The following is a 57,671-nucleotide window of genomic DNA, read 5'->3' as shown; positions in this document are numbered from 1 at the left end:
GGTTTATCCTGCCAACCGGATGCCCGCCTAAGAATCGGACCTGCCCAAGCAAAAGGGAAGACTCTGGAAAAACCCGTGATCCAGTTGCCATCTTTCAGGATCTTGGGGTAGTGTAGGACGGTGTGCCCACTGCTTAAAAGAATTTTCTATTACGTCTTACTTGTAGTTGTCCTGTCCGTCCTTTCCGCCTGCGACAAAGTCTCCATTCCCCGCCTGACTCACGAAGATAATCACGAACCAAGAATTCCTGTCACGATCACCTACGCCTTTGCACCCAATCTTCTCACCTACACTCAGACCGTGGGTGGGTGTGGGTTGCCTTATACTATTCCAGTTGGCGAAATCATATCTAAAACGTTTCTCCAGGTCGGCCAAAACCGATTCAATGGTGTGAGAGCCGAACCCCCCGTCGGAGAGGCGCAAGGCGTTTCTCCCGATGGCTATCGAATCGTCCTGAGTCTCCAGCAATTTGGATTCGATCCAGTAACCCGTTCGGGACAAGAAGATCGGTACGATGTCTTTGTAGATCTGAAACTTCACGCCGTCTATGAAGATGCGAACGGCACCTCTCTTGCTCAAAGCCCCCTGAACTACCACCAGAAAGTCAGGCTATGGGTGCCTGAACTCACCAGCCAATCCGTCTCCTGCCACACCGGTCAAATTGACGGAACAGTAGAAGACGCCGCTGAAACTCTGGCTAAACAGATGATAGGAGTTCTCCCCCAATTGGTCCAACTCAATACCGGTCAGCAACCCATCTCCACGCAACCAGGTTCCCCTGCGCCGGCTCTTCAAGGTCCGGCTGTAGGTGTACCGCCCACGGCCCCACCCGTTGCAAGCCCATCGGTTCAATTTAGAACCAAATTAATTGATGCCAACCGGAATTTGGTGTTGGAGGGAGGAGAGGCCATCATCCTTTTAATTGAAACGACCAATGCCAGCGAAACATCCATTCCATCGGCCTATGTGGAGTTACGGGGGACCCCTACCTTGGTTGAGGCTTTTAAACGGGTAGCCCCTCTTCCCGTCCCCCTAGGATCATTGAAGCCGGGGGAAAAGCGCACCGCAGAAATACGGGGGCGATTGGGTCAAGTGACCGAACACGTCCAAGGTGAGTTAATCATCGGAATCATCCTCTCTGAAGGGCTGCCGCCTGGAACCCATACCATTCGCGCTGAAATTCAACCGGGACCTACCAGAAAACCATCCTCCAGGTAGCCAACAATCGTTCACCAAAACTTTTGAATTCCGGCCACGGTAACCTGTTTGAGAGATACAACCGATTAATACGTTGATGGTGGGATAAGACACACATCTAAGCCCGTCAAATCATCAAATGGACAGGAAGACCGGGATGGAATTTCATATAAATGTCGATATGACATTAGTTCCTCCCTGAGTGCTGTAATCCCAAATACATCAGAAGAGCCCCAAGCAGTTTATCTTTTGAAGTCCCCTGAGACTGCTCATCCCCCTGATCCTGTATCTTCCTGGCTAACGTGAACTCGGAATGAAAGGCGATTGGGCCGAATAGACTGGCAGTTTTCGACCCTGGCTGATCCGAATCCACCACTAAGGACATGCCCTCTAAAATTGAGGGTTCCTCACCAAAGATACTGCGATAATCGGCAAGCACATTCCGCTCTTCTGTGAACCACTTTCCTAGCTGGGAAGGCCCGCTGCGCACGACCACATAATGAACTGACGGATCCTTGGGCCGCACAAAGATTGTCCCGACCGGACGAGCATTGTCCCAAATATATCCGAGAATGGTTTTCCTGCTTGGCGCCTCCCTGGATGAAAATACTAAGTACAAGGCGGCCCCGAGATTGTCTCGTGAAGATTGGCCACTCGCTGCGGCGGAAGGCAACGTGAGCACGCTCCATTCCCAGGAAACGATAGGATTTGCTTCAAGATTTACCGTCAGCGACCGGAACAGACTAATACATCCCTGCTCGGTTTCAAGACGCAAGACTTTTCGATGATCTTCCTGCACCACCTGAACCTGTCCGATCCCTTCCCACACTTTCATAGACCACCTATGAGGCAAAGTCTCCAAACGGGACAATGATGTCGGTTCATATAAAGAGTGAATTTGAGTCGTGGCACCAGAAGTCGTCGGTACAAACCCAAAAATAGCACAGCCCAAAACACCCACTCCTCCCAGAAGGAGGGTCAAAGAAATTTTTTGAATTGGCATTGTGTGATGAGCCTTTCCGATAAAATTGTGGAAAGAGGGGGTTCTTTCATATTCCTGATCCATACAAGCCTAATGCCAGTGAAAAGGAACACTATATATCTTAAACCTTTCAAAGACTTATAAAATTTGAGGACGAGTCGTCACCGGGATGACGAGATCATGTGACACAGAATACTGTTCCACGAATCTGGCAAAGAAACAGAATTTGAGATGAAACAGAAGGCTCAAACATTGGAAGGTAAGACCGGCCGGCTTTTGACTGTGAGAGAACGCCTTCCCCCAAAAGGTGATCAAACCCTTGGTGCGTAACTGCGGCCAACACAATACCTTTCGGCCCCAGATTCTCATGGATGGATTGTTAAGAATTGGGATTTTTGCTCGCATTCGAATGCCTGGATTGAACGCCGGCGGATCGTTAGAACCAGGTACAATGATGCCTGCTGAAATAAAAATGGCCGAGAGTGGAGTTTTGGTACCATGTTTCGAAAAAGTAAAGGCCGGTACTGGATCTGAGTGATAATGAATGATTGTGGGTTTTCTTTCCCAGTGAAAAGACCTCGGCCGCCTGATAGAAGCCAAACCTTGTCAGCCGCCAAGCGAAGACAAAAAAACGCCCCGGCTGGGAAAATACCAACCGGGGCGCTCAGGATAACGGGGAGGGTAATATCCCCTTGTTAAAAAAAGGACTCTTAGAAGTTGATCCAGAGCTGGGTGTAGCCCCAGTTCTGATCAGCCGTACCAAACCCGTTCTTCTTCAAATAATCCCCGGTGAAGAAGTGGCCGTAACCCACTTGCCATCCCACCTTATTATTTTGGAAGAACAAGGTGTACACCACGTCAATTTCACCACCAAGGGACTTTTCTTTATTTCCTGCAGGAGTGCTAAAGAAGGTGGCCTGAGAAGCCGTGTACCAGTTGTCCCTCTTGTTCGCCAACCGCATGATATGCCCGGCAATTTCGAAATGGCTTTCCGGCGTCGGACGCAGTTGCAAGTTTCCACCATAAGTCAACATATTTTGCCAGGACATCAAGTCCATGTACCCGAAATGAATGTGGTTCGTCGGAAACAATTGGCTGAAGGTATGGCCACCATCCTTATTGCTGCTACCGGTGGCGTAGTTGATTTCCGCACCGATACGGGGCTGCATGGGAACCGGCAAGGTCACACCACCGTCCAAATGTCCGGCCAACGCATTGATGCGAGTTTCACTCGCTCCGCCGACAGGTCCAATTTCGCCAAATTGCCAATAGCCTTCTCCCGTAAGATCAAACATTCCCTGCTTGAACGCCACACGGCCACCGACGGTGCTTCGTTCCTGATTAGATTGCTGTCCACCGGTACCGAAGGCCGGTGAACCGGCTCCCGTGGTTGAACCACCGTCTTCATAGATATAGGCGGGTTCGATTGCGACAGACCCGAACTTCATCGGCAGACGTAAGAACAGAATGTCGCCGTCACCCTGACTGGCCTTCCCGTTTGAACATCCGCCTGCATTTTGCACACAATTGCCTTCCGCCACCCGCAACCAGCCCAATTCCACCGGCACGGTAGCATGGTTGTATCGCATCGTCACACCATCGAAGGCGAACCCGACGTTGTTCCAGTCAAAGTGACCGAAGATGCGGTGATTTCCCCATACCATGAGTTGTCGACCAGCTTTCAATGTCAAATTGGGCATTAAGAAATTTCTGACCAACATGAACCCTTGGCGAAGAAACAGGTCGGCCGAGGTAGAATTAGGGTTGCCTGCCCCACCAACATTTTGTGGGTTCGGCATTGCACCAAAGTTATTGGACACCTGAGGTTGGAGGAAAAACACCACATCGGGGGAAAGGTCGTAGTTAAACCCTAACCGGATCAACTGTTGGGTAAAGAAGGCATTTTTTCCACCACCATTGATAGTTTCAAAATTTCCATTCGTCCGGAACTCAGGCCGAACACGCATGTCGCCGGAAATCGTGAGCTTGCTGGGATCAAACACCCCTTTGGGTGGATCAAACTGGCCATAGGGCACCAAATCGGGAATGGCCCGTGGCACCGCCGGCACGTTGGTGTTTTTGTCGGTCGCCGGAGTGGTCTTGGCGGCCAACCCTGGTGCTGCAGACATGGCGACAATCAAAGCCGCTGCTGTCAACCTGGTAAAGGATCGATAAAAAGTCCTCATTGCACCCCTCCAATTCTGAAAAACGCTCATGGATTCGATGTCCAAGGCCTACCCCAACTTAAGCTAATCAACTCACTCCTTCCCTTCTTACTTGATTATGGAATTTGGCCATATTAAGCATCGGCCTGCTTTTTCCATCAAGCGTCTGCACAAACGAGTTTCTTCGAAATTTTTTTAGATAGGTTCCTATATAGGTTGTGTGAAATAGTTTTCATCAAGGGTGAGTTTCGTCAGCCTGCCAAAGGAAGGGAATCCAAGCCAAGCTGAAGGAATAGGTGGAGCAATTAAAAACCCGGCTTGGATGCCAAGCCGGGTTTTCCAGGATAACGGGGAGGGTAATATCCCCTTGTTAAAAAAAGGACTCTTAGAAGTTGATCCAGAGCTGGGTGTAGCCCCAGTTCTGATCAGCCGTACCAAACCCGTTCTTCTTCAAATAATCCCCGGTGAAGAAGTGGCCGTAACCCACTTGCCATCCCACCTTATTATTTTGGAAGAACAAGGTGTACACCACGTCAATTTCACCACCAAGGGACTTTTCTTTATTTCCTGCAGGAGTGCTAAAGAAGGTGGCCTGAGAAGCCGTGTACCAGTTGTCCCTCTTGTTCGCCAACCGCATGATATGCCCGGCAATTTCGAAATGGCTTTCCGGCGTCGGACGCAGTTGCAAGTTTCCACCATAAGTCAACATATTTTGCCAGGACATCAAGTCCATGTACCCGAAATGAATGTGGTTCGTCGGAAACAATTGGCTGAAGGTATGGCCACCATCCTTATTGCTGCTACCGGTGGCGTAGTTGATTTCCGCACCGATACGGGGCTGCATGGGAACCGGCAAGGTCACACCACCGTCCAAATGTCCGGCCAACGCATTGATGCGAGTTTCACTCGCTCCGCCGACAGGTCCAATTTCGCCAAATTGCCAATAGCCTTCTCCCGTAAGATCAAACATTCCCTGCTTGAACGCCACACGGCCACCGACGGTGCTTCGTTCCTGATTAGATTGCTGTCCACCGGTACCGAAGGCCGGTGAACCGGCTCCCGTGGTTGAACCACCGTCTTCATAGATATAGGCGGGTTCGATTGCGACAGACCCGAACTTCATCGGCAGACGTAAGAACAGAATGTCGCCGTCACCCTGACTGGCCTTCCCGTTTGAACATCCGCCTGCATTTTGCACACAATTGCCTTCCGCCACCCGCAACCAGCCCAATTCCACCGGCACGGTAGCATGGTTGTATCGCATCGTCACACCATCGAAGGCGAACCCGACGTTGTTCCAGTCAAAGTGACCGAAGATGCGGTGATTTCCCCATACCATGAGTTGTCGACCAGCTTTCAATGTCAAATTGGGCATTAAGAAATTTCTGACCAACATGAACCCTTGGCGAAGAAACAGGTCGGCCGAGGTAGAATTAGGGTTGCCTGCCCCACCAACATTTTGTGGGTTCGGCATTGCACCAAAGTTATTGGACACCTGAGGTTGGAGGAAAAACACCACATCGGGGGAAAGGTCGTAGTTAAACCCTAACCGGATCAACTGTTGGGTAAAGAAGGCATTGTCACCCTGTCCACTCGAGAACGGGGTTCCATTTGTATTCTTACCAAATGATCCATTCGTCCGGAACTCAGGCCGAACACGCATGTCGCCGGAAATCGTGAGCTTGCTGGGATCAAACACCCCTTTGGGTGGATCAAACTGGCCATAGGGCACCAAATCGGGAATGGCCCGTGGCACCGCCGGCACGTTGGTGTTTTTGTCGGTCGCCGGAGTGGTCTTGGCGGCCAACCCTGGTGCTGCAGACATGGCGACAATCAAAGCCGCTGCTGTCAACCTGGTAAAGGATCGATAAAAAGTCCTCATTGCACTCCTCCTGTTGGTGAATAGCCCTGTGGATTCAAGATCCAACGCCCTGTACCCCATTTACTACCATCCAGAGCTGATGGGTTCTCTCATCCGCTTCCGTCTTGACTGCGTAACTTTTGCCATCTCAAGCACTAACATGTTTTCTACAAACCAATTTGGTTGCCCTGTTCTACGACTCTTCCGATCTGTTATCGTTTGCCATTTAGATGCCAAGTCACATTAGTTGTCGTAAATCATTAAAAAGTAATGGCTTTTCCCTGACTTTCTCGATGATTATGGTTCATTGTCCTATCGCTTGAATGCTACGATAGTTGCAAAAACCACACGACAGAAGAGAACAGTAGACCCGCCCGCAGTGCGCACAATGAACAGTCTGATGACCGTCCGGAAGGATTTCGTGATGACAGATAAATTTTAAAAATCGAAATAAGCCTTGGGTGTCAACGAAACGATCCAGCAGTCAACGTCCTCACGGAGTCGCACCTCCCCTGGCTACCCCATTTTGGATCCACCGGACTCGGTGGCTTGTTCTGTCGCCCCTTTGATCTCTGCTTCGGCTTCTTTGATTGACGATTCCAAATCTTGTTCGACAGATTTGAATTCCTGAGTAATCATATTGATTTCCGGCTCAACCGATTGCCGAAGATCTTCCGTTGTTTCCTTAAACCCTTTGACCGCTCTCCCGACCTGCTTGCCGATTTCCGGTAATTCCTTAGGACCAAAGAGCAGAAACGCGATGACGAGGATGATCAAAATTTCCATCGCTCCTAAGCCGAACATCTTCGCACTCCTCTATAGTCTGCCCGCTGAATATACACCTTGAGCGTTGATCAGGCTTAGGTCCATGCTGCCTGTCTCTTCGGTGGGCGGTCTTCACCGTATCAATCTCACCCGCGAATTATCCCTGTTTGGATTGCGTGGATTCCGTTGGCTGCGGCACCCCTTGCGCCGGTGGCGGAGGAGGAACCTCTGCTGTCTGGTGTTGGCTCGCCAATTGTTCCGGTTGGGGCGGTGGGGCCTGACCGCCTTCGCCTTGCTCATTCGGCGTTACATCCAGCGCATCCGCTTCGGCAACGGACTTTTTAAAGCCCTTGATCGCTTTGCCTAAGCCCTCTCCAAGCTGCGGGATTTTTCCTGCACCGAAAATGATGAGCACAATGATGAGGATGAGCATAAGCTCCATCCATCCAAACGATCCAAACACAGCTACCTCGTCTTATTGTGAAAGAGTGTCTACGTTATTGGAAAAATCCGCCGCAGTATACACAACCCTTTTCAAAAAATCTACCTGATTGCAAATTTCTTGCATTCGGTAAGGACTTTTTTCAGAATGAGGTGTTGCCTTCACAGGATCCACTCCCCCTTCGAAAAACTTCCAACTCTCACAATCATTCTGACCGTGTTCCGCCTTAAATCATGGGCACACAACACAACGCATCCCGCAACCATCAGATTGACTAAGAATCCTTCAAGGCAAAAAACATGTGGATGTAATCCACCGGCTGTAGGGGAAGTTCCAACATACCTTTGATGCCTTCTGAATCGTATCCCAATTTTTGCAAATCGGGCATGGCCTTCCAAATTTCCGATTCCGTGAGAAAGGCGATGGTATCCGGCACACCATTCAGAGGTAAGGATTGCACCAGTTTTTCTAGTTCGGCGCGTTCGTGAGCGGGAGTACTATCGGAAAGCGGAAATTCGATAGGACGTTGGTATGGACTCCGGTACGTGCGGTTCAATGCCTCAAGGGTTCGTAGAATCAACGCGTCCAATTGCCAGGCCTGACCTTCCGGCGGCGAAGGATGCGATGCCAGCAGATCCATGACCGTGATCACATTGGTTGACAAACTCCGTCCCACAAAATCCCGTTGCGATTCAATCACGCCCGTGTGAATATTCAAATGCCTGGCCACGTCTTGCATCAACTGAAAGTTAACCATAAAGCTGAATTGGCCACCCTGCACCGTATAACAGGGCTTTTCCGGGTCATTCAGCACATGCGGATCAACCGTCCCTGCGTCAAAACCGCTAAATCCGATTGCGTTCCGGGACAACAATCGTTTGGCTTCCTTTAGGCTCTGACACGCGCCCACGTTGTAGGGTACGAGGACTTCTTCGTCGATCTGTTTGAGAAACTCGACGACCGTGCGGCGAAATGGAAAGTCCTTGGTCTCGATGAGCCGATATTCCCGCTCCCAGACAAGATCTTCGAGAAACGGGGGTAACGCGGTGAGAGATTCAATATCCTGCTGCCCAAAGGCTTCAATAAACTTTGGCCAATCCGGGAAATCCGCCAACCGCTTTTCGTTCAGATTGGGACGAAGCTGTTCCTCATGAATCTCACCGCCTTTTCGCAGAATGAGTTTGGTTGGCAACTCGCTCCAGAGTTCATTGCAGATAATCCGATCAATACTCCCATCCGGAAAGTCCGACAGACTCTCAATAGACACAAGGTCAAACGTGACCCGATCACGATGCTTAGCCAGATCCGTGTTGGCTTTGGCCTGCTCCAACAAGACCGGCTCACGCTCTATACAACGATAGGTGATTCTTGGAAATATCCGTTGTTCTTGATCCAACTCCTGAAGACGATCCAGGAAACAAGCTGCGAGATTCCCATTCCCGGCGCCCCATTCCATCACGGTTAATGGTGTGGTCGCTTGATCGGCATCCTGAGTTTTCGCTCGTTGTTCACACCGACGCCAATAGTCTTCGGCCAAGGCAAAGCCTAACCGGAAATCGGCCGCGGCCACCGTTTGGTAATATTCTCGAACACGACCTCCCCTCAATCCGTAAAATAGACGATTAATGTGGGCTTGCCACATATCGACCGGTTGAAAATCCCCTACGAGTTGCGGCAATGCATCGGGATCCATACTTGATGTAGCACCCATAGTTCTAACCTATATTCCTTAGAAAGAATGAATGAAAATGCCAATGGTAACAAAGTAGATGAAAATGCGTAGAACCGGGCGGAATCTTAACAAACACCTCATGGTGCTGCAAGGCAAGATCGAAAGTCCTTGACTCATTGACGCCATCGAAGGTAGAGAACGTGGAATCTTTCAAAAGAGCGGGAAAAGATTTTTGGAAATCACGATAGTCGAGTCACGCCAACTCTATACAAACCTAAATGAATCATCCTTTGCCCGTCATGCCGCGCAACCTTCTTTGGGCCATCTTGATGTCGATCATGGTCTTTACGATAACCGGCACCGCTTGGGGCGGTGATTCTCCCGTTCAGACGGACCCCCCTTCCGTATTTCAACCGAAAGATACCCAACACGGGTTTTCCCAATATGATACTCCGCCCGATCATTTTTCCGATGCTCCATCCCTTTATGATAATTACTCCCAATCTCCTCTTATTCCCTCATTGGATAAAAAACCGGGGGGAGTATTTCTGGGTTTAGAATTTGCTGAAAGTTTCGAGGTCAAACCGACCACCAGGGGCGGTCATACACACATACCCGTCAGGCCAACTGAGACCTTCCTTCCAGACGTCAAAGCAGTGTATCTGGTGTTTACCGTCCATGAACATTTGTCATCCTATCAAATCATCGGCCGCCTGTTCTCTGAATCAGAAACCGGAAGGCCTGCTCCCCAATGGCTCGACGAAGACATCGTCGATCTGGCCACGGAAGACGAGAGCGGATTTCTGAAATTTTTCCCGCCGGACGGGACCTGGCAACCAGGGCCATACCGTGTCGAAATCTTCGTGGGGTATATCGCCAGTGACGTCAATAAGTTGGGCACCATGCGATTTACCATTGCTCCACACCCTGCCGCACCCGCTTTACCCTAAGTACTCTCTTGTGACCACAGACCTTTTGCGCCGGGCTATTTCTTGACTCAAATCCATGTTTCTTGTAAGGTATTCAGCAGTTTACCCTAAGCATATTTTTGGGCCATTCCAGCCATCATTTCGTGCAAATTTCTGATACATTCCAGAGACCGCATACATACAATTCCCTGATCTCCAACCATGCGCCGGGAGGCAACGGGTGTTAAAAAAGAGTGGAAGCTACTTACTCTTATTTATTTTTATTGGCGGACTGTTAGGCAGTATTTTAGGGGAAATTCTTCAGGTCGTGGCTCCTCAGGGCACGGTGCAAAATATTTTCGTTCAGGCGTTAAACTTAGGCTTAGACCCACCCGTGACCGTCAATTTAGTCTTGATAAAATTCACACTCGGGTTCCTCCTAAAAATGAACCTCCTCACCGTTTTGGGCATGTTCCTCGGCGCGTACGTCTATAAACACATATAGAGAAATTCAAACACCCGACCGTACCTCTCGAAACACGCTCTTGCCAGCGTGGTCATTCCCGACAGTCGGTATTGTGAATCCACGGTGGGTTTGTTGCGGATAGATCACCGTTTACTACCATAGGGAAAAAAGGAAAGGGAGCGGGTCACTATCCCGGATTTCAATAAGAGAAGGCGGTGGTTTGGATTTAAATTCCGACCTGAATCTGCTTTTGGCGGAGAACACGAAGGGTATCCCGCAACTGGGCGGCTCGTTCAAATTCCAAGGCCTTGGCTGCCGCCTTCATATCTTTTTCCAATGCGGCGATATTCTGTTCTAAATCTTTTTCGCCCCCGTACGCCGCAACCGCTTCTGCCGCAAGCGAGACATCCACATAATCGGCTTCCGCCAGTTGGTACTCCAAATCGTGGATGCGTTTTACGATCGTTTCCGGTGTGATCCCATGCTCGTCGTTGTATGCCAATTGAATGGTTCGTCGGCGACCGGTTTCGTCCAACGCCCTCCGCATCGAATCGGTGACCACATCGCCATACAAAATCACAGTGCCTTCGCGATGACGTGCCGCGCGCCCGGCTGTCTGGACTAAGGCACGATATCCTCTTAGGAAACCTTCCTTATCCGCATCCAGCACCGCCACTAAACTGACTTCCGGCAAATCCAATCCTTCACGCAATAAATTAATGCCGACCAGCACATCAAACACACCCTTACGCAGATCCCTGATGATGTCCGCCCGCTCAAGCGTTTTAATATCCGAATGCAGATAGCGCACCTTTAACCCCTGGTCGTGATAATACTCGGTAAGATCTTCCGCCATGCGCTTGGTCAACGTCGTCACCAGCACCCGCTGCCCCTTCGCCACTCGCAGCCGGATTTCCCCAAGCAGCTGTTCGACCTGGCCCTTCGCCGGCTTCACGTCCATCACCGGATCAATTAAACCTGTGGGTCGAATGATTTGCTCAACCAGCGCCTTGCCGGCATGTTTCAGTTCATACGGTCCCGGAGTCGCGGAAACATACACCACCTGATTCATGCACCTTTCAAATTCGGGAAATTTAAGGGGCCGGTTATCCATCGCCGAGGGTAACCGAAACCCGTACTCGACCAAGGTGTTTTTGCGTGAACGGTCTCCCTCGTACATCCCGCCGAATTGCGGAACGGTGGCATGCGATTCGTCTACAATCAGCAAAAAGTCTTTGGGGAAATAATCCAACAGGGTCGGCGGAGGCTCGCCCGGCGCCCGTCCGCTCAGGTGACGGGAATAGTTCTCAATTCCATGGCAATACCCCATCGTTCGAATCATCTCCAGATCAAATCTCGTCCGTTGTTCAATCCGTTGCGCTTCCAGCAATTGATTTGTCCGGCGAAAGTAGGCAATGCGTTCTTCCAGCTCTGATTCAATGCCGGTAATGGCCTGCTCATAGCGATCGGGCGCAATCACATAGTGGCTCTTGGGATAGATCGCAATTTTTGGGAGCTTCCGCAACGACTGGCCGGTCAACGGATCGATTTCATACAGGGCTTCCACTTCGTCGCCGAACAATTCCACCCGGACCGTATTCGAATCGGACGAAGCGGGATATATCTCAATGACATCCCCCCGCGCCCGAAACATCCCACGTTGCAACTCGAGATCATTCCGCGAATATTGAATATCCACCAGCTTGGCCAGAATGCGCTCCCGGCGCATCTCCATGCCCGGCTCCAGATACAACAACATGTCGTGATAGACCTCAGGCGATCCCAGGCCATAAATACACGACACGGACGCCACAATAATAATGTCATTGCGTTGCAGGAGCGCTGTCGTAGCCGCATGGCGCATCTGATCGATGGTGTCGTTGATGGCGGAGTCTTTAGCGATATAGGTATCCGTAGTCGGAATATAGGCTTCCGGCTGATAGTAGTCGTAATAGCTCACAAAATATTCGACCGCATTATCGGGAAAAAATGATTTAAACTCCTGATACAACTGAGCCGCCAACGTCTTATTGTGGACCACGACCAATGTAGGTTTTTGCACGTTGACGATCACGTTGGCCATGGTGAACGTCTTCCCCGAACCCGTGACCCCCAACAACACTTGATGCTTAAGCCCTTGTTCTAAGCCATCAGTCAACGCGGCAATCGCATTCCCTTGATCACCTTTGGGTGTGTAATCGGACTTGAGAGAAAAGGTGTTGGTCGCTTGCATCATGCCAATGTATCACAAGGGGAATGTGGGAGGCAGGTCGATGGTGTCCGTTGATCCTCTTGACGCTCGTGGGCTGATCAGGCCAGGATCATCCGAGAACACCCGCGTGACCCAGCCCACATAAGAAGAGGACGTATGGCCACAAACACCATTGCGGAGTTTATGGGACATGATCATGACCGCCTGGATGAAATATTCACCCGGTTTCAGGCATTCAAGAAGCAGGATTCTCAAAAAGCCCGATTACTATTTCAAGAATTGTTCACCGGACTGCACCGACATATCAGGTGGGAAGAGGAAATTCTTTTTCCGGTCTTTGAGACTCAAGCGGAAATGGTCAGAGACCATGGACCGACCGGAGTCATGCGAATTGAACATCGGCAGATCAAGGACTTTCTGGAACAGATTCAGGCAAAAATCGCAGAAGGAGACTTTGCCACTGAGGAAGCGGAAGTAGGTTTGCTCCAGGTTTTAACTGCACACAGTGTGAAGGAAGAAAAAATCCTCTATCCGTGGATTGACAATTGCGTCCGCGACGAAGAGCGGGCCTCCCTGCTCGCCCGGATGGGAAACTGAACTCCGCCGACCGGCACACCTCCCCCTGCGGCCAGTCACGTTCACGTGCTTCTTTCTAAAACAACCCCACAATATTCCCTTTTGCGTCGATGCCGATTGATTGAGCCGCAGGGACACGCGGAAGGCCGGGCATCGTCATCATATCCCCGGTAATGACCACCACAAATCCTGCGCCCATTGCGAGGCGAACCTCTCGCACGGGAAGGGTAAATCCGGTCGGGGCTCCTTTTTTGGCTGGGTCAGTGGAAAAACTGTACTGCGTTTTCGCCATACAAACGGGGAAATGTCCGAACCCGTTGTTTTCGAGTTCAGCAAAACGGGCATGGACAGCCGGCGGAATCTCTACATCCTCAGCCCGGTAAATCTCCCTGGCGATAATTTGCACTTTTTCTGCCAGCGGCATCGTATCAGGATACAGCACGCGAAAATCGGCGGGCTCCTTTTCGATGACATCACGAACGGTTTCGGCCAAACCTACGGCACCCGCGCCGCCTTCAGCCCAATGATTCGCCAGAGCCATTTTAACCCCATGATCCGCGCAAGCCTGTTCCACGAGTTCCAGTTCCTGCTTGGTATCACTCGTGAATTGGTTAATGGCCACGACCGTCGGAACCCCGAATTTCTTCACATTTTCCAAATGACGTAATAAATTCGGCAACCCCTGACGCAGTGCCTCCAGATCTTCCTGTTCGAGTTCCTTTTCCTTGGCCCCACCATGAAGTTTCAACGCCCTAATGGTCCCGACCATCACAGCACATGCCGGCTTGAGGCCGGATCGTCGACATTTAATGTCAAAAAACTTCTCCGCCCCGAGATCCGCGCCAAACCCACCTTCTGTCACCACATAGTCCGCAAGTGTTAGCGCCGCCTTGGTCGCCACGACGGAACTACACCCATGGGCAATGTTCCCAAAGGGACCACCATGCACCAGGGCTGGGTTATGTTCCAGGGTCTGCACAAGATTGGGATTGAGGGCCTCCTTGAGTAACACGGTCATGGCTCCCTCCGCCTGGATATCTTTCGCAAAGACCATCTCTTTGTTAACGGTCCGTCCCACTTTGATATTGCCTAAGCGTTGTTGAAGATCCTGGAGGTCGGTCGCCAGACACAGAATGGCCATGACCTCCGATGCTGCGGTGATGTCAAACCGGGCTTCTCTTGTAAACCCGTTGGATTTTCCCCCAAGTCCCGTGACCACGGATCGCAGGGACCGATCATTCACATCCAGCACCCGGCCCCACGTGACCCGACGGGGATCAATCTGGGGTTTGTGCCCCCAATACAAATGATTGTCTACCAGGGCCGCCAACATATTGTGCGCAGACGTGATCGCATGAAAGTCCCCCGTGAAATGCAAATTGATGTCGGTCATAGGGACGACCTGGGCATACCCTCCCCCACATCCACCGCCTTTCATCCCGAAACAGGGCCCCAGGCTTGGCTCTCGAACGGCCGCCACAGCCCGTTTCCCGATCTTATTCAAGCCATCCACCAGACCGATGAGCGTCGTGGTCTTGCCTTCTCCAGCCGTTGTCGGACTCATGGCGGTCACCAAAATAAGCTTGCTCTCCGGCTTGTTAGGAAATGGCGGGAGGGACGCTAAGGGAATTTTGGCCTTATACCGCCCATACAATTCGATTTGACTCCCATCCAGTTGAAGTTTTTCCCTTGCCACTTCGGCAATGGGTTGCAAGGGGATACGATTGGCGATGTCGAGGTTAATGGAAGAATGGCTCATCAGGCTGACTCCTCAAAAACGTGCATGGGGTTTCGGTCTGGATGTTGTATTCATTATCGCATACTCGAAGCGGACGGTGGGCCCTTTCTTCCCCCCCTCGGCGCCTGCCAGCCCGAGGCCCTAACCTCGTTTGGGCATTTAAGCATGCCATCCCGGTATGGTGCCGGGGGGACCTCCGAACGATACCGAAAAAGCAGCAGGTCCTTTCCCGATGAGCATGATGGGCTTTGACCCGGAGGCAACAAGAAGGAAGGTCGTCTCAAGGTCTATTCCCGAATCACAGCCACTCGGGTCCCACTTGGTATTCTATCCCAGGTTTTGTTAAGTAAAGAACATGCATAAACTTTTCTCTACATTCGGCTTTATATTCTGGATCACCATGTGTGGCTGGACCAGCACCTTCGCCCAGGATTTTGAGGTTGGGCAATCGGTGATTCTTGAGGCCACGAAACCCATTGGAGTCCCTCTCCATCGTAAACCGGCCCCCAGCTATCTGAAACATATCCCGACAGGCACTTCGGCCACCATTGAACAGACCGCACAGAACGGCCAATGGCTTTTCCTTCGCCTGCCCAATGATGACAAGGCCTGGGTCCATAAAAAATATCTCAAAGCCGGTTCACCGCCCCCAAAATTAACTTCCAAACCCGACCCTCCTCTCACCGCCGAGGGAGGAGAGCACGAAGTATGGGCCAGCCGGGATCAGTGCGAGACCGCCGTCAAGCAAGGCAGCCGTATGGCTGAGGAATCTTCCGCCAAGATCCGGCTGGCCACATGGAATATCCGATGGTTTCCCATTGGTCAGCCCACAGACCAAAGGGAGAATCATGCCGATCCAACCGATCTCGACTGGCTGATCTGTGCCATCCGTTGGATGCAAATTGAGATTCTCGCGGTTCAGGAAAGTCTCGCGACCCCGGAGGCCACCAAGGCCTGGGACAGGATCATCGCTTCGCTAAATCAACAGACGGGGGATACATGGCGGTGGTATCGCCAACCGTGCGGCCGGCCCGAGGACCATCATGTCGGCCTGTTGTGGAACGACACCCGCGTGTCCTTGTCTCAGTTTGAAAGCCTGTGGCAGTTTAACGCGAGAGCAAAATCGGCTAATCACGCCTGCACCTTTGGATTACGCCCAGGGCAATATGCGTGGGTACAAGCCAGGGAACCCCATGGCGTTGATTTTCATCTGATCGGACTGCATTTAAAATCCGGTCCCACGGTGTTTGCCGTGGAGGATCGGCATCACGCCTTAAACCGGATTGATGAAGCGATCGATCCCCTCCTCGCTCGCGATCGGGATGTGATCATTCTCGGGGACTTCAATACGATGGGTGCGGGCGACCGGCAATCACGGGACTCCGAGCTGAAAAATTTGCGTAGAAAAGTTGCCAAAGAAAAACCCGGCTTTACTGACCTGACCTTACATCCGCAATGTTCCCACTATTTTCGCGGTCGCGGTGGCTGGCTGGATCATGTGCTCGTCCCTCAAGAGATGCAGGAAGTCACGGTCACCACCGTTCAGGTCACCGGCTATTGCGCCGTGGCAGGATGTGAACGCATACAAGGGAACTATCCCCTGGCCTACCGCTTTCTCTCCGATCATTGCCCCGTCGTGTTGGAAATCGAAAACACCGATAAAGATTAAGCGGATAAAGTGAAGGGGCAAGCCGGCATCCACGGAGCACATGCCCCATCCGTGCACGACCTCCCGCACAGAAAACCAAGATGCATTAATCCGGAATCTTGGTGACCCGCCTGGCTTCAGCTTCCACAAAGACCCGTTTTACAAGGGGATGCTTGGCCTTGATGTCCCTATCCAGGCCGGCCACCCCACGCTCGACCTCCTCCGACGTCACGCCATCCCGAAAATCCACACTCAGATTCACCAAAATAAAATTCGGCCCCATGTGCATGGTTAACACTTCATTTACATGCTCCACACCGGGAAGCTGTCTGGCCATGTCGCGAATGCTCTGAACCACTTCCTTATTGGCGCTTTCGCCAATCAACAATCCCTTGGTTTCATAGGCAAGCCACATGGCGATCCCCGCCAAAATCAATCCGATAATACAGGTGGCAATGCCGTCAATGTAAACAATACCGGTGACCTGTCCCAACCAGATGCCGATAAAGGCCACCGCCAAGCCCAACACCGCCGCCGAATCTTCAAAGAGGACCATAAAAATGGTCGGATCTTTGCCTCGTTGAACCGCTTCCAAATAGGACCACTTTCCCTTGGCACGGGAAAATTCCCGGAAAGCCATATACCAGGCGGCACCCTCAAAGACGAGGGAGAGACTCAAGACGATATAGTTGACCATGGGGTTGGTAATCGGTTGGGGATAGAGAATGTGCAAGACGCCCTCATAGAGAGAAATTCCCGCGCCCAAGGCAAAGACCAGAATGGCCACCGCAAAACTCCAAAAATAGATTTCCTTCCCATACCCGAATGGATAGCGCTCATCGGCCGGACGTTTGGCTCGATGGAGTCCATAGAGCAGAAGCCCTTGATTGCCGGTGTCCACCAGTGAATGGATACCTTCGGCCAACATCACCGAACTGCCGGTCATCGCCGAAGCCGCGAATTTGGTGATGGCAATTAAGCCATTGCCGATCAACGCTGCGTAAATAACTTTTTTAGAAGATGACGCCATCAGACCTGAAATGATACGAAAAGCATTTCCAGCGAGAGAATGCGCAATGTTACCTGATATCCAGGATAAAAGTCCGGTCTGTGTTGTCTCACTGGACTCCCTTCCTTCCCGCTTTCCTCATGACGGCTACGCACAACAACCAGATCCCAACAGGTATCCCAATCCACACCAGTTCACTGAGGAGCACCCGAAATCCTTCATGGGAGATAAAGACCGAGATTCCAATTGGCGAAACGGCTACCGGTCTAAAAGGAAAGAAATACCTGGTCGAGTCGAATGGCGCAAAAAAGGCAATGCCGAGCCCCCCATTGGTCAGCGCATCCAGGAACCCATGGGACAGGGTGACAAGAAAGAAATACACGGCAAACAGCCAATACCGTCGGGTTCCATACCGGATCGTGGGAGCAGCCAACCTGGGCACCACCCATCCCAGCAGCATGGCAAACACAATGGAATGTGTCAGACCACGATGTCCCAACATATGCTCATACGGAATCCCAATCACCAATCCCAGCACATCCGCATCCGGCAAGAGGCAACAGGCCATGGTGAACCACCAAAACCTTGAGGTGTGGAATTGGGCGGAAAGACTTTTGCCCAGGGCATAGGCCACGGCCACATGTGCAAACGCTGAAGCCATCACCTTCTCCTTCTATTCAGCCTCTTGCTATTATGGGAGCGTTGAAAAATGCCGCCAGCGATTTTTTCAACAGCCCCCTCCCATAGTCCGACGCTTGTCGTCTGGCTCAAAGGAGGAACGCTCTCATCAGCTGGCGGACCTTGTTTGAGCGGAGCGAGTTGGTCCGCCCTCCTAAAACTAGCGTTCCTCCGCTTCTTATGAGGCCAGACGGAGCGTCCATGGTTTTGCCTACTTTTGCCAAAACAAAAGTAGGTCGCCTGCCGGGGCGAAACCCGGCCACACAGAACATCATATTGACACCAGAATTGGAAAAACTAATACGAAGCCTTCTCCTCACGACGCGTTTTTACTGGTAAACTCCAAGTTGGATCCCCGATACAAGCCATCAAGCTGTAAGACCAGAACCCATAATCGTCCACTCCATATGTTCAGACAAACCAATCTCCGTTTTCAATCTGCCAGCTATTTCTCCCGATTTTTCCGCTTATGGACCTTCATCCTGTTTTGGCTGGCACTCCCTTTCTTCACAGGTTGTGCGCCAAATTCAATTGAGCATTCTGACCCGGCGGCAGCCAGTCCATCTTCTTCAGGTATCAGCGTTGTAGAGCCTGACGGGAAATTTCACCGTACTTCGCAGTATCTCACGATGCGGGACGGGGTCAAGATTGCGGTGGATGTCTATCTCCCCGCCGACCTTAAGCCAGGCCACACCATTCCCACCCTCTTACACCAAACCCGGTATTGGCGGGCGATCGAATATCGATGGCTGGTCTCCGTCTTCAAAGAGGACGGTCCACGCGGGCTAATCGGGTCCTATGCCAAACGATTCCTTCAACAGGGCTATGCGTGGGTCGATGTAGATGTGCGTGGTTCGGGGGCGTCATTTGGGACACGCCCGATTGCCTATTCCCCTGAGGAAATCAAAGACGGCGCAGAAATTGTGGACTGGATTATCGCCCAACCCTGGTCGAACGGAAACGTCGGGGCCATAGGAATTTCATACAGCGGCGGGACCGCTGAAATGTTACTCGTCAATCAGCATCCGGCCGTTAAAGCGATTGCCCCGATGTTTTCAGGCTTCGATCTCTATTCCGAAATTATCTTTCCAGGTGGCATCCATCTCAACTGGTTTACCGAAACCTGGAGTGCGATTACTCATCGTCTTGACCGCAACCGATTACCCCACGGTGGTGTTACCGCGAATTTCTTTATTCGTGGAGTACGGCCGGTGGATGGCGATACGAGCCTTGACCTCTTATCACTCGCCCTGCAGGACCACGAGACCAATTGGAGTCCGTACCGGGAAGCCGCGGGCATTGTTTTTCGGGATGACCCTCCACCATCAAGACAGGCTGCCAACATTGACGCGCTCAGCACGCAAACCTATGCCGGCGACATTGCCAAATCAGGCGCAGCCATCTACAACTACAGCGGATGGTTCGACGGGGGATATCAACTGGCCGCCATCAAACGGTATCTCCACCACCAACAGCCGTCACATCGGCTCATCCTCGGGCCATGGGACCACGGAGGGAAACGCCGGATCAGCCCCTACGCGCTTGGACCCGCGCAGTTTGACCATGCGGCAGAACTGCTCAAATTTTTCGATGTCCATCTGAAGGGCGTGACCACGGAAAACGCGAATGATCCACCAATCCGCTACTACACCATGGGCGAGGAACGATGGAAAACATTCTACTCGCTGGCCGCCTGACTCCTCTCCACTTTCGATGTATTTCCAACAAGAAGGTGGGCTCTCGATGAATGCTCCACCAGCAACGAACAATCCGGATCGATACCAGGTGGATCTCACCACGGGAACCGGCAAGCATTCCCGGTGGAACACTCTGGTGGGTATTTCTCTGAACAATCCCTACCCCAACCGGAAAGAACAAGACCAAGTTTTGTTGGTCTATACATCTGAGCCGCTATCAGAGGCGGTCGAAGTCACAGGGCATCCCATAGCCACCGTCTACCTTTCTGCTACCACTCAGGACACGAACCTCTTTGTCTACCTGGAAGATGTCACACCGGAAGGAGACGTATATTACGTCACCGAAGGCGAATTGCGCGCCATCCATCGGCAATGGCAACCAAACGACACCATCTTCACCTCCACCGGTCCTCTTCCCGTTCACACGTTTCGTCGGGCTGATGTCGCCCCACTCATTCCGGGGGAAGTAGCGCCACTGTTGGTTGAATTGCTTCCCACCTCCTATCAATTCAAAAAAGGGCATCGCATCCGGATCGCCCTGGCCGGAGCCGACAAGGATCATTTCCAAAACCTGGATGGCCCGGCACCCACATGGGAAATCTGGCACACACCCAATAGGCCATCTCATATTCAACTGCCTGTAGTTCGTTGAGGCTGCATTAGTCTTATCGAGTTGTCATCTTGAGTGAAACGAAAGATCCGTGCCCAGGCAAACTCACACTCGCGTTTTACATCGTCGAGAATCCCTCTTAGAGGTTGAACGTAAAACGTGTTGGCAGATGCACGCAATCCACGTGTGATCCCACTCTCGTGTCCTCGTGATGTTCCAAGTTGCCGGGTTTCGCCCCGGCAGACGAGGTTTTGCTTGGCGCGTCCCAAAGGGCGCAACCTTTGTTGTGGAGGCAAAAGGCCCCAAAACCATGGACGCCCCGTCTGGCTTCATTCAGAGCGGAGGGACGCCAGTTTTAGGAGGGCGATCCAACTCGCAGGGCTCAAACAAGGCCCGCCAGATAAGGAGAGCGTCCTTCCGTCGGGGCAGACGGAAGACGTCGGAGCAGAGCCAATGACCCAAAAACAGCCAGAAGCTTAGGGCGAGGTGGCACAACTTGCGGAAAAGGCTAGGCTCAACCGCGAAAGGTTGTACAAGACTCTTTCTGATCGAGGCAATCCTGAACCCAAAAGCCTCGATGCACTCCTTCACGCGTTAGGATTCCGCCTCGCCGTCACCGCAAAATACTAGTCCTAAGTCATATTGCGCGAAAAAAAATCGGCACTGCTCTCGACCAATTTTCTGGACCTAGAGTTGGGAGAACTGCCCTTAAGACCTTGCCAGTCAGGAGCCTTCCTGGGTTCTATCAACTCAAGAAAGGGCATCGCATAAGGAACGCTTTGGCCGGAACCGACAAAGATCATTTAGAAATATTGAATGGCCTAACGGTTTGTTAAGTCTTACACCCTCCCAAAGCCAAACTATTTTTATTTACGCAACCGACCTCGGCCTTACCGGTTATTCATGCTGCCATATCCGAGCCTTATCTACGGACCCGCAAAGTACAGGTCACCAGCCGATCACGTTCTTTATCGGTGCGCTGTTTGCAAGAATGATAGCTGCCTACTCCCTTGCCAACTACCGAGCATTTGCGGTCCGCGACCGGAACTAACGAACGACCCTTCCCTCCTTCTTTTTTTCCGGTATAGTGAATTTATGGCGTTGAGATTCACTCGACCGACTGCCAAACAACCTCAACGATCCAAGAGACACAAACGTCGAACGACGCTCAGTACGCTCTGGGGTTTTGTGGGCCAGGGTTGGCGTGTGCTCCGTGCGATCATGAGGGCGGTGCTGGCCTCCCACCCGATCGTTCGGGTCGTCGTAATTCCTACCCTCCTTTTTCTGCTATGGCTTGGCCTCAACTGGGCTTTTCATACGTTCCATAAACCCACCGAGATCTTCTTTCCCTTAGACCAATCACTCAATAAGAGCCCGGTCCAGACCTGGAAAGAATACGAATCACTTTTCCGCGAGCATGCGACCGCCGTCATCACTCCGGAGTTTCTCGCCGCGCTGGCACAAGTCGAAGGCGGAGGGAATCCTGTGGCACGGACCTACTGGCGATGGCAACTGACGTGGAATCCCTTGGAGCTGTTCAAACCAGCCTCGAGCGCGGTTGGCATGTACCAGATTACCGACGGGACCTTCAGCGAGGCGAAGCGCTATTGCATTCACGACCACGAGGTAGTCGAGGCCGGCCCGTGGCACGATTGGGAATCGTGCTGGTTCAACAGCCTTTATACCCGCATCCTCCCGAGCCATGCCATCGAGTTGACTGCCGCCTTGCTCGATCGCCAAGTCACCCAGACGCTAGGACCGAAGCGGATCGGAAAGGTCTCACTCCAGCGGAAGCAGGATCTGGCCGCCGTGATTCATCTCTGTGGAGCGGGAGCGGGCCGCGCCTATGCCGCACGCGGACTCAAGTTGACCCGTCATCAACGGTGCGGCGATCACGATGTCAGCGATTATCTGGCACGCATCAATGAGTTGAAGTTCGAGTTTGCCAAACCGGCGGCAGGGGACAAAACAATCCGACAGGGGCGTTAGAAACCGTTATAGGAGAAAGATCTACACTTCACCATTCAGACATTGGTGGAAGATATTGGATGGACACCCGGTCCTCAACCTTCAGTCCACAAAGGAGAATCGGCGCCCAGGTTGAAAATCCCACTGTTCTGCGAGATCCTTCGTTTCACTCAGGATGACAACTTTTTCAGACCTTGGTCTGAACGTGACACACACTTCGCACGGCTTTCGTTCCTGACCGACGCCTGCCGACTGGCCCGAGGAAGGGACGCTCTGCTCGGCGGGCGGGCCTTGTTTGAGCCCTGCGAGTTGGACCGCCCTCTTCAGACTGGCGTCCGTTCTCTCCTAAGGCCGGACGGGGCGTCGTTTTGCAAGGTGCGTCTCGAGGAGCGCGACCCTTGTTTGGCCGCTTTTCCCGAAAGAAAAGTGGCTCGGCTGCCGGGCCGAAACCCGGAATGTCTCGGTTAATCAACGAATACACGGTTAGTGAATGTGAGCACAACCCTGAATATTTGGGTTCGTGTAAAGCGAAAATGTATTGGATTTTGTAGGTTCGCCCTCTTCATCATTCTGAACTTCCCCACACATCCCGTCGTTCGTTGATTCTGTGATTTGTTTTATTGCGGGCAGGTATACTGTTTTCCGTTACGATCACATGAGGCGCGTCGGTTAAAGAGTCCGGATGTCGATCCATGTGACCTTTCCGGATCGGCGTTTCACTTCTGCATACATGTGCGCCGTACCGCCCTTTCCATCACCTCCGCCTCCATCCCACAAACAGATGAAGTGCACCTTCTCCACCCCGTACCCCAATGCGGTGTGAAGCAGCCATAGATTACACCGTTCATATGGATCGACACCTTCGGGTAGTGAGCCAAGGTGCTCAGGGGCCGAGCGGATTGCGGTCGTGAGCTTGGCTTTGGCGGCCACATACCGATCGCGCCAGGCTTCGCCCCTACAAATGACAGACTTTTGAATAAACTCCGGCTCGTGGAACGGTTGCATCCACTGAATAATCACCTTGCGTTGCTGACAGGCCTCCGTGAACAAAAGGTCGCCTCCACAGGCCCCTTGCGTGAGCGCAAGATCATCAGGGCCTGCGCCCAGTTGGTCTAAGACCTCGGCAATTTTCTGTGCCGCCACGGCTTCTTTATCCCTTGGAAAACGCGGAGGCTGTCTTCCCGGGGCATCGATCATATGACCGCTAAAGAGCAAAACCTGCCGGGGTTGCCACTGATCTTCAGGCTCCACAATCCGGTGTCTTGCGGGGTCAAGGTTTGTTTTACCCATGTTTGTCTGATTTACCTTGTCCTGTGTGATTGCCGCTGGATCGGATTCGCTGAGAAACCTGTCAGTGCGAGAAGCATTTCTGAGAAATGTTTTATTGTTGAACTTGCTGTTGCGTCTGACGGTTTCCTCTTAAAAAGGATTGCGGCTTAATCAGGAATATCCCATCGCGAATGGTCAACAGAACTGCTGAGACCCGCGGCTCGGCATGCACCACTCGATTGAGTTCCTGAATGGCCGCCGTATTGGTATCCGGAGCAGGATGTGTCAGCACATCTCCATTCCACAGAACATTATCAATGAGAATGACGCCATGATCCGATATCAACTCCAATGCCTGACGAAAATAATTCACATAGTTGGCCTTGTCGGCATCGATGAAGATCAGGTCAAACGTTCCAGTCACTGTCGCCATCGTTTCCAGGGCGGGGCCGAGGCGAAGGTGAATCTTCGTCCCATGAGCGCTCTGAGCCCAATACCGTTTGGCCATAGCCGTGGAATCAGGGTCGATGTCGCAGGTAATCACCATCCCATCATCCGGAAGACATTCCGCCATACAGAGGGCGCTGTAGCCCGTAAAGGTACCGATTTCCAACACCCGCCTGGCTCCCACACTCAACGCCATGACCTTTAAAAATGCGCCTTCCAATGGACCGACCACCATCTGGGGGCAGTCCATGTTTCGATACGTTTCCTCACGAAGTCGCCGACACACCTCCGATTCCGGCAAGGAGTGCGCTTCGGCATAAGCTTCAATGTCCGGCAGCACCAAGGATTTCATGTTGTACCCCCTTTGCAGTCAACTCATCGCCTCACGATTGATTTTCAATGACCCACATTGTCCTTCCCTTCATCCTCCTGCCGCAAGCCATCCCCTCCATTCTCTTAATTTTTCCTCTCTCTTGCTTGGTCCGTCTTTCTGTGTCCGGGCCAATGGTCACAGGCTTCCACGCCCGGCCGGGTCTTTTCACTCATCAGCGAATGCTTCTTGCCAATTTCTTAAGAGCTACCTTACAGTGGTCCGGTTATCCGCTGAAATTGTTACCACTTTTTGAGGTACCCGCCCATGTCCGCTGACGTTGCTCTTGATCCCCTGAAACAGACCTTGCGACAGATCCATCACCTGCATGATGCCGCAGCCGTGCTCTCCTGGGATCAGGAGACCTATATGCCTCCAGGAGGAGGAGCGGTTCGCGCGGAGCAACTGGCCACTCTTCAAACGCTGGCCCATGACCAGTTTGTTTCGCCTGAGATGGAATCCCTGCTTGGAACGTTTGTGGATCTCTCCACCGGCACGCTTCATTCTCAGCATGCGTCCGCCATGGACGAACCCTCGCAAGCTCTTCTTCGCGAGACCTGGCGGGACTTTTCCCGTGCGAAAAAATTGCCGTCGGCCTTCGTCAACCAGCTTGAGCGGGAATGTTCTTTGGCGCAACAAGTATGGGCGGAGGCCAGGAAGACGAATGACTTCCAACGGTTTCTGCCGAATCTGCAACGAGTCGTGAAACTCAAGCAACAAGAGGCGGACTATTTGGGTTACGCGGATTCTCCCTATAATGCGTTACTCGACACCTACGAACCGGGATCGACCGTGGCCCAATTACGTCCACTCTTTGCCACCTTGCGGACGGAGCTGATTCGTTTGCTGGACCACATACGACAGTCCCCTGTCCAACCCAATACCCAACTCCTGACACAATCGTATGAGCACACCCCACAGATGGACTTTGGCCGGCTTGTGCTCAAGCACATGGGCTATGATTTTCAACATGGACGCCTGGATTTGTCGGAGCATCCGTTTACGACGGCGTTTCATCCAACCGATGTGCGGGTGACTACCCGCGTCTTCGAAACGGATCTCCCCTCCTGCCTCTTTAGCTGTATCCACGAAGGAGGGCATGGCCTCTACGAACAAGGGTTACCCGCAAAACAATATGGCACTCCATTGGGTGAAGCCATTTCTCTGGGTATTCATGAAAGCCAATCCCGTTTATGGGAAAATTGCGTAGGACGGTCTCGCGCGTTTTGGCAATATTTTTACCCGAAACTTCAAGAGGTGTTTCCCACACAGTTGGGGCAAGTCAGTGCAGAAGATTTCTATCTGGCGATCAACCGGGTGGCCCCGTCGTTTATTCGGGTCGAAGCCGATGAACTGACGTACAACCTGCACATCATGGTGCGATTTGAAATTGAGCTGGATATCATTGAAGGCCGTTTGTACGTTGATGATCTGCCGGAAATCTGGAATGCCAAAATTCAGGAATACCTGGGGATCGCGCCTTCCTCCGATGCAGAGGGTGTGCTGCAGGACGTGCACTGGTCCTTTGGGACCTTTGGCTATTTCCCCACATATACGCTTGGGAATCTGTATGCGGCCATGCTATTTCAGCAGGCACACAAGGATCTTCCGGACCTCGACCAGGCCATCAGCCAAGGTAACTTGCTTCCATTGAAAGGCTGGCTGAATGATAAGGTGCATCGTTGGGGACGACAGTATACGGCAGCCGATTTAATCACCCGTGTGACTGGGCAGGCCCTGACTCCTGAACCCTTTATTCAAGACCTCAGACAGAAATTCGGCACCTTGTATCAATTTCCGACAACCGTTCCTCCGTCTTCACCTCAATAAATTTTCACATTTATTGGACTTTTGACGCTTCCAAGATACCACCTTCGACAGATTGCCCTTCAATCGTACTTCTCCCTAGCCTCACTCATTCATTCGTGGCCTTCTCCCCGTGAAAGGGAAGAACAGCAACGACGCGTTTCAACCATTTTCAAAGGAGCGTGTGCCGTGAGGCTTCATTTACAACAAGTTTCGGTCTTCATGTTTGCTCTGGTTCTTTCCGTTGGCCTGTTGTTCCCCATGTCCTGGGCAGAAGCTACCGTGAACAAGATTGACATTAACACTGCCAGTCTTGAACAACTCGAAGCCGTCAAAGGCGTGGGACAGGATATCGCCCACAACATCCTCGCCTACAAAAAAGATCATGGCGCCTTTAAATCATTCGATGATCTGGGGAAAGTGAAGGGCGTGGGGAAGGTCAGACTGGAAGCGCTACGGGATACCTTTACCGTCGGCTCAACAGCTTCTCCTGAAGAAGCCTCGTCCACCAAGTAATCTCAGAATTTTCAATTCACAAAACCGAGGCCGGACCCTTGTTCGGCCTCGGGACCTCTTATGCTCTCCTTACCTTTAATAAATTGCACAGCCAGGATACCCCGTCATCCGGATGTCGGCGGAGCCTTAATAGCCCATCGCCGTATTTAAGGATTTTACCTGGGCGGAGGAAAGCGTGATGGTTTCGGTCGCTTCAATTCGGGAGGGCACCAGCATAATGGTGTGGAATGAAATATCTCGGATGGCAAGTTTTTGCTCGGGATTATCAGCAGGACCTAATTCCACTGCCTCCACGGCACTCATGATGGCGCTGGTATCCATAGGCCCATATTTCTCAACCACCGTGTGAATAATTTCCATGACCTGTTGATTGGATTCGGGTTCCTTCATAATCTTCTCAACCAAGCCCACAACCCTCTCAGCCTGTTCCGTCACATCAAAATTCTCTATCCGTTCCTTTCTACGCAAAAAGAGCAAATCATTATCCACATCTTTGCTAAAGGCCCCATAGGGAAATCGGACAAATTCAAAATGCAACCCTTTCAATCCTTTCCCCAACATTTGCAATTCACAGAGGAATAATAATTGTTGAAGCTTCACGTCACTCATCAGACCCATGGATTCGGTCAAATGCAACGTATAAATCAGCAAAGCGCGGTCACCGGTCACTTCTGAGGGTTTTCTCATAGGTACTCCCTAAATTTCTCTACCAACACCCAAACAGAAAAAATAATTCTTGATTACCCAGGATGATTGGGGTTTAATATATTTCTTCTTCATCTTACGAAAGATTTCACCATGTCTAAACCGGTCAAAGAACTCGAAACACTCAAGAATCATCTCCAAAAAAACAGCCTCAAACTGACTCGTCAACGCGAGTTAATTCTGACGACCTTTCTCAAAATGGAGCATGTCACTGCCGAGCAGTTATATCATATCCTCGCCAAAAAAGACCCGCATATTGGCCTGGCCACTATCTATCGCACGCTCAAATTGTTCTGTGAAACCGACCTGGCACAGGAACGCCATTTCGGCTCACAAACGCAATTCGATAATGTGTCTCATAAGGGTCATCATGATCACCTCATTTGCACCTCCTGCGGAAAAATAGTCGAATTTCAAAATTGCCAAATCGAAAATTTACAAGAAGAGGTGGCGAGAAAAAACGGCTTTATCATTCAAACTCATAAGCTGGAACTGTACGGTCTTTGCAATACCTGCCAAAAGGACTGATGAGGCTGGCTCTCGCTTTTCCTTCGTCCACAGCTTTTTCCTTTTGATAACGAATACTTTTCAAATTGAGATTGGTTCGACCCCTTATCGAACCAAAAACTACCTCACCCGCGGGCTCATCTCCCTTCCCTGTCAACCGAAGCAGAGCCTCAGTTCAATGGGGGTTGTGTAACCTCTTGAATTTTTGAGATAAGATAGACACGCACGTGCTACATTTCCGGCATTCCCGTGTATAATACGAATGAGTCAGGGAACTCACAGATTATCATGATTTGTCCCCTCATTTTTTCTATCACCATAGCGTTTTTCTCTTCGCGAAAGGAGGCTGTTCACATGACCATTACCGGCAACACCACACACAAACGAATGATTCCACTCTGGTCCGGTGTCTTGTCCTTAATTCTAGGATTCCCTGCTATGGGATTAGCTACGGGATATGGAGGAGATGCGCACCACCCATCCGGGTCCAGCACATCCCCCCACGGAGCAGGAGCCTATGGCCATGGCCAGGTTCATCATGGCACGAGCATGTCGGGAGGCTATGGCACAGGAGGAAGTGCCCACAAATCAGGACATGGGCCTCATCAAAGTGCCTCTGAATTTATCGAACACATATTGAAATTCAAAGAAGGCATGGCCCTTACCGAGGATCAGGTCACCAAACTTCAGACGATTAAAACCGATTTCGAAAAAAACAAAATTAAAATGAAAGCTGACATGCAATTGACCAGCTTGGATTTGCACGAATTATTGCGGAATGACCAAGGGGACTTGGGCGCTGTTGAATCGAAGCTAAAGAGTCTCTATGAGATTCGTGCAGGCCTTTACCTGGCATCAGTAAAAGCCGGGCGGGACGCCAAGGCCGTATTAACGGACGAGCAACGCTCCCGCATGAAAGCGGTCCATGATCGCATCAATGCCCATCAGGATGGCGGAATGACGAAAGGTCATCCAGGCGGGTATTCCCACCATTCCAAGGACAAACAAGGCTAAGCAGCCCACGTCTATGCGCAAAACAAAAAGGAGGCTTCATGCCTCCTTTTTTTGATTGAATGTTGAAGACGTTGTTACGGCTCGAGGCTTAAGCGGTTCTTCAGACCCGATGAGACAAACACGGTGCCTTCCTGATTGACAATCACTCCTTCAACATCCGGCAAAGACTCAATGAGGGCCATTCCCTGGTCAGGACCCATGACAAATATGCCGGTGTCCAACCCATCGGCCATGACACCATCCTTGGCTATGACTGTGACACTTTGACAACCCTGAGCCGGATAAAGGGTCTTGGGATCAAGGATATGGTGAAAGCGAACCCCGTCTTTCATAAAATACCGTTGATAATCTCCCGCAGTGGAGACCGCTTCATCTTCCAACTCAATCCGCCCTAAAACGTGACCCTGCTCCTTTCGGGGATGCTGGATACCAAACACGAAGCGTTGCGTATCCGGCATCCGTCCGAAGGTCTTAATATCCCCCGACAAAGCAACCACGCCTGCCGTCGCGCCTGCCGTACGCATCACTCGGGCAGCGAGATCGGCCGCATACCCTTTCCCGATCCCTCCAACATCAATGGACATTCCAGGACGCCTCAACCACACACTTCGCGTTGTTTCATCCAATTGCACGTTTGATAACTCTATTTGCGGGCGAAGCGCTTCCAGATCTTCCTGGGACGGAACATGCCCTTCCCGACTGACATCCCATGCATTCACCGCCGGACCAAGGGCGATATTGAACCCTCCCTGCGTGAGTTTCGCCACCTCCAGCGATCGCGTGAGGACTTCAAAGGTTTCCTGACTCACCTGTATGGATTCCCGTCCCGCCGCAGCATTTACCTGTGATAATTCACTGGTTGGAATCCAGGTGCTCAGCAACTCTTCTAATCGCCGGATTTCATCAAGCCCCGCTTTAACCGCCCTCTGCGCAATCCTCTCATCTGCTCCAACCGCCGTGACAAACACCACGGTTCCCATCAGCATCTGACTGCGCTTCACCAAGTGAGGCGTGCCCTGGCAGCCCGCCAGGAAGAGAATCAAAAAGCAGAGTCCAAGGATATTCTGCAGTCGCCCCATGGTAAATCTCCTATCTTTAACAATAACGTTGATGACAGACCAGCCGGAATACCGCTTGAGAGAATTTATGTGGAATTATGGCGATTGAAGTATCGGAATCTGGGGTAGGGCGTGACTTCGAACAATCGTGCCCGTAACAGGGAAGGTTCCGCCAGGGAGGACAGGACCACAGTGGGAGAAAGAGAGGGATAGCGAACCGTCAATTCCACGATGGCTTTTACTGATTCGGAGACAATGGTTACCTCTAACTCTCTTGTGTAATTCGGAGGGTCAACCTGGAATCGCCAACCGCCGAGATACACCACTCCCTGGTCAGGAACCTCGAAGGTTAACGGAACTTCCGCACTGGATCGAAATACGCCTTCCTGAATAAATACCCGGGTCACTTGATACCGCCCTGGCTTCAAGGACAGAAAAAAATAGGAGGAAGACGCCTCAATATCGATACGATACCGCCTTTGACCATCCCTGGAACTCAATTCAAGGGAAGCTAATTCCGGAATATAAATTCTTCCGGATGGCTCTTCCTGCCATACGTGAATGTGTCCGAAAACCAGGGGCTCTGTGAGATCTTCTTGAGAAGGATGAGACGGGAGCTGATACGCGCATCCCATACTCATTCCAACAAGCAACCCTAGAACCGCTAGAAAACAAGCACGAACATTCAGCATGGCCATCCCGTCATCATACCGCCTATCTTCTCCACAAACTGACACAGACTAAAAAAAATTACGAAAAAAATGGGGCCGTCTTGACAGAAACCAAACTCATGGGGTATTTAAGGACCTTATTAATAACAGTTATCAATTTCAAAATTAACAATAATTACATTCAACATCAAGATGACTCAAGGAACTGAAATAGCTTCTCCATGCACCACCACCTCAGAAGCACGCTGTCATTGCGGGCAACTGATGGCCATCTTAAAAAAAGATGGAGTGGAATTGAAATGCAAACGCTGCAAACGTCTTGTTTTCATTCCCTTTACCGTATTGAGTGACTAATGAGGAGGCTGATCCTCTTCGCTCCTGAATATGCGGTGTGCTCCGATTCCCGGTTTTTCATGAGTTCCTTCCATTGAGGACCCAGAGTCCCCTACTCTTTTCCTGAGGACCTCCGCGTCCCAATCCTATATTAGGAGGTTTTCATTCATGAAAAAGTTCACAATCGGGGTCCTCATGGCCCTCTCTGTGTTTTCAATTTCTCCGGCCTTCTCCGCTTCAGGTGATGAAGCACTGACGCCGGCTCAACAGGAAGCGGTTCGGCAAGCAGTCCAAGACTATCTGCAAGGACAAGGGACCCCAGAGGCAGCCAGGCCACCGATGCCCCAACCAGGAACCGCCCCGGACCCACCAGATTCTGGGAAAAACCTTCAGGACCTTGGCGCCATTAAAGGGAAGCGTCAAAAAGCCGATTCCTCCATGCAAGGGTCAGGAGGTCTGATCTATGCCCGTCCATTCGTCTCTTCTCCCAAGGCCATCGTCGGCGGTTACATGGACATCGAATACTTCAACCGGGCCAATCAAGGAAACAGTTATTTTGATCAACACCGGTTGGTACCCTTCATATACGGGGACATCAGCGAGCGTGTGAAATTCGCGGCGGAAATTGAATTCGAGCATGGAACCAACGACATAAAGGTGGAATTTGCCACTATCGACTATCTTGTACAAGAACCCTTTAATGTGCGGGCGGGCATCATCCTGGTTCCTCTTGGAAAATTCAATCTCCTGCATGACGCCCCACTCCGTGATCTCACCGAACGGCCACTCGTGAACCAACGGATTATCCCGACAACGCTTCACCAACCTGGTGTTGGAGCCTACGGCACATTCTATCCCACGGCTCTCTCAAAGCTGGATTACGAATTCTACGTCACCAACGGATTCACCAATGCCTTTGGAGGGAATGGAAATCCTAATAACACGTCGAATATCAATCAAACAAACGGAATACGCAGTGCGAGATCAGATAGTACGAGCTTTGACAATAACAACGGCAAATCCATCATGGGACGTGTCGCGTTCAGCCCCGTTTTGGGGGTGGAAGTTGGTGGTTCCGGATTTTACGGGAATTATGGCACGAATAAGGATGACCAATTGGCCATTTGGGCTCTGGATTGGACCTTCCAACGAGGCCCATTTGAACTCATCGGGGAAAGTGCGTGGGCTTACGTCAAGGACAATGACCTCAATCAAGACGGAACCCGGAACGGCAATCCACGCAGAATGCAAGGGTATTACATACAAGGAAATTACCATTTCCTTCCGGAATTTTTAACCAGAATGGCCCCCACCTTCTTCAAACAGGAGGTCTCTACATTCACTGCTGTAGTCCGCTGGGAACAAATGAATCTGGGACAGGACTTAAATGATAACACCGAAGCCGGGAAATTGGGGGAATGGCAGCGCTGGACCTTCGGCCTAAACTTCCGTCCCACCGAAGATACGGTCTTTAAAGCCGACTTCCAATACACTCCGGTCGGTCGAAGTGGGAATGAACGTATACACGACACGGCGTTCGTGGCATCCATGGCCACGTATTTCTAAGAGTTTTCTTTAAGGGGGGACAGGAAAACAGAGAGAAAAGGCTAAGCCTTTTCTCTCTGTTTTTTATTTTTAACCAGTATCGAAATAAATGGTCCGCATCAGACCAGAGATCAATAACTTCCTGGTTGACCGCCTTGAACATCGGGTGATACAATTCGATATTATTTATCATAATGAGAATCATATTCAAATAAATCGAAAATCATTCTCGTTTTTCAATTCATCCATCTCGATCTTTCTCTCATATTGTTTTTTATGTTGACCCTTTCTTTTTCTTCCCTGATTCGTGGAATCTCGATTTTTACATGCCCCATGTTTTTTCTGAGCTGCGCTTTCCTTTCCGGTCAGGACATGATTGTCGATCGATACATGGCCTGTCCAATTGATTCCGTATGGAATTCCTCCCTTGAAACCCTCAGGGCCTATCCCGTGACTAAGAAAGACAAGTCCAACGGGGTGATCGAAACCGGATGGCGGGTGGAATATGTGGAAGGCGCTAAGTATGGCCTTTTCCAACGGGAAGGCATGGGGGACAAGGAGCGATCGCAACTGACCCTGACCCTGAGGCCCCTCGATTCCAATGCCGTGCGACTCCAAATTGCCGAACGGCGGCAACATTGGGGATTCCGTGGGGGCGCCAGGCTTTATGATTGGTATCCGGTCGAACCATCACAACAAGCCGTGAATCTCATTTTAAACAACTTAACCGAAAAACTTGAGGCTGAAGGATGTTTCATCGAATCTTAAACATCGCTATTTTCGGGAGTCTTTTACTGGCGTATGCCCCTCAACCCTCCAATGCCGAAAATGACCAGATCTGGGATAATGAATTGAAGCGGTATTTGACTCCACAGGAAATGGTTCAGGAAGACGTTTACCTGACACCGGAAGAGGCTGCTAAATTAACACTTCCTGATTCCGATTCCATCCGCTTAGAGGTCATCACCCTCAACGAAAACCAGAAACGAATTATCGAAGAGCGAATCGGATGGCAATTTCCGGAATCGACCTTTGATTGTTATATTGGAGAAACGAATGGAAGGATCGATGGATGGGCTTTTGTCCAACATACCATCGGTAAGCATAAGCCGATGACCTATATGGTTGGCGTTGACCCCGATGGAGAAATCACCAACGTTGAAGTATTGGTCTACCGGGAATCACGGGGGAGCGAAGTTGGAAAGAAACGCTTTAATTACCAATACCAAGGAAAAACGATTGACGACCCCATTCGGATTAACCGGGATGTCATCAACATTTCCGGCGCCACCATGTCCGTGCGATCCATGAGTGCCGGCGTTAAACGCGCCCTCGTCCTGGCCCATGAACTTTATCTGCAATCCCAGAGTCAAAGCCCCCCCATCAATACAGCCAGTCGAGCGAACAAAGGTTTTTTAGAGTCCCTGCTGGGGTTCTAACTTCCTGCAAGAATGGAATGCGAAATTTTAATGCCCGCTTTCGGCTTCGTGATACCGACCGACATATCCGCTTAGTCTATACCTGGTTTCTCCTGCTGATGCTCGCTGGATTCATTTTCACCTTCTTTTGGGCTCATAGCATGACGGAGTTAAGCCTTAAAGGCCTCGCCGAACATTATCGGGGATCGGATGCAACTTTTGGTGAACCCATGCCGTTTGGTCAACTGGCCGAGACCACACACTTCCATCTGTTTACCATGCCGGTCACATTTATGATTTTGGTCCATGTCCTCTATCTCACGATGGTAAGCCCCACACTAAAAGTGGTTACGACATGGATGGCGTTTGTCGGAGTCACCCTGGATCTGGTTTCACCTTGGCTGATTGCCTATGTATCCCCAATCTTCACCATCGCCATGTTGACCGGAGACATCCTGATGGTTGTGGGATTTCTCATCATGTTCGTTATACCCATGTATGAAATGTGGTGGCAAAAATCCGCCTTTATGATGCCGGAGTCGGATGACTAACTTTTGCCATTTTCCTCGATTGGAGGAAGATTCTTTACCCGAACCGATGCCTGGAGGCGGGTCATTTCAACCACTAGTTGGCTTCAAACGGCTACTGGATTTTATGATGGAATGCGATAATAATTTTCTCACTCCATCGAATCAGACAGCCATACATTCATGAAAGAGGAACAGATTCTTCCTCCACATCCTACATGGGCCTGGTCAAGGGTTCCTTTGTATCATGGCTTTGGGAAATGGATAGGCATCAGCCTCTTTTCGATATTCCTTTCTGCCTGCGCACCAGATTTGTATTGGGCCAAACCAGACGCAGGCGAGGGGGAATTTGAACATGATCTGCGCTCATGTCGGCAAATCCTGATCAACGAAGTACATTCCGAGAATTCATTGAACCCATTCAGCAAAGGAATAACTGATGATTCCTTGGCACAATGCATGAACAGCAAGGGTTGGTTTTTGGCTGAAAAACCATAAATTCTGACTTTTGCCATGACTTATTTCCCCGATATCCCCGTGTTTGCCTTAACTTGTTTTCTGAAGATCTTCCAATAAGCGGCAGATTCCCATGGATGTTCTTCACACCGCATAAATGAAATTCGCTGCTGAATGAGGGCATTGATGATGCCAGAGTTTGACGACTAAGTACGTCTCACCATATTCCTAAGGCCCGAGACTTTTTGAGTCCAGAGCCCATGAGCGGTCATTGTCTGCTCATGGGCTTTTTTTGTGTCCAAGGATGGTATTGGGCTGATTCTTCATAAATCCCGAGGATGAATACTTTTCTATTCATCCTCATGCGGGCGAGGGGGTGGGTCTCCTCCTGTCCCCCTCGCCTCACTCCGCCTCAACACATGACGTGTGAGGATACATTCACAATTTATCCCAAAAGAGAGATCAGGGAGGATTTCTCCGAAGAGGGATTCATTTTAATGCGAGGTGCACCCATGAACGTCCATCGATTTATTTTATTCTCTTGCGTGCAGATCTTTTGTATTGCATTACTCACATCAACTCTATCCTTTTCCGTCAATGTCCCTCTGGTGTCAGCTCAGGAGGCCGAAGAAGCTGATCCACCGGAAGTCACCAACGGAGAACGGTTGTTTCTGGAAACTCGATTTGCTCAATTATTTAAAATCTTTCTGGATGACGGAGGCGATGTGAATGATCCCATGCCCCAAGGCGATCCCGCTCTCGACAAAGTGGCGAATTGGCAACTCCAGCCAGATCAATATGCCGATGGCCCGTTTGCCGGTCAATCTATGAACTGCCGGAGTTGCCATTTTGTCGATGAACTCCTCGATGTTCCGAACTACGGAATGAATACCTATTCGGATTTTGCACGACGGAGTCCTATTCCAGCCCGGGAAGATGGAAAATCCACCGCAGTTCGAAACGTGCCACCGCTTGTCAATTCTGCTCTCCCTCGACAAATGTTTTTTCTACACGCCGATGCTGAATTTCCGACCATGGTGGATTTGGTCAAAGGGACCCTGACCGGCCGGAACTATGGATGGCTTTCCGACGAGCAGGAAGCCGCCATCTCCCATATTGCCAGGATTATTCGAGAAGACTCGGGAACCGGAGATCTGGCGCAGGAGTTTGGCGGGCTATCCTATCGTGTTCTTTTCACCGGAACCGACTCATCTATTCCTCAAGAATTTCTGATCCCTGAAGATTTTCGCATAGAGGTTTCTCAAGCCACCGACCTACAACTTGTCCAGGCGGTTTCACAACTTATCGCCGCTTATACGGACCAACTTCTCTTCTCACAGGATGGCGAGGGAGGATTCAATCTTTCTCCTTATGATGTCTTTCTGGAAATCAACAGTTTCCCTCGTCAACCCGATAAGTGGGAATCTCCCAGTTCATATGCTCGTCGATTGCTTCAACAGATTAAATTTCTCGAGTCATACGATCCGCAAGATTATTCCCGATGGCCCTCAACATCTTCTCACGATGGCCCGACCCTTCGATTTGTTGAGAAAAATCCTCACACGGCAGATGGCAAGTTTCAGTTCCACGACCAACCCTTCACCTTTGGACCTCAGGAACTACAAGGGTTGAAAATATTTTTTGCTCAACAGGGTGGACACAAGCATCGTCATAAAGGCCGTCACATTCGGCCCAGTGACCAAGCCCAGGGAGGAATTGGGAATTGCATTGCATGTCATACGCCACCAAATTTCACCGACTTCCGATTTCACAACACGGGAATTGCCCAAACGGAGTATGAACGAATTCACGGGCCAGGAACTTTTTCCATACTGGATATTCCTGGATTGCATCAACGAAATAAGAATATCGAAGCCTACCTTCCTGCCACAGCAAAGCATCCTCATGCTCAAGAACCATTCCGCGCTATTCCCTCGCCAGACAACCCCCAATGGACCGATCTGGGAATTTGGAACATTTTCTGGAATTCTGATTTCCCCGAATCCCAGCTCCCAATTTGGTCCATCCTTTGCGAGGACGCCCTCAATGAACACTTTGGGGTATTTCGTGGGTTCCGGGCCTGTCAACCAGATCGACTCCTGCCGAGAGCTATTGGGGCTTTCAAAACTCCCGGCCTCCGGGATTTGAGCCATTCGGCTCCCTATAGTCACACCGGTATCGCCGATACGCTTGAAGATGTGATTCAGGGGTATATTACAAATTCGGATTTAGCGCGAAAGGGCATGCTTCGCAATGGTGATTCCCACCTGAAAAACATTGCCTTAATTCAAGAGGACATCCCGGCTTTAACGGCATTCCTACGATCCTTAAACGAAGACTACGAGTAAACGACAAACATTTCGCCTCAAACAAAACCTTTCACACGGTACTCTTCCAGCTGGAAGAAACTGAACTTTCTTAAGCCCACGGTGAGTCATTCAACGTGGGCTTGTTTTTTGCCCCCTTCATCTTGCAGGAAGCTTCTATCGCTTCCACCACTCGGATAGCCTAGAGCAGAAAATCACCTAAAGCCATACACCGGTAGGAACGTTTCTTTGAAGAAGATTCGCCCTGATTCTTTCCTCTTCCCAATCCGATTCAGTCCTCTGTTCATCATTTACGTGACTTGGTTTTCAATAAATGGCCCGAATAACCTTCACCTAGAGGCCGATTACAAGACACTCAGGGAGGTTGTGCCCATTAGTGGGAAAAGGCTTGAAGCATTGGCGACGGGTTGGCGCGGTGTTGGCAATATGAATAATCAAGTGACCGCCCATTCCCGGGAGAAGAAGAGCCCGATGGATAGCCCTTCTCCATAAGAAGGATGTTTATTGGTTCCGACAGAGTACATACATATCAACACGGTAAAAACCCAACCACAAATATCGTTCTCACCGAACTCATGGTTTGTTGCGGGCTAACGAATGCGATGTGTTTTCCTGAACCCTCTATATGAACTGAAAGAACTATGGCCGATTCAATCACTAGGTTCGGCAGCAAGGCCCTGGAAACCACCGCGCGACGAAATCCGGCTAGGAACTTTCTTGTGGTGTCTCGCTCTTGATCAAGCTACCCATCCGGAGGTTACGATGGAATATGTTCCCGGCCCTTGGTTATTCCTCCGGGTTGGGTCGCCTTTTTTCCTTATGGACTTTTAAGGAGGATGGCCAAGGTGTTCCCGGTACAATTGCCTGATTTTCATTCGGTCCTAAGTGGTTCACATCGTGACCAGCTGTTTCGCACAGGAGACTTGGGTATCTTGAAAAGTCATGGGCCATACCGATTTCCACCAATTTAAAATGCCACCAGCCTCATAAAATCCCCTCGTCCTTCCATCCGGGCAAAACACCTGGCCAAATATCCTGCAGCAACAGATGAAGAACCCCACCGCAAAAAACCTTCTGACTTAAAGAGAATCGCTTCATTTAGTTTATAGATCCAATACATGGCTTTTCTGCCCTTTGGAGAAAAGCTGAAATAGTAATTTTAATTTTTTTATTGAAAATATAAATGATTTTCATTATCATTATATATTACGACAATCTGTTTCCATTCGGTGAAATCCAGCCCAGACAAAATGCCGATGAACGCAAACAATCATACATACGAAAAAAGTTTCAGGGCGAGCGAACTACCCAGTACACAAAAAGGTTGGGTCTCTTTTCCTCCTCCGGGGCACCCAACCCTAAATTTAGTCGGAGGACACAAACAATGGAGGCTATCCCCATGAACATAGGACATTCCACCCTGCCACACATGAGAGTTCCTGCACTGCTGAAGGGAAATATGATTGATTTGGATCTAGCGAGCTTAGAAGGACAATGGGGCATATTGTGTTGCCCTCCCAAACTTGAATTTTGCGATGCCGTGTTTCTCAATCAGTTTCGCAGAACCGTCCAAAAACAGGGCGCCCTTTTATTGGGTATGCAACACCCCGCCCACTTGTTTCGCGGATCGCACCTCCACACAATTAAAATCCTTTCCATCCCCTTGTTAATTGACTCAACACAACGTTTAGGTCGAGCCCTGGGCTTATGGAGTGGACCTCCCTTTAATCAATGCCAGACCTTCATCTTTGACCCAGAGGGAGTAATCAGAGACCGACGGAGCCATTTGTTCAATTGGCATGGCATGACCCGCCTTTTGGGCATGTTGAAAAAATGTCAGAATTTTTCGTTTCAGCCTGCTCAAGAACAAAACGATAATCCTGCTACCACCAATTTCATGTTTGCCAAACAGGATCTGAACCCAACCCTTTGCTGATACGCACTTGCAAATTAACCTCATACCACTCAGGAGACACTTATGGCATCAAGTCAACAACTCAAGCTGAGCGTCTGTGACTGTAGTCGTGTTCATCTCACCTATGGATCGATTACCCTTCATTTCCAGAAAGAAGAGTTCCTCGCCTATGCAACGCAATTAACCAGAATGGCGGCTCAGGTATCAAATACCACTGGGTTTCGAAGAGCACCCAGCCTCGCTGACGCAAAAGCTACTACTTGTCATTGAGTTAAACATTCGCCATCCATCAAGTACGTTCAAAGAGAACGTACTTGATGACTCTTAATCTGGTAATGGAATCCAAGGAACATCTCATGAAACGAGACTCATTTATCGTCGAAGGGGAAAAGCCCGTGTTCATCAGTTTGTCGGTATCCTTGGGAATCGTTTTTCTCAGCATCATTGGTCTGTGGGCATGGCCCCGAATCATACTGCTCATAAGCCAATGAGACCAGTTGGATGGACTGAAGAATGGGAAAGTTGGCTGCAGATCTGTTTAATGAATTTGATCGGTTTTGGTTGGCAAAGCTTAATCATGGCCAATGTTCAAGCGGGAGATCCGATTCATGCCATGTTTTGCGATTCCTTCCCAATGACCTCACGTCCATTACCTAATGATCGTACGAAAGATGGTATTCCTGATTATTTTTTTCTTCACCCTTTTAAATGGTCGTGAGGGCCAATAACAGAGATGGGAGAAATTGAACGTCAAGCCGGCGAGGATGAGCAAGGTAGGTATGACCAGAATTAAGACGTCCCCTCTAACCAAACGTTTCAAAAAAGAAGAGGAAGCTTTTTATGCAAGCAGAATATTGTGACCGGATGGAATAGAGAATGACAGCCGTTACAACCCGTTAAACCTGGCCGAAAAAATTTTAATCCTTGCTTCTTGCTCAAATGAAAATCAACAAAATTGACAAATCTTTTTGTTTTTATGTATCATTAAATGATAATGATATTTGATATCAAAATCATAAAAAATCCAATTTTGGCACTCCAACCCGAATGCTCACGAATGTCCGGACGCAACATTGCAATGCCTAATTGACTCGGACCCAGAATGTTTTTACTGATTGTAAAGGAGGGAACAGCATGAAGATCGGAACACGGGCACCAATGTGGAAAACCCCATGCTTGCTAAATGGCAGATGGGAGTATCTTCCCCTGACAGCCTTTCAGGGAACCCAATTTGTGCTCTGCTCCTTACCTGCCTGTACTGAAAACGATGCATGGTTGCTGGAACAACAGCTCAACCGGTTTCATGCAGAAAAGGTCATGCTCGCGGCCTTAGTACCGAACAACGCGTTTCTTGGGAATTCCTGGTGTCGTCCTCCTCAGACTTTTGGTCTCCCCTTTTTGACTGATCCAATCAATCGTTTGGGACGTATCCTACACCTCGCAGCCTCTCTACCGCCCCATCGATGCGAAACATTATTTTTTGACCATCGCTGCTGCCTACAATTTCGCTTGTTCCATGACCTGAACCTTCGAGGTATCACCACCGTGCTGGAGGTTGCAGAAAGTGAATTCTGTCGGAGATCCGCCCAAGCTGATCCTAAGTCGAGGCTTAACTCCGACCATCTTCTGCAGCACTGTTCATCATTTGAGGCTCCAACAGGCTGAAACTCCTCCCCCAACGAGTGAATTTTGTACCGACCCTTGAAGGAGAAACTTTTAAATGATTGCGCCAGACTCTGCGTTTGCCTCCTTTTCAAAATCCCAATCTCTTTCCATTCATCAATGGATGTATCTCCTTTTTTGTCTAAGCGTGGGAATGTATGGTGGCCTTGGTCATGCTCCGTCTCAGTGGACCGATGCCCTTCCAAACATTGTTCTCTGGGGAGCCACAGGCTTAGCAGTCGGCTGCCTGGCTCTATGGTTAGAACGACATTTGACCGCATGTCACCGCTCTACCTTGATTGGTGGTAGTATTGGCCTCATCGTTGCCTTGGCGGGGATCGGTTTTGTATTGATCATGGGAATGGGAACAGGGCTGCTCGTGATGTCTTCTCTTACCCCGTGGATCGGGCTCCCTGTCTTTCTTCTCTGTCCGTACATCGGAATGATGGTTGGTATCCACATCTCCAACATCCTGTCACTGACCCCAAAAGCTGAACTACAAAGAAATTCCTCTCCTCACGGTTCGCTAATCCCATCGAACACCGTTCAAAAATTGCTGGATTCTAGCGCCATAATCGATGGCCGAATACTACCTCTCTGCACCACAGGCTTTTTGGAAGGTCCTTTCTTGGTTCCCAAAAGTATTCTGCATGAGCTCCAAACATTAGCCGACTCCGCTCACCCCTCTAAACGAATTAAGGGGAAGCGTGGGCTGGATATCTTATCCCAACTGCAGAAACTGCCCAATCTGGACGTGGTGATAATCGAGGATTGGGAACCCGACATATTAGCGGTTGACCATCAACTCATCGCCATAGCCAAAAACCGTGAAGCCAAGATCGTGACCAACGATTGGAATCTGGCAAAAGTCGCATCAGTTCAAGGTGTGTTCTCACTCAACGTGAACGATTTAACCTACCAATTACGCCCTTTGGTATTGCCTGGGGAAACCATACGTGTCTTCATTCACAAAGAGGGCCAGGGGCAGGAGCAGGGTATTGCCCATCTAGATGATGGAACGATGGTCGTCGTCGACCACGGTGCGACTCTGGTTGGTCAAGCGGTTGAGGTGGTGGTAACCCGTTTTATGCAAACGAACACGGGGCGAATGATTTTCTCAACTCCTCAGTCCAAAAACTCTCCTATGTTTGTCAATCTTCAACCACCTCTCAAGGTGGCTTCGGGATACTCTCGCAGCCTCGGGGAAGATCTTGGATGAGGACGGACAGATGGCACAATTACGCAACCACGATTTTATCATACGACATCAATATTTATTTACCATGAGGTCTACATTAACCAAACTGTCGGTCTATCCCGGAGAGGGCTCTTCTCCTCTCCAAGCTAGTGGGGGGCCCACCCGCACTCCTGGGTCCCCTACTTTCTTTGATGCTGACTTTTGACACGAATTACTTTAAGAAAGGAATCAACAATGTCATTCCAACGTTGTCCCCAATGCCAGAACAGTACACTTGCACCCACCGGAGCCTTTTGGTGCTGTACGAATTGCGGATCTGCCATTACTTCCCAGGCCTTAGCCGCCCTAAGGGAAACGGTCAAAACCAGAGGCCATCGGCACGCCCACGTCATCCATGAGATCGTCTAATGCTCTATTGGAGAAAATAGGTTATTTTTCAGAGAGGGTGAGTTCATCGCAACCACTGTGCCACGGCAGACCCCTGGTACCCCGTACGGAATGAGCCAATACCTGGACCTGACCAGTCTCATCTTTGCCCATGTCGCCACGAATGCGCTCGTGGCATAACTACCGATCCGGATCAAAGCCAAGGCTCTACCTTCTGATCTCTTGGATGAGGCGTCATTTTTCCACAATGGCCTATTTGTTATGAAGGTTAATCTGCGGGAATTCCTCACACACTTCTTCTCACGTAGAGAAATTCTTTCTGCATTCATCCTCTATTGTCCAATTGCACACTTCAAATGTTTGCGGCTACATCTAGTTATCAACCAGGGGAATTGGAGGAACATACCAGGCAGTGTGGCCAATCATTAATTCACAACCCTGACGATCAGGGAATTTCCGAAAACACTCTCCCGTGCATTTAAACCTTCTGAAGAATTTGTGACAATGCGTAGTGGTCTATAGCTGGTTTGTGGCTAAAAAATCTAATCTATGCCAAATGCTCCTCTCCCCACCCCGGCAAATAGTGCATCTACGAACGAACGACCTAAACTATTCATCCAGAAAAAGATCAACCGCGGCGTGAAGAGTACGTTGAATTTGCTCACAGTCCTCACCGGAAAGAATTTTTTCTCCCTGAAAATTGGTCACATAAAAAACATCGGCCACCTGATCTAACCTGGTCCCGATTCTGGCCATATGAATTGAAAGACCCAAATTGAACCAGCGTTTTGGCAATCACAAAGAGCAACCCTTGCTTGTCATCGGCAAAGAGGTCAATCACCGTAAAGGCATCTGAGACCCCATGATCAATATGAACTTCCGTGGGATGCCGGCCTGTAGGAAACGGACGACCAAAGGCCATGCGCCGTCGTCGTTCAATCATTTGGTGAACTGATTGCCTTCCCTCCACGACCTCTTGAATTTCATTTGCCACCTCCTCTAGGCGTTCGACAGATGGCGGCCCTTCATAATCTGAATCATGTACCGAGAACACATCCCATACCGTGCCATCCTTCAGTGTCATAATTTGCGCTTCCAATACCTGCAAACCCATGGCCGCTAACACTCCGGCCACCTGCATAAAAACACCTGGTTTGGTCTGTTCACGGGTGATCAGCACATACTCCGTAACACCCGATGCCTTATTGAAACGGGCTTCCACATGAGTCGGCTTGACAGGGAGAGAACGAATGGCTAGGAGGTACGCCGCCATTTGGTCAACCGGTGTCGACTGAACGTACCGGCTGGGGAGTTGTTGAAGTTTGGCATTCACCCATTCCGACCAGTCGGGTTCCGGAGAATGTCCCTCGCTTCGATCGGCCTTTAAAATCTTGATAAGTTGGTCCCGATCTTCTGGCGAAATATTCTTATTCCCATCACCGGCATACGATGGACCCGCATCCCCGGCAAGCTCTGCGTAAGTCAGGGAATACAATTCCCCTAATAAGGACTCTTTCCATTTCGTCATCACCTCTGGTCCCACCGCTGATATATCTGCAATAGTCAGAATAAACAGCTTTTGAAGCATCCCGACAGTCTTTACCAACCGGGCAAATGTGACAATGGTTTTAGGATCGTTAAGATCTCGACGAAAAGCCGTATGAGACATCTGCAAGTGATGGCGAACCAGGAAAGCGAGAGTCTGCCGTTCCTTCTCAGATAAATCCAACCGATCAGCTGTTAAATGGGCAATCTCCTGACCGACTTCACTATGATCCCCAGGACGCCCTTTGCCTAAATCATGCAGCAAGAGCGCCAGATGCAAAATGTCTTTATCAACGATGTTTCGGTAAACCTCTCCTATGACCCCTTGATGATGTTGAAGCCGCTCCGCTTCCCTCACTGCGAGCAGACTGTGCTCATCGACCGTGTATTTATGATATTGATTGAACTGCATGAGGCCACGTACTCGGGAGAAAGCGGGAACAAGTTTTTCCAGTAGACTAGCCTGATGCATGGCCTCAAGAATTTGAGCTATCCGACCAGGGTTTGACAGAATATGCCGAAAAAGCCGACTCACAGGCTTGGTATGAAACAACTCATTGGGTAGGGTTCCCATGTGCTGAGACAATTCATTGAGAATGCGGGAATCGATGGGGACTGCTTGACGATGAGAGATTTCAAATAACCTCAGAAGCAACATGGGGCTCTCCATCACCTCAAGGAGTTTATCCGTTTGAATTGTCAGGCGATTCTCCAGAATACGGAAGTGCCCTTCAATTAATGGCGGAGGCCACCATTGTCGAACCCGATCCAACCAGGATCCCTCCCTGGCTTGATCAAGAAATCGCCGACCACGGTCAAACAACCCGGTCGTATGACGGAAATACACTTGCATAAATTGCTCAACGGCTAACAAATGGGGATGATCCACAAAACCCCAAAGTGCAGAGAGCCGAACCTGATCGTCGAACGTGAGGATATCTTGAGCCCGTCCCGCTTCAAAATGTAAAAAACACCGAACTCGCCAAAGAAATTCCTGTGCTTCTTGCAGAACCTGATAATCCTGAATAGCAATTATTCCCCGATTCGAGAGTTCTTGAATCGTCCCCGCTCCATACCGGGCCTGCCCAACCCACTGCAGCAAATGCAGATCCCGAAGCCCACCCTTACTTTTTTTAATATTCGGTTCCAGCATAAAGACAGTCTCACCAAATTTGGCATACTCTCTTTCACGCTCGTGAATTTTATCCAGAACAAACCGTTGCGCCCGTTTCTTAATGATCCGACGTTCAAATTTTCGTTGAAATTCCTGAAACACTAAAGCACTGCCGATAAGAAATCGTGATTCCATCAGTGAGGTACATACCGCCAGATCGACTTCCGCAATCGTCAGACATTCTGCTATGGACCGCACACTATGCCCAACTTGAAACCCAAGATCCCAAAGCCGGTGAAAGACTCCGGTAGACAGTGCCTCAGCAACTTCACTTTGATTGCCCAGAGTGAGAATCATCACATCAATGTCGGAATAGGGAGCTAACTCCCGCCGCCCATACCCCCCCATGGCCACTAAACAGCATTGCTGCCATCCAGCTCGCACGCCTGCATTGCCTTGCTGAATGACCTCCCGAAATCGCGCGATCAGTAAAGCATCCATGAAATCCGAAAAATTCTGGGTGATCTCACTGCCGGTCGCCCCTTCAATTAAGCGTTGTCGCAGAACCTCGCGCTGGGACTGGAGAACATGAAGCCCCAGAGAGGAGTCCTTGTGTTCCGTCAAACCGGTTGGGGGCAAAGACATCCCTTCACTCATCGAGGGCAAATCCCGCAAGCACTCACCATGTCACACATTCAGGTTAAGCTCCAGAAAAATATCGGTTCGTAATCGGCATGCGCCGATCCTTTCCTAACGCTCTCGAGGTAATTTTAATGCCCACTGGCGCTTGTCGACGCTTGTATTCGCTCCGATCTACCATCCCCATGACCGTTCGCACAATATGAGAATCATAGCCCATCTTCACAATTCTGCCCACTGACTCATTGTCCTCAACATAGGCTTGTAGGATTGCATCTAAGACCGGATAGGGAGGGAGGGTATCCTGATCCGTCTGATCGGGCCTCAACTCAGCCGAAGGAGCACGCACCTGAATTCTTTCAGGAATAATCACCCGGTCAAAATCAGGGCCTTTATACTCACTTCGCCAGCGGGAAAGCTCATACACCTTCGTTTTGGGAATGTCTTTGATCACGGCAAACCCACCAGCCATATCGCCGTAGAGCGTGGCATATCCCACACTCATTTCGCTTTTATTTCCCGTGGTCAATACTAAATACCCAAATTTATTGGAAAGAGCCATCAGCAGTGTTCCTCGGATGCGAGCTTGCAAATTTTCTTCCGTCGTGTCAGCCTGAAAACCCTGCATGGACTTGCCCAGCACCCCAAGCAAAACCCTGAACACTCTCGTTATTGAAAGATGCCGCATCTCGATTTCCAATTTTCTCCCTAGCTGACGAGCATCCACACGACTTTCCCTAGAAGTATAGGGGGATGGCATCATTACACCCATCACATTGGACGCACCCAAGGCATCTCGGGCAATCAATGCCGTCAAAGCCGAATCAATCCCTCCGCTGATACCGACAAGAACCCTTGAGAAGGCATTCTTCCTCACATAATCTTGTACTCCTAGCACGAGTGCCCGGTATATCTCCTCTAACTCACCCAGCACCGGTGTGAGCCTTCTGACACCTGGAGCGCCGGACTTCGGCCACCTCGGCGTCCACCCCATGCGGATCATCGGAACCCGAATATCTTCACCATCAACTTCGGATGCTTTTCCAGTCCTTTTCAATTTCCCCTTTGGTGTTGAAGGGATCTGAAGGTCGGTCAGCAAGAGATCTTCTTTAAAGGCTTTTGCCCGCGCAAGGACCACCCCGGTGGAATCCATGACGAGACTATTCCCATCAAAGACCAATTCATCCTGTCCTCCGACCATATTGGTATAACTGACCATGACATTGTTAGCTTTCGCCCGAATGGCTAACATGCGTTCACGATTTTGGGTTTTTCCGACGTGATAAGGAGAGGCATTAATGTTGAGAACCAGGTGAGCGCCACCATATACTGCCTGCCGACTGGCCGGACCATCAGCAAACCATATGTCTTCACAAATATTGATTCCAATTCGTACCGGGCCCAGACAGTAGACCGGACTGGTTTGTCCCGGTTGAAAATACCGTTCTTCGTCAAACACCCCATAGTTGGGGAGCTTGCATTTGGCATACGATCTTTTCGCCTGACCATTGACCAGGACCCACGCCGCATTCAGGGGCTTCCTTCGATTTTGTACGTGATCCCGGAGGGGATGTTGAGCAGGACGATCAGATTCAATCACGCTTCCCACTACCGCCATAATTCCCGTCGTGACTTTGGTGATACGGTCCCGCATCCGACTAATATCGAATAGAAACTTCGGCATGAGGAGCAGATCTTCTGGAGGATACCCACACACGGCCAACTCCGGAAAGACAACCACATCCGCTTTGGCTTTCTTCGCCTCGCGGATCCATTCGCAAATGGTGCGGGTATTCCCCTCAAGATCCCCAACCACCGCATTCATCTGCACCATCGCTAATCGAATCATCATGTTAAAAAAAACGTCCTCTGTCCCATCGGAACCGAGGACGCCATTGTCCCTTAAGCTAACATATACGGGAAGACGCCGTTGCCGCCCCTCAAAATATTATACAAGCAATGAAGAATCCGTTCAAAGAATGTCTCCTCAAATGCCTATTTCAATGATAAATCTTCCTAGGGAGGCTTATTGAGTCGCCCGTTGAAGTTCCTCCGCGAGAATAATCGCATCGGCAATTTCCCTCATGGATTTTCGAAGATTCATGCTTTGTCGTTGCATAAGGCGAAATGCTTCAGGCTCTGACAATCCCCTAGACGCCATTAAAAACCCTTTAGCACGCTCTACCAATTTTCGCACTTCTAAAGCCTCTTGCATCTCAAACGACTTTTCCATAAGCCGAGTGTGCTCAATGGCGACGGCAGATTGATTCGCAATGGCTTGAAGCGTGGTAACCTCTTCATCTGAAAACGCATGATAACTGGAAGTGTAGACATTGATAACCCCAATCGGATTTTCCTTCATGAGCATGGGAATGGACAATAATGAATGCAATCCTTCCTGTTTCGCCAAATCCCGATAAAAATATCCATCTTCTGCCTTCACATCCGGGACATACACCGGATGGTGATCCTGCACCGCTCGACCGCTCATGCTCTGCCCAACTTTCAACGGTGGCTTCCGCCGGTACGCATCACTCAGGCTTTGAGTGGCTGCAATACGCAATTCTCCCGAATCCTGGTCGACAAGCATGATCGAGCAAATTTTTGAATTCATCAGCTGAGCCGTCATGGTGACAATTAATTGCAGCACATCCTCGATCAGTCGATTAGAAGCCACCGTTTCCGATACTTGTGAAAGCGTTTCAAGTCGACGCGCTTTTTGGCGCATATCATCGTACAATCTGGCATTGGCAATGGCGCCGCCGACTTGATTAGCGATGGTCAGTAAGAGCGCGAGCGTCTCTTCCGCATACCGCTTTGACCGCTTATGCTGAACATTGATGACACCGACCATTTTCCCCTTACTTGTAATGGGAACGGACACAAACGCCTGATAGCGGTCTTCCGGGAGACGATGAAAAAACTTAAATCTGGCGTCATCACTTGCATTGCGAGGAATCACCACGGGAATTTTTTCCCGTGCCACCCACCCGGTAATCCCTTCTCCCAAACCGATGGATATACGCCCGATAAGACGGGGATGAGGATTTTTCGATGCACGCAAAATAAGCTCGTCTGTTGTTTCAGAGATCAAATACAATAGACAGGCATCCCCCTTCGTCACTTCCACAACCACTTCCACGATTTGCTTTAATACCGTTTCCAGCTCCAAAGTACTACTGATGGATTCGCTGATTCGGTGAAGAATCTGCACTTCACGGGTCCGCTCCCGAACAAGGTGCTTGAGGTCTTCCATAGTCGAAGGACGGATCGGAGCCATGCTATTTTTTCTTGGATAGATGTGGACGGTTCACTGCCTGTGGAACAGGTTCCAATCGTTTCCCACGAGAGGACTGACTGGCAGTAAACCATTGGCGAATACGTTGTCGAACCAGGGGAACGATCTTGACCTTCCCGATTGTGGTGGGTACCACACAATTGATTTGTCCCTTTACGACCTTTTTGTCGTGTTGCATGGCCCCCCAGAGATCTATAAACGTCATGGAAGGCATGGCAACCGGCAACCCAACATCCTGAATCAAGTCGCGTTGCCGCTCAACCAGCTCCTTCGTACACAAACCTAAAAAATGTGCCATGGCGGCTTCCTGCACCATGCCAATCCCCACCGCTTCTCCATGAATCCATGTTCTATAACGACCCCAGGTTTCCAGTGCATGCCCTACGGTGTGGCCATAATTCAAAATGCGTCTGCGTCCTGATTCCCGTTCATCTCCACCCACGACTTCAGCTTTAATTTCACAACACCGCCGAATGACGGTCGGGATGACATCCTCTGCTTGTTCGCGTAAGGCATCGACGTGTTGTTCTAAATATTCAAAAAAATTCGGATCCGCAATCATGCCGTACTTAATCACCTCCGCTAACCCTGCTACCCATTCACGTTTTGGAAGAGATTGCAAAGTCTGCGGATCAATAACCACGACACGTGGCTGATAAAACGCCCCGATCAAATTTTTCCCCATTGGATGGTTGACCCCTGTTTTCCCACCCACGCTTGAATCTACTTGAGCCACCAATGTCGTCGGCACTTGGACAAATGAAACGCCACGCAGATAAACTGAGGCCGCAAACCCCGCCACATCTCCCACGACCCCTCCACCTAACGCTAACACCACTTCCTGGCGTTCAAGTCGTTGGGTAACCAGTTCATCCAGTATCTTTGATAGCCAATGCATGGATTTGGCCTTTTCTCCATCGGGTATCACCACAAGAAATGGAGAAAATCCACAACGTTTTAAGGCACGGAAAACTTGCCGCCCATAGAGTTTATTGACGACTGGATTGGTCACAACGGCAACTCGCCCTGACAATCCAACATCCTGAAGCACACGGCCTATTTGAGACAGAATATGAGATTGAATAAGGACTTGATAACTCCGATCTCCCAATGAAACCGGAACATGTTTCGAGAATTCAGAGGTCTTCATCTATCGGAAATCACCACAAAGCAGTTTTATTCCAAGATAAGGATAGAAACCTGCCACGAGAGGAGTGCAAGGCAAAAGGATTAAAACGTGCGGACATACTCTTGGTAAGCCTCAAAGTTTCTTTTCATTTCATCCAACGTATCTCCACCAAATTTTTCAATCAGGGCATTGGCCATTTCATAGGCAATCACCGCTTCGCCCACGACGCCGGCAGCCGGAACAGTGCAAATATCTGAGCGCTCTACCGTGGCCTCAAACGGTTCTTTTGTTTCGATGTCCACGCTGTCTTTGGGAGTATAGAGAGTCGCGATGGGTTTCATGGCCACTCGTAGAACGATCGGTTGGCCATTCGTAATGCCGCCTTCCAACCCACCGGCATTGTTCGATTTTCTGGTAAATTGTCCTCTGGCTTTGTCGAAATAAATATCGTCATGCACTTCAGATCCAAAACGGCGGGCAGACTCAAATCCCATTCCAATTTCTACGCCCTTCATCGCTTGAATACTCATCGCAGCAAATGCCAAGCGAGCACTTAGGCGGCGATCCCATTGAGCATAGGTTCCCAACCCGATCGGAACGTTCGTGACCACAACCTCAAAAATGCCGCCTAAGGAATCTCCTTTATGCTTGGCTGCCCGAATCTGTTCAACCATTTTTTTTGCCGTCTCAGGGTCATGGCATCGCACCTCAGATTGTTCTGCATGCTCATACGCCAACAACGGATCATTCGGACGGGGAGCTGCAACCCCTCCAATGTCCATGGTATAACTGACCACTCGCATGCCAAACTCGGCCAGCAATGATTTCGCCACGCCACCAATGGCAACCCTAATCGCTGTTTCTCTGGCACTGGCCTTTTCCAGCACATTGCGGATATCGCTATGACCATATTTGATGGCTCCGACCAAATCTGCATGGCCCGGCCGTGGACGAGTCACCACTCGTTCAGTGGAAGGGGGACCAGGTTCGGACGCCATGATGTCTTTCCAGTTTTCCCAATCTTTATTCCAGATCAACAGTCCTAGCGGATTTCCCAAAGTTTTCCCTTTTCGAACTCCACAAATAAATTCAATCCGGTCCTTTTCAATTCGCATCCGACCGCCACGCCCATATCCCCCCTGTCGGCGAATCAAATCCACATTAATTCCTTCGGCCGTGACCGGTAATCCAGACGGAACCCCTTCTACCACAGCCATTAGACCTCTTCCATGAGATTCCCCTGCATTTAAATATCGCAACATGGCATTCCTTTTTGGCGCATTAAATACTCATGCCGGTAAACAAGTCCCACTTAACACGGGTAATCATCAATCACCAGCTCCCATTGCGGAACCAAACCTCCGCCGGACTCTCAGAGTACAGATTATGAAGGTTTTTTCAGGCTTTCTCAACCAGAATATTCATAATGATTATTTGATGGTGGGAAAGGAAAGAATGAAGGTTCTTCGCGAGGAAGCCCCCTTCAATGAAGCGGCTGAGGAGAGGTACTCAAGTAGCACCTCCTCCCTACTTATGGTCTTAATCGTCCATCCTGATCGAGCGAGTTCAGATCCCGTTTGGACCAGCACTCGCTTCGATGGAGATATTTGAATGATCGCCTGGTGCCCATCACGGCCATGTATCACACCGAGAAGTCTCCAATCTGGATTATTCGGCAAGGGAACAATTTTCGAGTCCTTTTCTGATGGCGCCGTAACTTTAGGTTTTGACAGACGAGGCTGAGGTATCCGCTTGAAAGGGTCTCGACGAGTCCCCTTATTTCGTCGGGAATTGTCCTCAATGAGGCTGGAGCTAACTTGCCGATTTAGGTAAGAAGTCGATGAGGAGGCGCCTTCCGCGGCCACCACACACATTACCCCCCCCCAATTTAGCACAATCCCAACACAGATCGAGTAGCACACGAACCCTCTCAAGTAGGCAGACATTGTGGAGACCCTGCATCGAATGTCTATGACTCCAGAATCTCGCAATCCCGTCTGACATTGATCGGTTGGATTAAGCTTTAAGCAGCTGCTGAACATGTTCAATACCTAAGGGAGTTAACCCGTGCATCACCAGATTCGTGCTGACGAGAGGTGAATTTTCGTTGTCTGGCCTTCCTGCCAGGGTAATAGAAGAAATACGTTCAACCCATGCAAGCTGTCGCAAGTCATCCAAAAATTGAACGGTCCCCTGGAAATTCCCTTCTACTCTGAGGGCAATGGGTATCGAAAATTCAGAATGCTGAAGCTCGGTCAAAGGACGTTCAGGTTTCCACACCCGAACGGTCACATTTCTTCGTTTCGCAATTTCGATGACATCCCTTCGAAAAATCTTTGATTCTATGTTTTCTGGAAAGTGATGAACTCGAGTGGCTAAATTATCACGCAAGCTGTTGACTTCCTTCTCTATGATATTTAGTGATTCTGTTTTTTTGTTGAGTCCTCGACTCTCCTGAGCTAGGCGAGAAACTTCCTCTTGCAACTGCTTAATCGAGTCATTCATCGGATCCCACACCACGAGGTGCATACCCAAAAGACAGACCAGCATCACCCCAAACAGGAGACCGAATCGACACCAAAGGGATAATGACTTCCACTGTGCCATCATGTAGTCACCTGTTGATCCCAGACAAAACGGATCAAAAAGGGAAAGACGTCTGATTCTCCTCCTGGGTGATCAAGAATTTCCACTACAGGTAAACGCACGATAATTCCATCGTTCTCCAACCCCTCCATAAATTTACCGATATCTTCTAATGCCAATGATTGTCCCCGCAATTCCACCACCCGTGATTCAAGTTGTACCCGCTCCAACCAGATATCAAGCTTTTCAACATTTCGACTGACTCCATCCAGCAATTTCACCGGCCAAGCCTTTTCTCTCTCCTGATCACTGAACTGCTCAATGAAGGTCCTAAGGAGGACTTTTTGTTCATGAAAAAGCTGCAGTTTATCGAGGCTTTCCTTTATCTGAGCAAGATCCTGCATTTTGATTGTTTTTTCTTGAATCAATGCATCAACTTGTTCTTGCAAAGATTGCGTCCACCACCAACTCGCCACTCCAAATCCCACAAATACCGCCACACCCACTAGCCAACATAACAGTCTTGATTTCTCTTGGGGATTTGCTTGCCGCTGAAGTGAACGAGCCAAATTAATTTCAATCATGAGGGATTGCCCCACGCAATGCCGCTCCAACCGCAACACCAAATAACGGCAAAGCTTTCTGAAAGCGAGAATCCTGTTGCATCTCCTGAGGAACCGTGATTTTTTTAAACGGGTTAACCAGGGTTACAGAGACGTGCAAGGAATCAGCGAGTCTGGATTGAAGTCCCTCCAGCATCGAATATCCTCCTGACAGGAACACGCCCTGCACCATTCCCATGTCAGTTCCTTCTGAAGCATACTTGATACTTTCGATGACCTGCTTAATTATTTCGTTGAAAAATTGTTCAAGGAGTAAAGTTTCCGAGGCCCCTAACTTAAACCCATCACCCGCCGATGCTACAGCCGCTTGCACCCCGTCAAGCAGGTCTCCATACCACTCGACCTCGTAGGATACTTGATGCATATGCACAAGGCGCCCTTCTTCCATCATCACCGAAAGAATGCCGGTTGGTCCGAGATGAATAATCATCCACGTTTCCTCACGTCCATAGTTGTAGGCAACCATATTCACAAGTGAAAAGGCATCCACATCGACAAAACGGACGTGCATCCCTTGCCCTTCAAATTGTTGCATTCGCGCCTCTATGAATTCCTTTTTTGCTACAACGAGAACTGTCTGATTTTGTTCGTTGCCCAGGACCTCAGAATCTTTGTGTCGATACACGTCCCACACTGCACCTTGAACATCAAGAGGGATATACCGGTCAAGCTCCAAAGCTAGGTGTTCTCGAAGATCCTTTTCCGACATATAGGGAAGCGTCAGTCTCTTCAACAAGACGTGGGGACTCGAAATTGTTATACCCACCGCACGAGGAAAAGGAGATAACTGTCTTCGAAGAAATTGGACTAGACGTCGGTCATCCTCCAGATCAGTTTGAGGATTTGGATTAAGTGTGTAGGGAAGAGATTCAAGCACAATACCTTTTAGGATAGGGGAGGTATGGCCCGGCTGTAGAGTCACCGCCTTCAACACTCGAGACCCCACATCCACGCCTGTTACATTCTGGCTTTTCCACGAAAATCCTCTGACCCTTTCTACAATGCCTCCCCAGATTTTGTTCATCCTTTTCAGTCCAACAATAATCGGCAAAGGGCTCTTGACCTCAATTGGGTTTTATCGGGATTTTCCCTTTATATGCCATCCCCCAATATGATGTCATATTTTTACCTAGATTTGTGAATCGTTTTAACTGGAGGCACTCACCATATGTCTGCAGGACACCACGAGTTCCATTCCCCTTATATTGGAAATGGCTCAATGATTCAATACTGCATGATGATGGGTCAGAATCTTATTTCAGATAAAGATTCCAAAAAGCAGAGGTTAAATACAGAAAACTTTGAACTTGTAGGATCTGATTCTGGCGAAAAGTCTACTTAAGGAAGAAGGGGAACTACCCTGGTGTAGCCTCTTTTGAAATTTCTCGATGGTGAATCGTGACGTCATAGCCCAATGTTTTCAAAGTATCTTTCATGCTTAGGACGATCGCCACCGACCGATGCCGCCCGCCCGTACACCCAAAAGCAACGGTGACATAACTTCGTTGTTCCCTTTCGAACAATGGCAACAAAAAAGTAAATAATTCCTTCAAGTGCTCGAGAAAGACCTTAGCCTCCCTCGTGTCCAAGACAAAGCGTTGAATATCGGCGTGTTCACCCGTTAATGGCTGAAGGTCGGGCACGAAATGAGGATTGCGAAGGAATCGAACATCAAATACCATGTCCACATCGAAGGGCACCCCGAATTTATAGCCAAAACTCATGAGACTAATTTTCAGGGCTTGTCCTTCACCCCGTTCTCGATAATGTTTAATGATCCAGGCTTTAAGGTCGTGGACGGAAAATTCTGACGTATCCAGAACGCGATGGGCCCTAGCCCGAAGGCTTTGTAGCCGTTCACGCTCTAATTGAATTCCCTCAATAATCGGCCGATGTGGGAGTAAAGGATGCGGACGCCGTGATTCAGAAAAACGCCTGACTAATATATCATCCTGTGCCTCTAAAAAGAGCAATTCAACGTGACAGCCATCACTTTGCAAGGCTTCGAGATTGCTTAATAAATCTTCAAAGAAAGCCCGCTCACGAATATCAATCCCCAAGGCCACCTTCTTCACGTCTTTGTCTGGCTGGATACACAATTCAGTGAATTTTTGAAATAAGGCCGGCGGAAGATTATCCACACAGAAAAAGCCTAAATCTTCCAAACACTTCAAGGCTTGGGTCTTGCCAGATCCCGATGTCCCCGTCACCATCATCAATTGAAGAGGCAACGGATCACTTTTCAAAGAAGATTCAGGAATTTCCTTCGGCATCATGACGCTTTCACAATCATCGGGCATGGGCCTACTCTTTGACCCTTCAGGTTAGCAGGAACTCAATGAGAACAATTATCTGAAAATTTCACAATTGGGTCTAGGGCCTGAAGTCCGCTGTATAAAATTATGTGGGAATTCGCTTTCGTTGGCTAGCAGAAGCAATATGTAATTCAGCTCGATATTTAGCTACAGTTCGACGAGCAATCAAGATATTTTTGTGACGAAGCCTGGAGACGATCTCTTGATCTTTCAACGGATTGGCTGCATCTTCTTGTGCCACCATCTCCCGAATCATCTCACGAACAGTGACGGAGGACATATCCTCTCCACGGTTGTCAGCCCGTTGAATCCCTGCATTAAAAAAGAATTTCAGTTCAAGAATGCCCTGAGGGCAATGCAAATATTTATTGGTCGTCACCCGGCTTATTGTGGACTCATGCATACCCACATCTTCGGCCACCTGCTTCAAGACCAATGGCCGAAGATACTGAACGCCTTTTTCCAAAAACGCTTCTTGAAACTTGACCAGGCTTTTGACGACTTTCACAATCGTTTTGTTACGCTGATCAATGCTCCGAATAATCCATTGTGCGCCTTTCAATTTCTCCTCAAGATAGTTTTTCGTGTTCCCAGCATCTTCTCCTGAATGGGAAAGGAGTCTCCGATAATATGGACTAATTCTCAATCGAGGGAGACCATCATCATTCAACAACACGACCCACTCCCCTTCATACTTGACGACGTAGACATCCGGAATAATAATCGAGTTACTATCCGAAAAATAGGGGCGCCCTGGCTTCGGCTCTAAACTCTCTATCACCCGGACAGCTTCATAGACTTCATCCAGAGTTACGTTCAATGTCTTGGCCACAGACAGATACCGTTTTTTCTGAAGATCGACTAAATGATCTTTCAGAATAGCAGCCACCACATTCATCGGTACCGCCGTATGCAGATGAGAGGTGAATTCAGTCTCATCATGTTGCAGATGATCCAGTTGGATCAATAAACATTCTGCTAAATCCCGTGCCGCCACTCCTGGAGGATCAAATTGCTGAATCTGGCGGAGCACTTCTTCAACATGTTCAACAGAGCATTTGGCGTCTTCAGCTAATTCGGGAAGGGGCACGCGCATATACCCGTCTTCATCCAAATTGCCAATAATCATTCTGCCAATATCCCGGTCATCACCTGCGAGAGAAGAGAGCCGGAGTTGCCAATCTAGATGCTCTTCAAGAGAAGTTGGTTTGGTGAGCGTTTGCTCATATGAAGGAAATTCTTCATCTCCCGAGTAAGCTTCATCCCGCTGAGCAGGCCGCCAGTCATTCCCTAAAATATTGTCCCATTCTTCCGAGGACAATGGCTCACCTTCCTTGACGGTGGGTTGGATTTCTGCGCCCTCACCTGAAGCCTCACTTTCGGCATCAGACACTTTCGCCGGCTCTGAGTGCTCCTCCCCTACCGAAGCTTCTTCCTCCAGGGATTCCAATGCCAAATCTTCTAAGAGAGGATTTTCTACTAAGTGTTGAGCCAACACCTGCTGAAGCTCTAACCGAGAGAGTTGCAACAGCTTAATCGCCTGTTGCAGTTGGGGGGTCATCACCAACTTTTGAGATAACCGAAGGTCTAACCGAAGATCCATTGCAGAAACCCACTTCCTCGTTATTGGAACATTTTGAAGCGCTCGCCCAGGTAGACAGCCCTGGCTTTTGGACTATTGACAATGACATCAGGTG

General features: G+C 49.8%; 51 protein-coding genes (1 of these 51 only partly in view). 25 read left to right on the top strand and 26 right to left on the bottom strand.

The window, feature by feature from the left end:
- The first annotated feature begins 120 nt into the window (after positions 1-120).
- Positions 121-1,218, top strand: a complete 1,098-nt coding sequence (locus PP769_RS07405; protein ID WP_312646349.1) for a hypothetical protein — start codon at positions 121-123, stop codon at positions 1,216-1,218.
- Positions 1,219-1,384: 166 nt separating this feature from the next.
- Here the strand turns inward: PP769_RS07405 and PP769_RS07400 are convergent, their stop codons facing one another.
- The 6 genes from PP769_RS07400 to PP769_RS07375 form a co-directional block, all read right to left on the bottom strand.
- Positions 1,385-2,032, bottom strand: a complete 648-nt coding sequence (locus tag PP769_RS07400) for a DUF3047 domain-containing protein (protein WP_312646348.1) — start codon at positions 2,030-2,032, stop codon at positions 1,385-1,387.
- Positions 2,033-2,889: 857 nt separating this feature from the next.
- On the bottom strand, positions 2,890-4,365 hold the full coding sequence (locus PP769_RS07395; RefSeq protein WP_312646347.1) for an alginate export family protein: 1,476 nt from the start codon (positions 4,363-4,365) through the stop codon (positions 2,890-2,892).
- Positions 4,366-4,729: 364 nt separating this feature from the next.
- Positions 4,730-6,226: an alginate export family protein gene (locus PP769_RS07390; protein ID WP_312646346.1), complete on the bottom strand. Its 1,497-nt coding sequence runs from the start codon at positions 6,224-6,226 to the stop codon at positions 4,730-4,732.
- A 495-nt stretch (positions 6,227-6,721) separates the two neighbouring features.
- Positions 6,722-7,009: a Sec-independent protein translocase subunit TatA/TatB gene (locus tag PP769_RS19725; protein WP_376753403.1), complete on the bottom strand. Its 288-nt coding sequence runs from the start codon at positions 7,007-7,009 to the stop codon at positions 6,722-6,724.
- A 118-nt stretch (positions 7,010-7,127) separates the two neighbouring features.
- Complete coding sequence (gene tatA, locus PP769_RS07380) at positions 7,128-7,433, bottom strand: twin-arginine translocase TatA/TatE family subunit (RefSeq protein ID WP_312646345.1); 306 nt, start codon at positions 7,431-7,433, stop codon at positions 7,128-7,130.
- Positions 7,434-7,686: 253 nt separating this feature from the next.
- A complete protein-coding gene (locus PP769_RS07375) occupies positions 7,687-9,123 on the bottom strand; it encodes an SAM-dependent methyltransferase (protein ID WP_312646343.1) in 1,437 nt (478 codons plus the stop codon).
- Positions 9,124-9,362: 239 nt separating this feature from the next.
- On the opposite strand from PP769_RS07375, the gene PP769_RS07370 reads away from it, so the two are divergent.
- Together PP769_RS07370 and PP769_RS07365 are read left to right on the top strand one after the other, a co-directional pair.
- The gene (locus tag PP769_RS07370; RefSeq protein WP_312646341.1) at positions 9,363-10,034 is read left to right on the top strand and encodes a hypothetical protein; all 672 of its coding nucleotides are present in this window, start codon (positions 9,363-9,365) and stop codon (positions 10,032-10,034) included.
- A gap of 199 nt (positions 10,035-10,233) precedes the next feature.
- Positions 10,234-10,497: a DUF4321 domain-containing protein gene (locus PP769_RS07365; RefSeq protein WP_312646340.1), complete on the top strand. Its 264-nt coding sequence runs from the start codon at positions 10,234-10,236 to the stop codon at positions 10,495-10,497.
- Positions 10,498-10,684: 187 nt separating this feature from the next.
- On the opposite strand, the gene uvrB is transcribed toward PP769_RS07365, so the two are convergent.
- Positions 10,685-12,694, bottom strand: coding sequence for an excinuclease ABC subunit UvrB (gene uvrB / locus PP769_RS07360; protein ID WP_312646338.1), 2,010 nt, complete (start codon positions 12,692-12,694; stop codon positions 10,685-10,687).
- A 132-nt stretch (positions 12,695-12,826) separates the two neighbouring features.
- On the opposite strand from uvrB, the gene PP769_RS07355 reads away from it, so the two are divergent.
- Positions 12,827-13,267 (top strand): hemerythrin domain-containing protein, encoded by a 441-nt coding sequence (locus tag PP769_RS07355; RefSeq protein ID WP_312646337.1) that lies wholly within the window; start codon positions 12,827-12,829, stop codon positions 13,265-13,267.
- Positions 13,268-13,322: 55 nt separating this feature from the next.
- Here PP769_RS07355 and PP769_RS07350 read toward each other — a convergent pair whose 3' ends face one another.
- Positions 13,323-15,005 carry a formate--tetrahydrofolate ligase gene (locus PP769_RS07350; RefSeq protein WP_312646336.1) on the bottom strand — a complete coding sequence of 561 codons (1,683 nt, stop codon included), beginning with the start codon at positions 15,003-15,005 and terminating at the stop codon, positions 13,323-13,325.
- 334 nt (positions 15,006-15,339) lie between these two features.
- Between PP769_RS07350 and PP769_RS07345 the strand changes: the two genes are divergently transcribed.
- Positions 15,340-16,653 carry an endonuclease/exonuclease/phosphatase family protein gene (locus PP769_RS07345; RefSeq protein ID WP_312646335.1) on the top strand — a complete coding sequence of 438 codons (1,314 nt, stop codon included), beginning with the start codon at positions 15,340-15,342 and terminating at the stop codon, positions 16,651-16,653.
- 85 nt (positions 16,654-16,738) lie between these two features.
- Here PP769_RS07345 and PP769_RS07340 read toward each other — a convergent pair whose 3' ends face one another.
- Both PP769_RS07340 and PP769_RS07335 read right to left on the bottom strand, forming a co-directional pair.
- Positions 16,739-17,662 (bottom strand): cation diffusion facilitator family transporter, encoded by a 924-nt coding sequence (locus tag PP769_RS07340; protein WP_312646334.1) that lies wholly within the window; start codon positions 17,660-17,662, stop codon positions 16,739-16,741.
- An 88-nt stretch (positions 17,663-17,750) separates the two neighbouring features.
- Complete coding sequence (locus PP769_RS07335) at positions 17,751-18,302, bottom strand: metal-dependent hydrolase (RefSeq protein WP_312646333.1); 552 nt, start codon at positions 18,300-18,302, stop codon at positions 17,751-17,753.
- A 424-nt stretch (positions 18,303-18,726) separates the two neighbouring features.
- Here PP769_RS07335 and PP769_RS07330 point away from each other — a divergent pair, with 424 nt between their 5' ends.
- The 4 genes from PP769_RS07330 (at position 18,727) to PP769_RS07320 (ending at position 22,615) form a co-directional block, all read left to right on the top strand.
- Positions 18,727-20,016, top strand: a complete 1,290-nt coding sequence (locus PP769_RS07330; protein WP_312646332.1) for a CocE/NonD family hydrolase — start codon at positions 18,727-18,729, stop codon at positions 20,014-20,016.
- On the top strand, positions 19,946-20,668 hold the full coding sequence (locus tag PP769_RS07325; protein ID WP_312646331.1) for a CocE/NonD family hydrolase: 723 nt from the start codon (positions 19,946-19,948) through the stop codon (positions 20,666-20,668). The genes PP769_RS07330 and PP769_RS07325 overlap by 71 nt, the downstream gene beginning before the upstream one ends.
- A 444-nt stretch (positions 20,669-21,112) precedes the next feature.
- On the top strand, positions 21,113-21,256 hold the full coding sequence (locus tag PP769_RS19855; RefSeq protein ID WP_505542333.1) for a helix-turn-helix domain-containing transcriptional regulator: 144 nt from the start codon (positions 21,113-21,115) through the stop codon (positions 21,254-21,256).
- Between the two features lie 465 nt (positions 21,257-21,721).
- Positions 21,722-22,615, top strand: coding sequence for a transglycosylase SLT domain-containing protein (locus PP769_RS07320; RefSeq protein WP_312646329.1), 894 nt, complete (start codon positions 21,722-21,724; stop codon positions 22,613-22,615).
- Positions 22,616-23,263: 648 nt separating this feature from the next.
- Here PP769_RS07320 and PP769_RS07315 read toward each other — a convergent pair.
- Entirely contained in the window at positions 23,264-23,884 is a 621-nt protein-coding gene (locus PP769_RS07315; RefSeq protein WP_312646328.1) for a hypothetical protein, read from the bottom strand.
- 91 nt (positions 23,885-23,975) lie between these two features.
- Complete coding sequence (locus PP769_RS07310) at positions 23,976-24,662, bottom strand: O-methyltransferase (RefSeq protein WP_312646326.1); 687 nt, start codon at positions 24,660-24,662, stop codon at positions 23,976-23,978.
- A 285-nt stretch (positions 24,663-24,947) separates the two neighbouring features.
- On the opposite strand from PP769_RS07310, the gene PP769_RS07305 reads away from it, so the two are divergent.
- Positions 24,948-26,510: a carboxypeptidase M32 gene (locus PP769_RS07305; protein WP_312646325.1), complete on the top strand. Its 1,563-nt coding sequence runs from the start codon at positions 24,948-24,950 to the stop codon at positions 26,508-26,510.
- A gap of 165 nt (positions 26,511-26,675) precedes the next feature.
- Entirely contained in the window at positions 26,676-27,002 is a 327-nt protein-coding gene (locus tag PP769_RS07300; protein ID WP_312646324.1) for a ComEA family DNA-binding protein, read from the top strand.
- A 126-nt stretch (positions 27,003-27,128) separates the two neighbouring features.
- Here the strand turns inward: PP769_RS07300 and PP769_RS07295 are convergent, their stop codons facing one another.
- Positions 27,129-27,689: a Panacea domain-containing protein gene (locus PP769_RS07295; protein WP_312646323.1), complete on the bottom strand. Its 561-nt coding sequence runs from the start codon at positions 27,687-27,689 to the stop codon at positions 27,129-27,131.
- A 111-nt stretch (positions 27,690-27,800) separates the two neighbouring features.
- Between PP769_RS07295 and PP769_RS07290 the strand changes: the two genes are divergently transcribed.
- Positions 27,801-28,235, top strand: coding sequence for a Fur family transcriptional regulator (locus PP769_RS07290; RefSeq protein WP_312646322.1), 435 nt, complete (start codon positions 27,801-27,803; stop codon positions 28,233-28,235).
- A gap of 333 nt (positions 28,236-28,568) precedes the next feature.
- The gene (locus PP769_RS07285) at positions 28,569-29,228 is read left to right on the top strand and encodes a Spy/CpxP family protein refolding chaperone (protein WP_312646321.1); all 660 of its coding nucleotides are present in this window, start codon (positions 28,569-28,571) and stop codon (positions 29,226-29,228) included.
- A 74-nt stretch (positions 29,229-29,302) separates the two neighbouring features.
- Here PP769_RS07285 and PP769_RS07280 read toward each other — a convergent pair whose 3' ends face one another.
- Both PP769_RS07280 and PP769_RS07275 read right to left on the bottom strand, forming a co-directional pair.
- Positions 29,303-30,307: an FAD:protein FMN transferase gene (locus PP769_RS07280; protein ID WP_312646320.1), complete on the bottom strand. Its 1,005-nt coding sequence runs from the start codon at positions 30,305-30,307 to the stop codon at positions 29,303-29,305.
- Positions 30,308-30,372: 65 nt separating this feature from the next.
- Positions 30,373-30,978, bottom strand: coding sequence for a hypothetical protein (locus PP769_RS07275; protein WP_312646319.1), 606 nt, complete (start codon positions 30,976-30,978; stop codon positions 30,373-30,375).
- A 480-nt stretch (positions 30,979-31,458) separates the two neighbouring features.
- On the opposite strand from PP769_RS07275, the gene PP769_RS07270 reads away from it, so the two are divergent.
- The 11 genes from PP769_RS07270 (at position 31,459) to PP769_RS07220 (ending at position 42,359) form a co-directional block, all read left to right on the top strand.
- Positions 31,459-32,856 (top strand): porin, encoded by a 1,398-nt coding sequence (locus tag PP769_RS07270; RefSeq protein WP_312646318.1) that lies wholly within the window; start codon positions 31,459-31,461, stop codon positions 32,854-32,856.
- A gap of 351 nt (positions 32,857-33,207) precedes the next feature.
- Positions 33,208-33,603, top strand: a complete 396-nt coding sequence (locus tag PP769_RS07265; RefSeq protein ID WP_312646317.1) for a DUF3576 domain-containing protein — start codon at positions 33,208-33,210, stop codon at positions 33,601-33,603.
- Positions 33,585-34,274, top strand: a complete 690-nt coding sequence (locus PP769_RS07260) for an FMN-binding protein (RefSeq protein ID WP_312646315.1) — start codon at positions 33,585-33,587, stop codon at positions 34,272-34,274. Before PP769_RS07265 ends, PP769_RS07260 begins: the two co-directional genes overlap by 19 nt.
- Positions 34,275-34,291: 17 nt before the next feature.
- The gene (locus PP769_RS07255) at positions 34,292-34,804 is read left to right on the top strand and encodes an Aq_1264-related membrane protein (protein WP_312646314.1); all 513 of its coding nucleotides are present in this window, start codon (positions 34,292-34,294) and stop codon (positions 34,802-34,804) included.
- A 159-nt stretch (positions 34,805-34,963) separates the two neighbouring features.
- A complete protein-coding gene (locus tag PP769_RS07250) occupies positions 34,964-35,278 on the top strand; it encodes a hypothetical protein (protein WP_312646313.1) in 315 nt (104 codons plus the stop codon).
- 470 nt (positions 35,279-35,748) lie between these two features.
- Positions 35,749-37,584, top strand: a complete 1,836-nt coding sequence (locus PP769_RS07245; RefSeq protein ID WP_312646312.1) for a hypothetical protein — start codon at positions 35,749-35,751, stop codon at positions 37,582-37,584.
- Positions 37,585-38,962: 1,378 nt separating this feature from the next.
- Positions 38,963-39,499, top strand: coding sequence for a redoxin domain-containing protein (locus tag PP769_RS07240; protein ID WP_312646311.1), 537 nt, complete (start codon positions 38,963-38,965; stop codon positions 39,497-39,499).
- Positions 39,500-39,541: 42 nt separating this feature from the next.
- Complete coding sequence (locus PP769_RS07235) at positions 39,542-39,748, top strand: hypothetical protein (RefSeq protein ID WP_312646310.1); 207 nt, start codon at positions 39,542-39,544, stop codon at positions 39,746-39,748.
- 187 nt (positions 39,749-39,935) lie between these two features.
- Complete coding sequence (locus PP769_RS07230; protein WP_312646309.1) at positions 39,936-40,196, top strand: hypothetical protein; 261 nt, start codon at positions 39,936-39,938, stop codon at positions 40,194-40,196.
- Between the two features lie 416 nt (positions 40,197-40,612).
- Positions 40,613-41,143 (top strand): hypothetical protein, encoded by a 531-nt coding sequence (locus tag PP769_RS07225; protein ID WP_312646308.1) that lies wholly within the window; start codon positions 40,613-40,615, stop codon positions 41,141-41,143.
- A 55-nt stretch (positions 41,144-41,198) separates the two neighbouring features.
- Positions 41,199-42,359, top strand: coding sequence for a PIN/TRAM domain-containing protein (locus tag PP769_RS07220; protein WP_312646306.1), 1,161 nt, complete (start codon positions 41,199-41,201; stop codon positions 42,357-42,359).
- Between the two features lie 1,036 nt (positions 42,360-43,395).
- On the opposite strand, the gene glnD is transcribed toward PP769_RS07220, so the two are convergent.
- The 5 genes from glnD to aroC form a co-directional block, all read right to left on the bottom strand.
- The gene (glnD, locus tag PP769_RS07215; protein ID WP_312646304.1) at positions 43,396-46,029 is read right to left on the bottom strand and encodes a [protein-PII] uridylyltransferase; all 2,634 of its coding nucleotides are present in this window, start codon (positions 46,027-46,029) and stop codon (positions 43,396-43,398) included.
- Positions 46,030-46,084: 55 nt separating this feature from the next.
- Entirely contained in the window at positions 46,085-47,875 is a 1,791-nt protein-coding gene (locus PP769_RS07210; protein ID WP_312646303.1) for an NAD+ synthase, read from the bottom strand.
- A gap of 174 nt (positions 47,876-48,049) precedes the next feature.
- On the bottom strand, positions 48,050-49,303 hold the full coding sequence (locus PP769_RS07205; protein WP_312646300.1) for a GAF domain-containing protein: 1,254 nt from the start codon (positions 49,301-49,303) through the stop codon (positions 48,050-48,052).
- A gap of 1 nt (position 49,304) precedes the next feature.
- Positions 49,305-50,471 carry a 3-dehydroquinate synthase gene (gene aroB, locus PP769_RS07200; protein ID WP_312646299.1) on the bottom strand — a complete coding sequence of 389 codons (1,167 nt, stop codon included), beginning with the start codon at positions 50,469-50,471 and terminating at the stop codon, positions 49,305-49,307.
- Positions 50,472-50,551: 80 nt separating this feature from the next.
- Positions 50,552-51,712, bottom strand: coding sequence for a chorismate synthase (aroC, locus tag PP769_RS07195; protein WP_312646298.1), 1,161 nt, complete (start codon positions 51,710-51,712; stop codon positions 50,552-50,554).
- 124 nt (positions 51,713-51,836) lie between these two features.
- Here aroC and PP769_RS07190 point away from each other — a divergent pair, with 124 nt between their 5' ends.
- The gene (locus PP769_RS07190; RefSeq protein ID WP_312646297.1) at positions 51,837-52,061 is read left to right on the top strand and encodes a hypothetical protein; all 225 of its coding nucleotides are present in this window, start codon (positions 51,837-51,839) and stop codon (positions 52,059-52,061) included.
- A gap of 405 nt (positions 52,062-52,466) precedes the next feature.
- Here the strand turns inward: PP769_RS07190 and PP769_RS07185 are convergent, their stop codons facing one another.
- From PP769_RS07185 to lptB, 6 genes are all read right to left on the bottom strand, one after another.
- A complete protein-coding gene (locus tag PP769_RS07185; RefSeq protein WP_312646296.1) occupies positions 52,467-53,060 on the bottom strand; it encodes a type 4a pilus biogenesis protein PilO in 594 nt (197 codons plus the stop codon).
- Positions 53,057-53,620: a PilN domain-containing protein gene (locus tag PP769_RS07180; RefSeq protein WP_312646295.1), complete on the bottom strand. Its 564-nt coding sequence runs from the start codon at positions 53,618-53,620 to the stop codon at positions 53,057-53,059. Before PP769_RS07180 ends, PP769_RS07185 begins: the two co-directional genes overlap by 4 nt.
- Positions 53,613-54,683, bottom strand: a complete 1,071-nt coding sequence (pilM, locus tag PP769_RS07175; protein ID WP_312646294.1) for a pilus assembly protein PilM — start codon at positions 54,681-54,683, stop codon at positions 53,613-53,615. Before pilM ends, PP769_RS07180 begins: the two co-directional genes overlap by 8 nt.
- Positions 54,684-55,014: 331 nt before the next feature.
- Positions 55,015-55,959, bottom strand: coding sequence for an RNase adapter RapZ (gene rapZ, locus PP769_RS07170; protein ID WP_312646293.1), 945 nt, complete (start codon positions 55,957-55,959; stop codon positions 55,015-55,017).
- 100 nt (positions 55,960-56,059) lie between these two features.
- Entirely contained in the window at positions 56,060-57,577 is a 1,518-nt protein-coding gene (rpoN, locus tag PP769_RS07165; RefSeq protein ID WP_312646292.1) for an RNA polymerase factor sigma-54, read from the bottom strand.
- Positions 57,578-57,597: 20 nt separating this feature from the next.
- A protein-coding gene (gene lptB, locus PP769_RS07160; RefSeq protein WP_312646290.1) for an LPS export ABC transporter ATP-binding protein crosses the window boundary here: on the bottom strand, positions 57,598-57,671 show its 3' end. The gene runs 679 nt beyond the window's last position; 74 of the gene's 753 nt are visible here — the last part of the coding sequence; its start codon lies beyond the right edge, outside the window; it ends in the stop codon at positions 57,598-57,600.

It is taken from the genome of Candidatus Nitrospira allomarina (assembly GCF_032050975.1).
In the GTDB taxonomy this organism is placed as follows: domain Bacteria; phylum Nitrospirota; class Nitrospiria; order Nitrospirales; family UBA8639; genus Nitrospira_E; species Nitrospira_E allomarina.
This window is presented reverse-complemented; position numbering and strand designations above follow the sequence as displayed.

What these genes read in the sequence shown, in the direction of transcription:
- PP769_RS07400 (WP_312646348.1), bottom strand. Translation starts at nt 2,032, where the DNA reads ATGAAAGTGTGGGAAGGGATCGGACAGGTTCAGGTGGTGCAGGAAGAT.
- PP769_RS07395 (WP_312646347.1), bottom strand. Translation starts at nt 4,365, where the DNA reads ATGAGGACTTTTTATCGATCCTTTACCAGGTTGACAGCAGCGGCTTTG.
- PP769_RS07390 (WP_312646346.1), bottom strand. Translation starts at nt 6,226, where the DNA reads ATGAGGACTTTTTATCGATCCTTTACCAGGTTGACAGCAGCGGCTTTG.
- PP769_RS19725 (WP_376753403.1), bottom strand. Translation starts at nt 7,009, where the DNA reads ATGTTCGGCTTAGGAGCGATGGAAATTTTGATCATCCTCGTCATCGCG.
- PP769_RS07375 (WP_312646343.1), bottom strand. Translation starts at nt 9,123, where the DNA reads ATGGGTGCTACATCAAGTATGGATCCCGATGCATTGCCGCAACTCGTA.
- PP769_RS07370 (WP_312646341.1), top strand. Translation starts at nt 9,363, where the DNA reads ATGAATCATCCTTTGCCCGTCATGCCGCGCAACCTTCTTTGGGCCATC.
- uvrB (WP_312646338.1), bottom strand. Translation starts at nt 12,694, where the DNA reads ATGATGCAAGCGACCAACACCTTTTCTCTCAAGTCCGATTACACACCC.
- PP769_RS07355 (WP_312646337.1), top strand. Translation starts at nt 12,827, where the DNA reads ATGGCCACAAACACCATTGCGGAGTTTATGGGACATGATCATGACCGC.
- PP769_RS07350 (WP_312646336.1), bottom strand. Translation starts at nt 15,005, where the DNA reads ATGAGCCATTCTTCCATTAACCTCGACATCGCCAATCGTATCCCCTTG.
- PP769_RS07345 (WP_312646335.1), top strand. Translation starts at nt 15,340, where the DNA reads ATGCATAAACTTTTCTCTACATTCGGCTTTATATTCTGGATCACCATG.
- PP769_RS07340 (WP_312646334.1), bottom strand. Translation starts at nt 17,662, where the DNA reads ATGGCGTCATCTTCTAAAAAAGTTATTTACGCAGCGTTGATCGGCAAT.
- PP769_RS07335 (WP_312646333.1), bottom strand. Translation starts at nt 18,302, where the DNA reads ATGGCTTCAGCGTTTGCACATGTGGCCGTGGCCTATGCCCTGGGCAAA.
- PP769_RS07330 (WP_312646332.1), top strand. Translation starts at nt 18,727, where the DNA reads ATGTTCAGACAAACCAATCTCCGTTTTCAATCTGCCAGCTATTTCTCC.
- PP769_RS07325 (WP_312646331.1), top strand. Translation starts at nt 19,946, where the DNA reads ATGATCCACCAATCCGCTACTACACCATGGGCGAGGAACGATGGAAAA.
- PP769_RS07320 (WP_312646329.1), top strand. Translation starts at nt 21,722, where the DNA reads ATGGCGTTGAGATTCACTCGACCGACTGCCAAACAACCTCAACGATCC.
- PP769_RS07315 (WP_312646328.1), bottom strand. Translation starts at nt 23,884, where the DNA reads ATGGGTAAAACAAACCTTGACCCCGCAAGACACCGGATTGTGGAGCCT.
- PP769_RS07310 (WP_312646326.1), bottom strand. Translation starts at nt 24,662, where the DNA reads ATGAAATCCTTGGTGCTGCCGGACATTGAAGCTTATGCCGAAGCGCAC.
- PP769_RS07305 (WP_312646325.1), top strand. Translation starts at nt 24,948, where the DNA reads ATGTCCGCTGACGTTGCTCTTGATCCCCTGAAACAGACCTTGCGACAG.
- PP769_RS07295 (WP_312646323.1), bottom strand. Translation starts at nt 27,689, where the DNA reads ATGAGAAAACCCTCAGAAGTGACCGGTGACCGCGCTTTGCTGATTTAT.
- PP769_RS07290 (WP_312646322.1), top strand. Translation starts at nt 27,801, where the DNA reads ATGTCTAAACCGGTCAAAGAACTCGAAACACTCAAGAATCATCTCCAA.
- PP769_RS07285 (WP_312646321.1), top strand. Translation starts at nt 28,569, where the DNA reads ATGACCATTACCGGCAACACCACACACAAACGAATGATTCCACTCTGG.
- PP769_RS07280 (WP_312646320.1), bottom strand. Translation starts at nt 30,307, where the DNA reads ATGGGGCGACTGCAGAATATCCTTGGACTCTGCTTTTTGATTCTCTTC.
- PP769_RS07275 (WP_312646319.1), bottom strand. Translation starts at nt 30,978, where the DNA reads ATGCTGAATGTTCGTGCTTGTTTTCTAGCGGTTCTAGGGTTGCTTGTT.
- PP769_RS07270 (WP_312646318.1), top strand. Translation starts at nt 31,459, where the DNA reads ATGAAAAAGTTCACAATCGGGGTCCTCATGGCCCTCTCTGTGTTTTCA.
- PP769_RS07265 (WP_312646317.1), top strand. Translation starts at nt 33,208, where the DNA reads ATGATTGTCGATCGATACATGGCCTGTCCAATTGATTCCGTATGGAAT.
- PP769_RS07260 (WP_312646315.1), top strand. Translation starts at nt 33,585, where the DNA reads ATGTTTCATCGAATCTTAAACATCGCTATTTTCGGGAGTCTTTTACTG.
- PP769_RS07255 (WP_312646314.1), top strand. Translation starts at nt 34,292, where the DNA reads ATGCGAAATTTTAATGCCCGCTTTCGGCTTCGTGATACCGACCGACAT.
- PP769_RS07250 (WP_312646313.1), top strand. Translation starts at nt 34,964, where the DNA reads ATGAAAGAGGAACAGATTCTTCCTCCACATCCTACATGGGCCTGGTCA.
- PP769_RS07245 (WP_312646312.1), top strand. Translation starts at nt 35,749, where the DNA reads ATGAACGTCCATCGATTTATTTTATTCTCTTGCGTGCAGATCTTTTGT.
- PP769_RS07240 (WP_312646311.1), top strand. Translation starts at nt 38,963, where the DNA reads ATGAACATAGGACATTCCACCCTGCCACACATGAGAGTTCCTGCACTG.
- PP769_RS07235 (WP_312646310.1), top strand. Translation starts at nt 39,542, where the DNA reads ATGGCATCAAGTCAACAACTCAAGCTGAGCGTCTGTGACTGTAGTCGT.
- PP769_RS07230 (WP_312646309.1), top strand. Translation starts at nt 39,936, where the DNA reads ATGGCCCCGAATCATACTGCTCATAAGCCAATGAGACCAGTTGGATGG.
- PP769_RS07225 (WP_312646308.1), top strand. Translation starts at nt 40,613, where the DNA reads ATGAAGATCGGAACACGGGCACCAATGTGGAAAACCCCATGCTTGCTA.
- PP769_RS07220 (WP_312646306.1), top strand. Translation starts at nt 41,199, where the DNA reads ATGATTGCGCCAGACTCTGCGTTTGCCTCCTTTTCAAAATCCCAATCT.
- glnD (WP_312646304.1), bottom strand. Translation starts at nt 46,029, where the DNA reads ATGTCTTTGCCCCCAACCGGTTTGACGGAACACAAGGACTCCTCTCTG.
- PP769_RS07210 (WP_312646303.1), bottom strand. Translation starts at nt 47,875, where the DNA reads ATGATGATTCGATTAGCGATGGTGCAGATGAATGCGGTGGTTGGGGAT.
- PP769_RS07205 (WP_312646300.1), bottom strand. Translation starts at nt 49,303, where the DNA reads ATGGCTCCGATCCGTCCTTCGACTATGGAAGACCTCAAGCACCTTGTT.
- aroB (WP_312646299.1), bottom strand. Translation starts at nt 50,471, where the DNA reads ATGAAGACCTCTGAATTCTCGAAACATGTTCCGGTTTCATTGGGAGAT.
- aroC (WP_312646298.1), bottom strand. Translation starts at nt 51,712, where the DNA reads ATGTTGCGATATTTAAATGCAGGGGAATCTCATGGAAGAGGTCTAATG.
- PP769_RS07190 (WP_312646297.1), top strand. Translation starts at nt 51,837, where the DNA reads ATGAAGGTTTTTTCAGGCTTTCTCAACCAGAATATTCATAATGATTAT.
- PP769_RS07185 (WP_312646296.1), bottom strand. Translation starts at nt 53,060, where the DNA reads ATGATGGCACAGTGGAAGTCATTATCCCTTTGGTGTCGATTCGGTCTC.
- PP769_RS07180 (WP_312646295.1), bottom strand. Translation starts at nt 53,620, where the DNA reads ATGATTGAAATTAATTTGGCTCGTTCACTTCAGCGGCAAGCAAATCCC.
- pilM (WP_312646294.1), bottom strand. Translation starts at nt 54,683, where the DNA reads ATGAACAAAATCTGGGGAGGCATTGTAGAAAGGGTCAGAGGATTTTCG.
- rapZ (WP_312646293.1), bottom strand. Translation starts at nt 55,959, where the DNA reads ATGCCCGATGATTGTGAAAGCGTCATGATGCCGAAGGAAATTCCTGAA.
- rpoN (WP_312646292.1), bottom strand. Translation starts at nt 57,577, where the DNA reads ATGGATCTTCGGTTAGACCTTCGGTTATCTCAAAAGTTGGTGATGACC.